The organism is Mycoplasma sp. 4044 (genome assembly GCF_053851695.1).
The window spans coordinates 346,029-403,699 of the sequence record NZ_JBSQBD010000001.1 but is presented as its reverse complement, the minus strand read 5'-3'; the positions used below and the strand labels follow the sequence as shown (position 1 = coordinate 403,699).

Here is a 57,671-nt window from a genome sequence, read left to right as displayed (position 1 = left end):
ATTGAAAGAATCAATTTGCTAAAAAACAAAGAAAAATTGGAGGCGGTACATGAATAACAAGTATGATGTGGTTATTATTGGAGGAGGTCCTGCTGGACTAACTGCCGCAGTTTATACAACAAGAAGCAGTTTGAAAACTGTCTTTATTGAAAACAAAGTTCCTGGTGGAAAATTACCATTTCAATCAAAGATTGAAAATTGACCCGGAGAATTATTAATTCAAGGAGCTCAGTTAGCGACAAAAATGTTTCAACAAGCCCAAGAAAATGGTGCGGAATTTATTTATGGTGAAGTTGTTAAAATAGAAAACGATCCTAATGATAATTTTGCTAAAAAAGTGATTCTAAATGATGGACAAGTTATTGAAGCAAAAACGATAATTATTGCGACTGGAATGCAAAACAGAATCCCAAAAGAAATCAAAGGTATTGATTATTTTGGTGGTAAAGGTGTAAGTTACTGCGCTATTTGTGATGGGCCTAACTTTAAAAACCAACCTATTGGAATCATCGGTGGTGGAAACTCTGCCATTGAAGAAGGGGCATATGTTGCTTCTTTTGCATCTAAAGTTTATATTTTCGTAAGAGATGAAATTATTGCTGAGAAAAAACTAGTCGAAGAACTGGAAGCTAAAAATAACGTTGAAATTATTAAAAACTCTCAAATTCTTGAAATACTTCCTAATGAAAATGATAGTGTAGGAAGTGTTGTGGTTAAAATTGGTGAAGAAATAAAAACAATTAAATTGGCTGCGCTATTTCCATACATTGGATTCATTCCTTCGACAAGTTTTTTAAAGGATTTAAATATTTTAGCTCCTAATGGCTTCATTATAACCAATGAAAACATGGAAACAGCGGTTCCTAATATCTATGCAGCAGGAGACGTTAGAGTAAAAGACATACGTCAAATTACTACAGCTGTAAGCGACGGAACAATAGCTGCCAAGAATATTACTAACAAACTATAATTGACTGAAAAAGTACTCATTTTGGGTGCTTTTTTTTGTTACAAAAAAATTAGCACAAGGCTAATTTTAATCAAATAAACTAATATTATTGTTTTCGTCTAATTTGTCTAAAATATTTAAAGATTTTAGATTTTCTAAAATTCTAGAGTTGATTTGTGTTCTTTCTTGCAAATCTTCAACAGACAAGAATGGATTTTGATTACGAGCATTAATTATCGATTCTGCCACTGATTCTCCAAGTGAATCAACATTGATAAAAGGTGGAATCAAAGCTTTTTTGTCATAATCAATTACTCATTCTTTAGCAAGCGAACGTTCTAAGTCAACATTAAGAATCTTGTAACCACGAGCATATAATTCTTGACCGATTTCTAAGCCATCCAAATAATTTTGCTCTTTAGTAGTTGATTGTTTATTTCTAATTAGTGTGTTAATTTCTTCAATTCTTTGATCGATTGCTTCTTTAGAATCTGATAGTACCTTAATGTCATTTGATTCTGTTCTAGTAGTGAAATATGTTGCGTAGTATTCAAGTGGATAATAAATCTTAAATCAAGCAATTCTTCAGGCCATAATAACGTAGGCAGTAGCATGGGCTTTGGGGAACATGTACTTAATTTTTTGCAGTGATTCAATATATCAATCAGGTACATTATGATCTCTTAGAAGATTTTCTTCTTCAGGAGTCAATCCTTTACCTTTACGAACTTTTTCCATAATATCAAAGCTTTTTTTAGGATCTACTTGATGCAAGATTAAGGTGTTCATAATATCATCACGACAACAAACTAATTGCGATAGATCAAAATTGTATTTTTTAATCAATTCTTCAGCATTACCAGTTCAAACATCTGTGCCATGACTCAAACCAGAAAGAGAAATTAAATCGCTAAATTTTTTGGCTTTTGCACTTTTTAACATCCGGCGCACGAATTGAGTACCGAATTCTGGCAATCCTTTAGCTCCTGTTACCTCACCACCAATTTGATTTGGATCAATATTCAGTGACTCAGTTGTAGAAAATAACTTGATAACTTTTTCATCCGATTTAGGAATATTTTTAACATTTATTTTAGTTAATCTTTCTAGCATTCGAATAGCAGTCGGATCATCGTGTCCTAAAATATCAAGTTTCAGTAAGTTATCGTGAATAGAATGGAAATCAAAGTGAGTAGTTTTTCAATCACTGCTTTTATCATTAGCTGGATAGTTTATTGGAGTAAAATCTTCAACGTCATATTCTTTTGGAACAATGATAATTCCTCCAGGGTGCTGTCCTGTTGTACGTTTTACTCCCGTTGATTTTCCTGCTAAAAATTCAATGTAGGCGGTAGAAAATGAGCGTGATTGAGCATTGACTATTTCATCATATTTTTTAACAAAACCATACGCTGTTTTTGAAGCAATAGTTGAAATGGTACCAGCTCTAAAAGTGTGACTTTCTCCAAATAATTCACGAACATAGTTGTGAATGTATGCTTGATAGTCTCCAGAGAAGTTTAGATCAATGTCAGGAACCTTGTCAGCATTAAAACCTAGAAATGTTTCAAAAGGAATTGAGTGTCCGTCTTTTGTCAAAGGAATAGCACAGTTCGGACACAATTTATCTTTCAGATCTCAACCACTTGATAATTCAGGACTAGGATCGAACATTTCAAAAAACTTACATTGTGAACACAAGTAGTGTGGATTTAAGGGATTAACTTCTGAAATTCCAGATAAATTTGCAACAATAGAAGAACCTACTGAACCACGGCTTCCAACTAAGTAGCCTTCATCATTAGATTTTTTTACCAACTTATGACTTATTCAATAAATAACACTGTATCCATTTTCAGTGATTGGTTTAAGTTCTCTATCGATTCTTTTCGCAATGGCTTCAGGTAGTATTTCACCGTATCTTTCGTGGGCTGTTTTGTATACAAGTTCAGTCAATTTATTGGTACTATCATCAAAAATAGGTTTAAATAAATCTTTCTTGATTACTTCAATTTTTTCAATCTGGTTTGCTATTAAATGAGTGTTATAAATAACTATTTCTTTGATTAGTTTATCGTCATTTAGGAAACTAAATTCAGCCAGCATTTCTTCTGTTGTCTTGTAATCTAGAACCGGGTATGCCTTAGTGTTTTGATCTTTAAATGAGTACAATCAGTGTTTTTTACCACCAACACCATCCGCAAAAATATACACATGGTGAAGAATTTTTTCAATTTCTTCAGTATAACGAGCATCTGAAACCGCAACACAAGGTATATTATGTTTCTTTGCTAATTCAATAACCATTTTATAAGCAGTTTTTATTGCTTCCAGACTGTTTATATCACCTCGCGCTACACGATATTGCATTGTTGATAAGGGAGCGAATTCAATATAGTCATAACGAGTAATTTCTTTTTCTATATCTTCTGAACAACCAGTGAAAACTTTGTCTCAGAAATAAGAAAGATGAGTAGAAGTTCCTATCATTAAATCTTCACCTTTTTGTATATCTTCAAGAAATACTCTTAACCCATTGTGATAGTCTTCAGTACTTCCTTTAGATACAATTTGAAATAGTTTCTTCAATCCTTTTTGATTTTTTGCCAACAATCTTATTTCATAAGGAAATTTTTTTCGATAGAATTCAGGATCGATTTTTTGACGCAGCTGAGCTGATGTAGTAATTTCCAAATCTCGTGCTAGTTTACTTATCATTTTAATTCAAATTTCAGCCAATACTTTCGCATCTTGATCGGCTCTGTGGGCTGTTTCTTCATCATAAACAACATCGAATTTTTTTGCCACTACTCCTAATCTGAATTTGCTGTTTAGCGGAAATAAAATTCTGGCAACAAACATTGTGTCGATACCTTTAATATCTAGATATGGTAAATTTCAACGTTTAAATAGTTCTTTTGAGTGACTGATGTCAAAATTTGCATTGTGAGCTACTGCGATACCACTTGAAAGAATTTTGTGAATTCTGTGTGATGCTTCTTCCTGACTAATTCCATATGTTTCTAACATTTCGTTAGTAATGTTAGTAAGTTCAGTAGTAAATTTAGATATTGGTTTCGAAGGTTTAACAAAAAACTGAATTTTGTCAATAGTCTCGCCATTTTCGACTATCACTGCTCCAAACTCGATGATTTCATCAAATATCGGACTCAATCCGCTTGTTTCTAAGTCAAAAACAATGTATCTTTGAGTCGCTAAGTCAAAATCTTGGCTTGATAATACAGTTCCATTATCCTTGGTGATAGAAGATAAAGTTGCTCCATAAATAGGTTTTAATGAATCTATTTTTTTAGTAGCATTGAAAAAATCTGGAAAGGCCTGAACACAATCTATATCAGTTATTGCTAGTGCTTGATGCCCGTATCTTTGAGCTGCTTTGATATAATCAGAGGCTGACACAACTCCGTCTTGCGTTGACATATTTGAACGCAATGCAAGCTCAATTCTTTTTTCTGGAGCATTGTCAGTTTTATTATTTCACAGTGGTTCGATTTCGACAACAGAGTCGACACGAAGAATTTTTCTTTTTAAATACGGATCCATTTCTATTTTTCCTTTAATAGAAACGAAGGAATTTTCCTTTATCTCAATGTCTTTATTAATTATTTTGGCAGTAATAGCTTCAGAAAAATCACTAACCGTGAAGGTTTTTATTACAAAGTTATCACGAATTTTTCTTTCATCGATACCGAACACTTGACCTTTAATTTCAACGTTTTCAACATACTCAATATCAATATCCTTAATTGCTATTTGCTTGTATTCGCGTGGTGAAGATTTTCGAGGAACAAAAGCAGTTTTCTTTTGCTCGTTCTCGACCATTTTTTTGCTTTCTTCAATTTGTGCCGATGCTTCAGAAATGAGTCTTTCAATTTCTTTATTTGTATCTCTTGTTTCTTCTTTTTTAAGTGATAATTTAAGACTTATATTTTTGAATCCCCAACCAACTAAAAAAGCATTAATTGTATCTTTGTAGGCACTAAGAACATCAAGAGTTTTTTTGTAAGAACTGGTAATTGTTAAATATGTTCCATCTGATAATGAAACATTAGTTTCAGATATTTTAATTAATTCATTATAAAGGGGCTTGTTTTTCATCTCTGCTGCTAACAGAAGATAGTCAAAAATTAAGTGTGCATCCATTGAATTAAAACGCACTGAAAGCTTAAGATCTAAATTAGGAAAGCATTTGTTTAATGACTCATAAAAATAACGGAATTTTGAAAGAGTTATGTGGTGGTCAAAAACAATTTGCATCTCAATCGCACCGGTTGCTTCACTATATTTAGCATACGGTACTGAAAATGAATTAAATTCATCATCGACTTTAATATTACATTTTAGACAAAGCTTTTTAAAAATCTCCATAATTACCTCTTTATAAATATGTGTAAATTAGCATTGAAGCAATGGTAAGAATTGACACACTATCAAATCTATCCATGATTCCACCGTGTCCTGGAATTAAATTACTGAAATCTTTAATTTTAAGACTTCTTTTGAAAGCGGAAAATAATAAGTCCGCATAGATTGTAATAGGAGCAAGAAACAAAACTCCAAAAGCAACTTGCAAATCACTTGTGTAGATTGTTGTGATGCTATTTTTGGCCACCATCCCTGGAAGACAAAATAACATATAGACTGCTAAACTACCCAGTAGAAACGCACACAACGCACCCTCTCATGTTTTTTTGGGACTCAATCTAGGAGCAAATTTTCTTTTAATGATCTTTTGTCCAAAAGCCATACCACCCAGCATTGCACTAGTATCGACAGAAACTGCCACTAATTCTATTGCTAATAAAATATAAATATTTTTGACATTAACAATGAATAGAATCTTGCTAAAAATTGGCACAATAAGCAGTACCAGCAAGGCAATAAGCCACTGTGATCATATGATTTTTTTTATATTTAAAAGCATGGCTAATAAAAAGGGGATAAAAGCAAAAATCAGGTCTGTAAAATATAACTTGTCACTAAACGAAATTGCCAAAAAGGCATAACGGTTCAATAAAATTTTGGAATCTATTGCTCAAAATGCTTGATTTTTTAGATTGGCAAAGATCTCATAAGGTAACAACATCATGAGTAAAATACCAGTCATAAGCAGTATTTTTGAGGCTAAATCGATATTAAAATGCTTAATAATTTCCCAGCTTGCTCAAAGTGCGAAGGCAATATAAAAACAAATGCCAATTATTCTTCCGACAAAATTGGCATAGTAAGTAATAAAAACAAAAGGTATTAGTATTAAAAATAAAATCGTGGCACTGAATGCTCTTTTTGTTAAATTTTTCATTTTATATAGTCATTAAATCTTTTTCTTTTTCTTCGCTCATTTTGTTAACAACTTCAACTTGCTTGTCAACATGTTTTTGCACTACATCAAGGTAATTTTTTTGCAAGTCTTCACTTAATTCTTTGTCAGCTTTGATTGCTTTGTTAACATCTTGACGGGCTTGACGAATTCCAACTCTTGCTTGCTCAGTTAGTTGGTTTAATTGTTTAACCATTTCTTTTCTTTTTTCAGTGGTCATTGCTGGGTATGAAAGACGAATTTGATTTCCTTCGTTTGAAACTGAAACTGGTAATTTGTAATCTTTGATCGCTTTTTCAATTTCTTTGATTGAACCCATATCGTATGGTTTTACTAATAGTTGCAATGCACTCGCAACTGAGATAGCTGCTATTTCATCTAGGTTCATAATAGAATCATAGTAATTAACTTTAACTTTGTTTACTAAATTAGGATTTGCTCTTCCTACGGCTACTTTTTGCATTTGAATTTCAAAATTATTGATTGCTTTTTGACATTCTTCTTCTAATTGCATTAAATAAAAATCTAATTCCATAGTTTGTCTCCTTATTAAAAATTATTTGTGCACTCTTGTTGAAACAATGTTGCCATCAATGGCTTTCAATAGTGAATCTTCCTCATTAATGTTAAAAATTAATAATTCAATATCGTTATCTTTAGCCATTGATACTGCAGTTTGATCCATTACTCTTAAATCTCTTGCAAGAATTTCGTCATATGTAATTTCATCAAATCTTTGGGCATTTGGGTTTAATTTAGGATCGCTATCATAAACTCCTTCGACATTGTTTTTACCCATTAAAATAGCTTCGGCTCCGATTTCTGAAGCAAATAAAGTTGAAGCTGTATCGGTAGTAAAGAATGGTCTACCTGTTCCACCGGCAAAGATTACTACTTCACCATCTTGTAGATATTTTTTAGCTCTCTCATTAACATACACTTCACACACTTTTGGATCCATTGTCAATGAATTAAGAACACGACATTGTAGACCTTGATTTTCGAAACCTGACTGTAGTGCTAAAGCATTCATGGTTGTTGCCAACATTCCGATGTAGTCAGCTCTTACCCGATTAATTCCGTTTTTTTCAGCACTGGTTCCTCTTCAAAAGTTTCCTCCACCCACAACAATTGCCACTTCAACATTTTTAGCAACTATTTTTTTAAGTTGTGAGGCAAATTTCTTAACTAGTTCATAGTCAATAGCAAGAGATTTAGACTTGTTTGCTAATCCTTCTCCTGATAATTTAATTAAAACTCTTTTATAAGCCATAGCCACCTTCCTAAATTTATTAAATAAATTTTAACATTTTAACTGACTAAAGTCAAAAAGCTATGGATTTTGTTCTAATTTTTTTGCAATTTCCAACAGTTTTTTCTTGCCTTTTTTCACTGCATCGAAAGCGCCAGAACGAGTCATTGCTAATTCCTCTGACATTTCACTAAATGAAAGATCTTCAATTAAGTGAAGATAGAGTGCTTGGCGTTGTGAAGTTGGCAAAAGTTGTTGATATTTTTCAAATAATTCAACTAAATATTCACGTTCTTCTAAGTCTTTATCATCAATTTTACTCATCACTTAACCCCATTGTCAGTGCGTAAATGAAATTATCTAAGTCAAATTCTTGTAAATCATCCACTTTTTCACCAAGTCCAATGAATTTTACATTGATACCCAGTTCATCTCTAATTGTTAAGACAATTCCACCTTTTGATGTTCCGTCCATTTTTGTTAAGACAATTCCAGTCAATGGAGTAACTTCACCGAATAATTTTGCTTGACTGATTCCATTTTGTCCTGTTGTTGCATCAATGGAAAGAAGTGTTTCTTGTGGAGCATTTTCGATTTTAGAACTTATTACTCTTTTGATTTTCGCTAGTTCATTCATAAGATTTGCTTTGTTTTGCAATCTTCCGGCAGTGTCTATCAATAAAACATCGTAGTGTCCTTCGAGAGCCTTATCACAAGCTCTAAACGCCACACTAGCTGGATCTGTTTCGTTTTCATTAGGTTTAACTATATCAACATTTACTCTTTGTGCTCATACTTCTAGTTGTTCTACAGCGGCTGCCCTAAATGTATCTCCTGCTGCAACTAAAACTTTATAACCTTCATTTTTCAACTTGTTAGCTATTTTGATGATGGAAGTTGTTTTTCCAGTTCCATTTACTCCAACCATTAAAATGACGTTCAAACGTCCTTTTTGAATATCTAAAGTTGTATCCACCACACTGTTTGCTGTGTAAATGGTAAATAATTTGTCAGCAATAATTTCTTTAATTAGCTTGATATCTTTAATATTTTCGTTTTTTACTTCTTTTTTGATTTCATGAACTATTATGTCAACCAGTTTCACACTGATGTCTGACATAATTAGAACTTCTTCTAACTCTTCAAAAAAGTCTTCATCAATTTCATTGTGTTGATTTTCAAGTGATTTAATCATTTCACTGAAAGATGTATTCGACCTACTTAATCCTGAGATGTATTTGTCAACTTTTTTCTTGTTTGACAGCTCTTTTTCTATTTCTTTTGCTTTTTTGTTTTTTATCTCTTCGTTAACTTTTTCTATTTCATCTTCTTTTGATTTAAAAATTCTGTCTTTTAATTTTTTGAAAAAACCCATATTTTACTCCATTAATCATAAGTAATTATATAAAAGCAAATGGCAAAGCCATTTACTTAAAAAATCAATTTTTCTTTTCTTGAAACAATATTGACAACAACTAAATCTGATAAAAATGCCAGTGTAAAACCTAAATTTATGTATCAATATCAATCATTTCTAACATTCAAAAAGATTGTCAAAAAGCATACGGCTAGGCATATTATTAGACCTGAAAATTTTTGTAAATATATTTGCTTTTTAAACGTAATTTCAATCTTCTTAACACTCGCAAAAAAGAACATTGAGTGGTATCAAGTATTTCCGTGTTTTAATAAAAACAGTACACAAGATGAGTACAAAATTATAATTAATCCAAGATTTGGTCCTGCACTCAAGAAATATTTTTTGACTCAATTAACACTATCAAGATGATGCGCTATAGGAAGTAAAACGGGCAATAAAAAAAGATTTAAAATAATCAAAACTCCTATTAGCTGCAAACAAAATCTTCTTTTCTTATTCATAATTCTTAATTATATATTCTTTGGTCTAAAAGCAAACCACAAGCAAACAAAAAGGATTTTAAAAAATTAAGAAATGTTATAAAATTTTTAAATTATGCAAAATCAAGAACAAATCACAAAAAAACCGAACAAAATTAGGTCATGAATTCTTAAAAAGACTGAAACTAGTTCATTAAAAGAATTATTTTGACCTCGTGATTTCGGCATGATTATGAAATTAACAACCCCTATTTTTATTCAAGTGTTTATTACCGTGATTGCAACACTAGTTGCTTCTTTAAGTATTAATTGATACAAAGAAATTTATCACTCTGACACTAATGATACAACTGGGACATATTTTTACATTGCTGCCAAGATTATTCTCGTTTTTAACCTGATCAATTTTATTCCCTCTTTGGTTACAAGTGGTGTATTAATAATTTGTTCTAATGTTATTGGTCAAGAAAGAAGAGAAGAATTACCAAAGATAATTTGAACTGGAGTAGTAGTCAATTTAATTATTTCACTTATATTCTTTGTTCTAATGTACTTTTTAGCTGGTGTATTGTTAAAAGCAATGGGTGCAAGAGATACAAAAGCAATTTATGATGTTAATGGTAGTGTGTTACACAAGAGTGAGTTAGTTTTTGCTACTCAATACTTACGTAATATGCTTTATTGACTGTTTGTTTACTCAGCAGCACAAGTTTTCGCTGCCGCACTGCAATCAATTAAGAAAAATAATATAGCTGTTATTGGTGCAATTACTGGTAATTTTGTTGGTATAGCATTTTTATACATGGTTCTATATATTCCAAAAAGTGGTGACACAATCATGTGAGCATCCGCATATTACGTACTTAGTGCCTTTATTCAATTGTGTATCAATTTTGCTTTTTGCTACTTTTTAATTTTGAAGAAATACCCTACTCCTATAAAACAACTATTTCAGTGAAAATACTGTTGAGACACGTTTAAATTAGGTACTCCTATTGCTTTGGAATATGGAGTGTGAACTATAAGTCAGTTCTTAGTTTCTAGTGCAATTAGTAATGGTGAACTAGGCGATAGATATGTAGCATTGTGAAGAGTTACTGTCGTTTTAAGTGGGTTCTTTTCTGCATTCAACACTGCTCTGGGTGCTGTTACTAATGTGTTAATAGGAGTTGAAATAGGTAGAAATGACTTAAAAAGAGCTTACAATCTTGGCTGACAATTATTTATGGTAGGTATCTATATAACCATTATTTCTGGAATAGTATTTTTAGCACTAACACATCCTTTCTTCATGCTTTACAAAGTCGATAAAGACGTTATCAAAACATTAGGATATGCTATTGTAGCACTAACACTTGCAAAAATCCTGGCTGACGTTGCTAATTTAACATTCTTAAGAGCATTATGAAGTGCTAGTGACATTTGAGTACCTATTCTTATTTCGATAGTAACTATGATGGCAGTACAAGTATCAATAGTTTATCTAATTATCAATGTCGGTTACAACAAAGGACAAGGGTCAATCAAAACAGCTAGTGAGTGCTTTATTTGAGTATTTGTTGGCCTAATTAGCGACCCATTATTAAGATCCTTTATCTATACTGTACGATGAACAAGAAAGACCTGACACAAGTATATTAAGCAATTCTAGTCTTACTTTGTTATAATATTTTTATAAATCTATGAAAAATGGTGCCCGTTACGGGCTTTTATTTTGGAGGTAAACAGATGTACGGAATTGTTTTTTACCTTGACAAAGAAAAACTAATTAAAGAATACAAAGGCGACTATCACCAAGGGTATGAAGAAATTCGTGCCTTGATGCGTAAATATGGTTTCCATTGATTATCAAACAGTTTTTACTTTAGTAAAACTCTTGATGTTTTAGCTAAAATTCATAAATTAGTTACACGTCTTCGTGATGTAGAATGATTCAAGAAATCATTGATCAGCTTCAATGTTTTCAAAATGGAAGATATGAGCGATTATACCGAGCTAATAAAGGATGATTTCACTCACAAAATTCCAATGGAATAAGAAAAACTTGGTTGTTTGAACCAAGTTTTTTTCATACTCATTATTTAATAGTGAAATTGTGATTGGTGTTTGTTTGCAATTCTGTTGTTAGTGCTTGTTTAAGTTCGGCATTGTTTACTGTTAAACTCACTGGTGATTGATATTCTTGACCGTGGTCATTATCAAATGCAGTGATATCCATTTCATTTACTGATTCAGGAAGTACAACTTCTTTTAGTTCTGGGTTATTTCCGAATGCATAACCTCTAATTTTTTGTACTCCATCAAGAGTTACGCTTTGTAAATTAGCACCGAAGAATGTACTATTTTCAATGATTTTTACTGAAGATGGAATTTTTACTGTGGTTAGTTTTGTGTTCTCGAAGGCCTCTGAACCAATTTGAGTTAAGCTCTCAGGAAGTTGGATATTTTCAATACTTGTTCCTTCAAATGCATTAGAACCGATTGATGATAGACTAGTTGCTTTTGAAAAATCGACATTTTTTAATGCACTGACATTATAGAAGGCTCTGTCACCAATTTTTTGTAATGAAGCTGGTAAGATAATATTTTCAATAACTGCTATTTTAACTTTAGAATTGTCAATAGTTCCATCTGCTTTTCTTTCTTCGCCATATGTTAGATTTGCTAAAGCAATGAAACTGAATCCTTGATTAGGAATTTCTTTAATGTCGGCTTGTGATAAATCTCAAGTTTTAGTTGAAGAATTATATTGATCTTGGTATTTTTGTCATTGTGTTACTGCAAAAGAGTCATTAACTACCTGCGCTGTTTGCCCACAACTTAAAGCTACAATTGGTAAAGATAAAACACTCAATGATAACACTGAAGTTAGTAATAATTTCTTTGTTAATTTCATAAAAACTATTATACCAAATACAAAACTTATATAATTTTTAATAAATTTGGAGGTTAGTATGGAAAAAGAAGATAAAAAATTTGAACTTGTTGCTGCCTATCAACCAACAGGTGACCAACCGCAAGCAATTGAGCGCTTGGTTGAAAATTTAAACAATGGAGTTCAAGACCAAGTATTGCTTGGGGTTACCGGATCGGGAAAAACTTTTACTATCGCTAACGTTATCGCTCGTGTTAATCGTCCGTGCTTAGTTTTGAGTCACAATAAGACATTAGCCAGTCAGTTATATAGTGAATTAAAAACATTTTTTCCAAACAATAGGGTGGAATATTTTATTTCATATTTTGATTACTACCGTCCTGAAGCATACATACCAAGTCGAGATATTTTTATTGACAAAACTTCAAAAAATAACAAAGAAATTGAAGCAATGAGACACAGAACAGTTAATGCTTTAAGCTTAAGAAGAGACACAATTGTTGTTGGGTCTGTTGCATCAATTTATGGCGCTTTCAATCCTAGTGAGTATCGTGAGTCATTTTTGCCAATTGAAGTTGGAATGAATTTTGATCGCCGTTTCTTCATGGTTAAACTTGTTCAAATGGGTTATTCAAGAAACCAATTAACACTCAACAGGGGTAATTTTTTACTCAAAGGAGACACATTTGAAATCGCTCCTTCTTGAACTGATGAATTCAATTTAAGAATAGAATTTTTTGATGATGAAATTGAAAAAATTGTCACCGTTGATCCTGTTAGCAGAATGGTATTAAAAAACATTCATGCTACTACCATTTTTCCTGCCACAGCCTACACTACTAAACCTGAAACAGTACAGAAAATAGTCAGTGAAATTAATGAAGAATTACAGCAAAGACTAAAAGAATTTGAACAGCAAGGTAAACTTCTTGAGTATCAAAGACTAAAAGAAAGAATCAATAATGACATGGATAGTTTGAGTGAATTCGGTTATGTTAGTGGGATTGAAAATTACTCAAGATACATTGATGGACGTGAGCCGGGACAAAAACCATACACATTATTAGATTATTTACCAAGTGATGCAATTATTTTTATTGACGAAAGTCACATTATGCTTCCACAATTACACGGAATGTTTAATGGAGATCGTTCTAGAAAACAAACTCTTGTTGAATATGGTTTTCGTTTGCCATCGGCACTAGATAATAGACCTTTGAAATTCCACGAATTTGAAGAATATCCTTTCCAAAAAGTTTATATTTCTGCTACACCAGGTGATTATGAAGTTGATAAGACAGAAGGTGAAGTTATTACCCAATTTATTCGCCCAACTGGATTGCTGGATCCTATCATCGAAATACGACCAACCGAAAATCAAATGGAAAATATTTTTGATGAACTTAAGAAACAAAAAGAAAATAATGATCGCACTCTAATTCTTACAACAACCAAGAGAAATGCTGAAGAATTGAATAAGTTTTTAGTTTCAAAGGGCGTAAAGGCTGCTTACATTCACTCAGAATTTAACACTTTTGAAAGAAATACAATTTTAAGGAAACTACGTAAAGGAATTTATGACGTTGTTATTGGAATTAATCTTTTACGTGAGGGAATTGACTTACCAGAAGTCAGTCTGATTTGTTTACTTGATGCAGATAAAAATGGTTTCATGCGTAATACAACAAGTTTGATTCAAATCGTTGGACGGGCAGCAAGAAATGATCATGGGAGAGTTATATTCTATGCTGACACAATGAGTAAAGCAATGGAAGAAACAATTCAAGACAACAAGGTAAAAAGAGAAATTCAGATCAAATATAATCAAAAACATAACATTGTTCCAAAAACTATTATTAAAGAAATTGTTGAACCAATCGAAAACGAAGAATTACTTGAAGAAGTTGAACAAATGGCACAAGAAGCGAAAAAATCAAAAGTTCCTGTTACTGAAAGAGAAAAACTTTTTGAAAAATTACGTCAGCAAATGCGTGAAGCTTCACAAGCACTTGATTTTGAAAGAGCTGCTAAATTAAGAGACATGATTTTAGAATTAGGTGGAGATTTAGAAAAATAGAAAGCTGTTGCAGCTTTCTATTTTTTGAACTCAATCTTTTTCGAATAAGAATATAAAACAACTGAACCTTCTTTTTGTTTAAGTTCTACTAACAATGTTGCTGTCTTGCTTTCATCATCAGTTTGAAGATTGTATGATGTTGAGTAAATATTTTTGTCATATGAATTTGTTTGTGGTTTAAAAGAAATAACACTTTGTTTCAATAGTGAACTAAAAACATTTTTAGTATCAATTGAGTCAATGAAATCTTGGTATTTTGAGTCTTCTTTGAGTGTAAAAAGCAGTGTTTTTGAGTCATTTTTGAATGACTGGATAGCTTGGCTTCTTTCTTCTTCACTCAAGCCTTTTTTAACAAAAGAACCTACCTGTGTTATGTCTTTTTGTCCTTCTACATACTCTCCAGCAGTGTGAATAATTTTGACTCTTAATTTAAATTGTTTTGTGCTGTTATTGAATACTGGATTTATTTCTATTGTGTGTCCTGATGAAAGTTTATTAACATTGAACAATGTTACATTGACTGATTTTGCAATTTCTTCATCTTTAAATACTTTTTTAATATCTTTGTTTACTTTTTTATATGTTTTTTCAAACAACGAACGAAATTCTTCAAAAGAAAGATTGTTGGTACTATTAACTTCAATTTTAAAACCTTTGAAAACTTCTTCTAATTGTGAAACATTTAAGTCATTTGTTTTGTTATCACAAGAAGTAACAATCATTGGTGTTGCAAGAAATGCTGTTAAAACTAACGAACCGAAAATAAATTTAAGACTTTTTCTCATACTTACACCATTATGTATTTAAGATTTTTTGCTTGTTCGTAAATGATATCACCGCCTTGCAATGACACTGAACCATTGTGAGTGTGGAATGATAATAAAATGATTGAAAAAACAATACTTAAACTAAACGAAATAAATGTTAGGTACACAACTTTGGGTTTGTCATTGCGTGCATGAATAAATTCAGGAATTAGTTCAAAGACTGAAGTAAAAACAATTACTGCTCCAGCTAGAGTTTGTAATGCTGGTAATAATCAACCAGATTTTAGAAATAAAGGACCACTATAAGCACCAATAAACATCACTGGAATGATTAATAACATTGTGTAGAAATTGTATAAAAGTGCTTTTCAACGAGTCTGTCCATATTGCAACTGTCTGTAATAAATGATTAGAGATTCAATTAAAATGTGAATATTAAAAGTAACTATCAATGATATGTTTGGGTTGGTATAGTCGTCACTAGTGAATTGAAAAACGCTATATCCTAAAACTATACCGTCGATAATTCTGTGACTCAATAGCATGAAAATTGCTACTCAAGCTGCTCTTGGGTTGTCTATATCAGTTAAAGAAATAAAGTGATCTGAGTGGTTGTGATCAGTGTGTGATTTATGAACTTCTTCTTTGCTTAATTTAACCATAGCAAATCTTCAGCCTATTACTAGACCCAAACCGACAAATGAGCTTATCCCCATAATTAAAGCCATGTAAAGTTGTTCTTTTGCTGAACTGCCGCCGGTTAGACTTTTTCCTTGATCGCTCGAGTGAAATCAAGTTTCTAATCCTGTTGATGATTCTTTCATAAATCCTAGTGCCCCTATCATTAAAAACATTCCGGCACTAAATGCATATAAATAAATCATCTTAGAGCTTTTTACATTTTTTTTGACTAGTCCAACTAAAAATGAAATAATCATTGGTCCTAATAGCAATATCAAAATGTAAAGAAGAAGGTTAACAAAAATTGTTAAACCATAATTATTGTTGAATGTTGACTGTGTAAAAAACATTTTTTATTTACCTTTCCTTATATTTTTTTTGTCAAATACAGTCTGAAAATTTCCTAATTTTTTATAACCAATGTACTTTTTATTTTGTAAAATTTAAGATATTGTTTAATTATATAGGAAAAATAACATGACAAAATCCAAAAAATGATTTATTGCCGCTTTACTGACCACCACTGTTCTAGCAAGTGTGTCAACTTTTGTAATTATTAAGGGTTTGAAGCAAGATTTTAGAGCTTCAGATTTTGACTCAAAAGTTGTGAGCCAAGAATTTTTGAAAAATTTCAATGACAAACAAGTCAAGATCTTTAACAACTATAAACCTTTCTTACATGACAACAAAACTGACAACTTGTTGCTTAATCGTTCTTACAATGTTCAGCAAACAAGAAAAAAGAGTATTAGTGATGCCGATGGTAACGAAATAAAAGTTGTTAACGAGGCATACATAACAAAACAAAAACAACCTTCAAGCTATATGGATATTAATAACTTTTTTACTCAGTACAACAAAGAAGATGTAAAAAATGTTACTAATTACGAGTCATGACTAAAAATTATTTTGCCTATCAAATACAATACTTACTATAATAGTGAAAATCTTGAAGTTTTTGCTGATATCCAAACAATAATTTTGAAAATCATAAGTGATCTTAATTCAAATTCATATTTTAATAGCGTGCTGTCAAAACAATTTATGAGTGGCATCTTTTATAAGTTTTCTTGAATTAGATCGCAAGCTTGAATAAAACAAGAATTACAAAAACAGTTTTTCAAAACCGTTTTACTTGCTTACTTGAATTTTTTCTATCTTGACATTAAGGATATCGAAATTGACTGAAAAAACACTGAAGATCAATTAGTAAGCTTCAGTATTTCAAAGGTTTACGACACAAATGGTAAAAATATATTAAGAGACGAAAATACTAAAAAAGTATTTTACATTCCAACATTTAGAGACTACAAAACTGATGCAATATTTGGGGTAGGACAAGATTTAGATGATTCCATGGATAATTTATTTAATGAATATTTAGTCAATCCTTTGCTAACATTTAACAAAAACATTTTTGGTTTTTATGACATTAATTACATTGTAAAATCTATTGATAGTCTAGAATTTTTCAGTGCTCGTTCATTTAATTATTGATTAAACAATTGAGGCGATCATTTCATTAATATTCCCGTTCCTGAATACAAAAAAAATGAAGATAAATCTTATCGCTTTGTTTCTAGTGAATTGACAAGTTACTATAACACTGACCAAATTCTTAAAATTAAAATCGAAGTAACAAAATTAGATGGTTCAAAAGTTTATTATTGATGATTAAGCAGTGCATTTGACGATCATGGTCACAAAATGAAAGGTTTAATCAAAAATCTAAAAACTCTTCAAGAGTTAAAACAATACACCCCAGATCTTAAGCTTGTGGATAGCACAGACTTGTATGAATATGATTTGCAAAATATCGCTAAAGTTCCTGACTTTGAAGGAATAAGTGTTGTGGATTTTGCAAATAGCTCTTTATTTAAGGCTATCGCAATCTATAGCGTACAACAAGCGCACACAATGAAACAAAACATAAATGACTTAAGTTGAGATGATGAAACTAAAATTGTCGAAACTTGACTAAACATAATCTCTTTACAGTATGCAATAGGAACTCAAAAAGGTGACATTCATACTGGAGTAAATCATTTAAAAGTTAAGAGTTTTGAAGAAAACAATAGAGACTATAAACTAGTAGTTCAATTTGTTGATAAAAATGGAATCGTCCTTTTAGAAAAAGAAATTAATTAGGAGTTAAGATGAAAATAAAGAAATTTTTAACACTATTTTCTTTAGTTCCCCTTGCTGCATTTATACCTGTTTTAGCAATGAGTTGTGACAATGAAAATTCAAAGGAAGATAAAACAGAAATAGTAAATCAATTGACTGAAAATTATCGCTTGTTGAGTGAAGATTTAACAAAAATCAGTCAAATAAATACAAAATATCGCACTCTTACACAAAAGTTTGTAGACTCATTCGATTCGTTAAGTAGAAGCATTGATGATCTCCAATTGACTGTAAAAGGTTCCGATTCAGATTTAATTCAAAAAGCAGACAATGTTAAAAGAAAATATTTTCTAAGAGTTAATCTTTCTGATAATGGTACAAAACTTGCTGAAATTAAATCAAGTGAAATGTTTTCAAAAATGTACTACGTAAATCAAGAATCTCAAAGCACGCTAGTATTGACTGAAGATAAAATAAATAGCTTACTTATTAATCAAAGTTCGTTTAAGCAAAACAATGAATTATCACAAGCACTATTGAATCTAAAGCTTTTATTTACAGCACAACAAAACAAACAAGATACAAGTGGATACTCATCAAGCGAAGAATCTCTAAAACGAATAAATGAATACGTAGAAACTAATATATTTGATGCAAATAAACTTAATACTCTTGGAGATTTAGATAATTTTGTAAATAACTCATCAAATATAAACAAATTCCATACACACGCTTATGTAAACTTAAGTATTGAAAATATTTACTGAATAGCAAGATTTAAAAATGACATAGCAAAAGATAACGTTATTGCAAAAATGAAGTTAGATATTAATTCGCTGTTAGAAGAAGTAAAAAACAAACTGGGCGAACATAAAGAAGTACTAGTAAAAGTTCAAACAATTGAAGCTCAACTTCAGGACCTAGAATCTAAAATCAATGACATTAACAACGTTTCACACGAAGACTTTCAAAAAGATGTTCAAAACATCAAGAATGATTTTTTAAACTCAAACCACTGACAAAAAATTAATGAACTTTTGGCAAAAATATAAAATTACTCAGTCCAAGGACTGAGTTTTTTGTTTTTTATCAAGAAACTTATATTCAGTTGTTGTACAAAGCCACTACTTGACTTTTATAATGCATTTGTCCAAGTCAACTCCACAAACATTTAAAAGATTTGAAAGTCTTATTATTTTATTGTTTGTGTCAGAATGTGTATTAATTCAAAACTTATCACTTATTTTATGTCACTTAGTTCCCGCTGCATAAGTTGCATTTGTTTGGTTTGCGAAATTCTTTACATCAACATCGGCTGCAAATGTTTCCAATTCATTTGGATACAAATTATATAGTTCCTTAGCTAAGAATTCAAACAATTTTGTTCAATTTTTAGTAAACTCATTACTTTTCAATACTCGATTATTTGATAAAGGAATTAGATACGAAATAGTTTTTTTCTGCTACAATCAATAGGTTTTTTAAGTGTAAAAGTGATTTCTTTTTGTTGTTCTTCATTTTGCACTAATAAATTTGTAATTGTTATATATTCAAAAATGCCAATGAAATTGTCATAAAGTCATAAGCATCTCTTCTCAATCATGCTACTATTTCATTCCTTAGCGTTTATAACAGATTCATGTATGGTGTAAAACTTCGATAGGTTCTTATCTCTTAAAATAACTTGTTTTTCTTGAAAAGGCTTATTGCTCATTTGTTGATTGTAACCAGTCAAGGTAAGATTTCCAATTCTATCCATTATAAAATTGTGATTCTTCACGTCACTTTCTGATAACGATTTAATTCATGCTTTTGATAGTCTTTGGGGCATTATGTGTTCAATTCAAATTTTGTCTGAATCCTCAATTTTTTCCTTTTTGTTTCTATTTTCTAAAAAGAATAAAAATCCTCTAGCTCATTTTTTTAATGATTGATTATTATAAAAATCTTCCTCTCTAAAAATCACTTGTATTTTGTCATTTGATGGCATTGAAAGTGAAAAACTAATATCATTTGTTTCTTTTAATAATGTTTGGAAAAAGTTCAAATCTGAGTGTAAATTTTTAGTGTTTTCAATCTTTTTAAATAAACTGGCAAAAGAAATTCTAATCTTTGAAGCGCTTGTTTTTATCAAGATATTTCTTGCTATTATTGATATGGTTCAATTTAAGATATCAATTACTTCATTTTCTGGTAATGCTTCAGGATGTAAGTTATGTTGTTTTAATATTTTTAGAATGAAAACATCTGCATAACTTCCTGGCAGTGTTTTATACATCTCAATTTTTTGTCTAATTTCTTTTGAGTTTATTCTTTGTTGATCAATCAAATCTTGATATGAATCTTGAAATTCACTAATTTGTTGCAAAACAGAATCAATGCTTCTCGTTTTTTCATATGTTCTGGCATTTCATTTTTGAAACGCTTCATATACTTCATGTTCGGAATAAATTCTGTCGTCGACATAAGTTAAAAAGTTTTTTAATAATTTATCAATTCCAACTGGGCATTTAGTTCACTCTAATCAATATTTTCTGAATTTTTCATCGTCATAACTCTTATTCATGAAAAGATAATTTTTAATTAAATCAACGTTTGTTAAATTAACTCCACGGGTATTGATGGTTTCATAAATTCTGTGTACTTGGTCAATATCATCTACATTTAAAACAATGAAATAAACATTGAAAAAGTTATCTAAAAATTCTTCAAATTCTTTTTTGCTTGATATCGAGTTTTTCAAGAGAAAGAGAATACTCTCATAATTTTGAGCAAACTGATTATAGTTACCAGACTGAGTCTTTTTGTCACAGCTTGCGAGTTTAGGAGTTTCTAAATAGTTATCAAACTTTATTTCTTTATACCACTCAAGACCACTGATGTCGCAGTTATATGATTTGCTTATCTTTTTGAGTGCCAAAAAAATAAGAAATAAAGTAATGATTCTTTGCTGTCCGTCAATTATTATTTTTTGCGATACTCTATCATAAACGGACATGCTTTGCTCAATAGTGATACCAATGAAAAGATTTCTATTTGTTTTTATATCAATAACTAATTGTCGACAATTCTTTTTATTTCAACAATAGTCTCTTTGATAGCTAGGAATTACAAGTTCTAGCTTATTTTCTTTATCTAGCATATCTTTGACTGAGCGTTTGAATGTATTTAAATTCTTATTTTTACTCATATCTAAATTATAGCAATACTCAACGTTGTCAAATTTGTGCAAAATAAAAGTGAGCTTTACTCACCTTTATCTTTAGTTTCTACTTTTACATAAGAATTAACAAGATCTGCACCGCATGCTTTCAAGATGTCACTAATAACATGGAGTTGATCAATTTGCCTTAAGTCTTGATCGACAATGAAATCATCACTCAAACGATAATATCTATTATGTTTAAACTCATGTAAATTGCGAGTGTTCCTGTATCTCCGTGTTGTACTTTTTTCCGCTAATTTGTGTAAGGTTTCTGGGTAATTTTCATATATTTTTTTGACTATGTCTTTGTAAAAAGTACGAGTGCTAGAGTATTGTCTATCATCTCTTCAAATTTTAGAATCATTGAAGGCAATTTGAGAATATGTTATTTTTGTGAAAGAACCTTTTTTAGGCACATCATTAAATCTAATGTAAATATGCGTTTTATCGATGTTATTGCTTTCATTCAAAACACTGCTATCAGCAGTAATTGAATTTAGGAAAATGTCTTTACTTTGTGTATTCACATCATCATTTGATAACAAGTTTTTATATTCTGGAATGTTTTCGTTCTGGGCTGAGAAACCAATGTTTTGATATGGAAACATTTCAATGAATTTAGTTGCCATTATTTGCGACCTTTCATTAATTTGATCTTTTGATCAAGTGTCACACTTAATTACGTACTCATTTATTAACAAGAATTTAGTTTTTTCTCGATTTTTAAGTATAGCTTTTTTAGACTCAAAATCTAGATTACCTAATTCTGTATTATGTCCTGTCAATGTCAAATTTCCAATTTTGTGTAAATATGATGAATACACATCGTTTGAACCAAAAAGATCAATTCAATTGCTACCTTTTGCATTTTGTGGTGCTATATGCTCAATTGATAAATTGCTTGAAAGCTCTGCAATTTCTTTTGATTTAGCTTTTTCTCATAAATAAAGAAATGATTTTACCAAGCTCTTTTTTATGTCTCTTGAGTAAAAATTATCATCTCTAAAACTTGTTCTTATTTCTTCATCACTAGCAAGTTGTACGTTTTCAAATGGGTGTAATTTCAAATAATCTTTAAAAGCATCATAAAATGTTGGGAAATTATTTTGCTTGTTGTGGTTCTCTACCTTTTGATATAGGCTTACAAAAGCTCAATTGATAACTGAAATACTAATGTTTTTAATTATTGCCCTTGCTATAAATGAATTAGTTCACTTAATAATATTTATTTCTGAAGACCGATTTTTATTTTCAACTTTTGAACCTAAAAGCTCAATAAGAAAACTATCAGCACTTGTTCCGGGTAATTTTAAATAAGTATCAAGTTCTTCTTTAATGAGCTTATCGTTACTTAAACTATTCGAGTAAAGATTCATCATTTTTTTGTGAAAACGATCTACTTCATTTCAAACTTTTTCTGCATTTGAAGGTTCATTTCCAACAACATCATTTGCTCAGTCTTTAAAATTTTTGTAAATTTCTGACTCATTAATTACGCTTTGTTTTTTGTACGAAACAAAAGTTCTTATAACTTTAGTCAAATCTATTTTTTGTTCTTCTCAACAAGGTCAGTAATCCAAGAATAAACTATCTGCTTTTTCAAGGTCTTTAATTAATGTCACAAGAAAATTTTTGACCAAATCAATTGATTTTAATTTCACTCCACTTGTGTTGATAGTTGAATAAATTTTGTGCACATCTTCTTCATCACCAACTGATCATGTAGCAAATTTTGCATTAAGTAAATTATCAACAAAAAGATCAAATTTCTCTTGAGTATCCAAAAAATCACTTAAGTATGTTTTTAAGCTAACGAAATTTTTGTAAAAAAGGTTTTCTTCTGTTTTTTTGATATTTTGTTTACTTTCTTGTTCATCAAATAATTCTTCTAGTTTCTCGAATAAAACTGAGTCCAACTTACTAACAAAATCTATTGAACGAACTTTTCTTGATTCAAGCGTGCTTTTGTCAATTTTTATCCGGTTTTCGCTTTTTGGTTGCTTTGGTTCGTATCTCAAAAGAGCTTGCCACAATAATCATAATGTTGTTATTCTTTGCTGACCGTCGATTAAAACATAACTCAGTTCGAAAGTTTTTTCTTTAAATATTTTTTGAAATATTAAAATTCCTAAAAATAAATTTTTATTATTAAATATGTCTAGAATTAAGGATTCTCACTGCGTCTTAGTTCAACAATATCTTCTTTGATAACGTGGGATTATAAATCTTTCAAAGCCTTTTATTTCTTTAGGATAAAGAATTTGTCCAAGAGTCTGAAGTATAATTACTGTTTCATTTGCGTTATAACTATCGATCATACTGATATTATAGCAGGTTTAACATTTCATAAAAAGTACTCGTTTCGAGTGCTTTTTTAGTATTTTTTACTCGAAAAGTACAACAAATCCCACTCGTTTTTACTGAAAAAATAAAGAAAAACTAAGGTATTAATATACCTTAGCTTCTGACTATTCTCCTGGGTTTTTAATGTCAATTTTTTTAATTAAACCGTTTTCTAAATAAATAACTTTGTGAGCCATTTTTGCTATATCCGGGTCGTGACTAACAATAATTATGGTTGAATTATATTTTTTATTGATGTTGGTTAAAATACCTTGGACAACCAAAGAAGTTTTTTCATCCAAAGCTCCTGTAGGTTCATCGGCTACTATTATTTCTGAGTTTTTTGCTAAAGCTCTAAGAATTGATACCCGTTGTTGTTGTCCTCCCGACATTTGCGAAGGATATTTGTACATACAATTTTCTAGATCGAAATCTACAAATAATTGTTTGATATCCATTCTTTTGCTTTTATCAGTTTGTAAATGAGCTCCTGTTTCAACGTTATCGTATGAATTTAAATTTTGTAATAAGTTATAGTCTTGGAAAATGAACGAAATGTTTTTACGACGAAATAAAGTCTGTTTAGCATCAGAAAGATAAGGAAGAGTTACATTATTAACAATTATTTGTCCTTCTGTCGGTCTATCTAAAGCACTTATTAAATTAAGTAAGGTACTTTTCCCAGAACCTGATTTACCAAAAAGAACTGTAATTTCTCCCCTTTTAATTTCGAAACTTACACCTTTTAAGACTTCTGTAACGTTTGTTCCTGACACATATGATTTACGCACATTTCTTACTTCAACAATGTTATCACCAGTGTTTTTTTCGTCTTTAAACTTATCTTTTGAACGTGGCGTATTGTTAGCTTTGATAATTTTGCGTAATTCTTGTTTTGAGACTTGATTTTCGTTATCAGTTTTATTTTTCTTACTTTTGTGCCCAAACATTATTTTCCTTTCAATAGATAAATAGGTTTAATTTTGTTTAATCCAATTCAAGCAAAGATTGATGTAACTGCAAAAACAACCAGTGCAAGAATAATACTTAAGAGAATAGTTGAGTAGTAAAGTGTCAATGGCAATACCATTTGACTCGTGGCAATCAAGAAGACCTGGAAACCAGCGATTAAGGCCAGTGTGACTGGAATCATTAATAGTGAAGCAATCAAGATAACAGGTATGTAATTGAAGAAGAAAAGATAAATTTTTTCTTTTGATGTATAACCTAAGATTGAAAATGTTGCAATGTTTCTTTCGTTTGCTGAAACCATTGAGTTAGTAATCATAATCAAGATAACTATTGACACAATGAAACTTATAACAACAAAGGCAACAGTGATACTTGTTATAGTTTTTGAAATCTCTTCGATAAATCCTGCCTCAATGTCTTTTGAGTTTACATTATTTGAAGCTGCATATAGAATGTCTTTTCCATAGATTGAATTTTCAGCGGCATAGAACTTGTTGATTGCATCAATCATATTCTTACGGAAGGCAGGGTTAGCAATAGGTTTTGATTCTAAGGTTTCATCTCCCCAAGTATGGTAGTTGTTTTTTCCGTTATAGTTTATGTCTTTTACTTCTTTTACATCAACATTCAAGAACTGAGCAAGCAATTGTTGTCAATCTTCATTTGCATTATTGATTGCATTGTATGACTCAATAGTTGCTTGAAACATAGGTTTTATTGTAGTTTGTCCGTCTGCATTTTGATATCCAACAAACAGTTTTTTGAAGAATGAAGTAACTGACTTATCACCAGCTGTATTGGCATTATAAGTCTGTATTGCTCCCCAATAACCACTTGAAGAATAAGTAGTTAATGAAGATGTTGTTTGATATGGCATAGGATCACTTGACAAAATACCGTTGAATGCTTCATAATGATCCGTATATCATTTTCTGTAATTTTGTTTAGTTTGTTCATCACTAGCACGAGCCTCAAGAGCATTTAATTCACTCATTCTAGCATTTTGGAAAGCAGTACTTAATTTGTCTAAACCAGTAATTTTGTCAACAATTTTTTTCGATGTAATGAATTCATTGTTGATGTAAGTGTTGTTAATTCCTACTACTCTGAAATGATATTTAGTTACAACTGGAGAATGCACTATTTGACTGACAAAACGATTAATATTGTTTGTAACTTGCATTTCAATGACTGAACCTATACTCAAGTTGTATTTATTTGCAGATAAGTTGTTAATGATGATTGGTAGAGTATTTTTGCTGAATTCTTCATCACTTACGTTGAAATCAAAATCAGTATTAATTAGTGATAAAAGATTTTTACCTTTTTGATTTTCTAAAGTAACGAATTTAGAATCATCTTTGTATCCATATACATTGATGTTTTGATTTCTAAATATTGTTTTAGCGTAAGAGTATTTTTCATTAGTATTATCGTTTCATAATACTCCGCCAAACGACATAAAGAAGTCGGTATATTTACCATTTCTGCTTGCATTTAGTAAAAAGTCACGGTATAAAACTCTAACCTTGTCCGTTTTGATAATAATTGCCTTTTTGTAAGTTTCTATTTCTTTGTCATATTCAATGAAGACGAATTTACCAATTTCATTTGAGTTTGAAGATAAATCTTGGTTTGTTCTTTGATACAAGAATCAAGAAACTTTTGGCGCATTATTATTTTCTGTAGCAGTTGCGTAAATTCCGTTTTCACCATACATATCATATGTTTTATAGAATTCATCAACATCAGTTATTCTCTTCTTAGTGTTTGCATTTCAAATAAATTGAGTCAGCATCATATCACTTGAAGCTTTTTTAAAGATTTGTACAACTCTTGCTTTTTGAGTTTCTGGCAATGAAGCATAAACAATGTCTCAAGGTGATAATTCTACTGAAGTGTCTAAAGCAATGTCTAAACTTGATTTAGTCAGCACTGAAGGAGCAAAAGGTTTGTTTACAACGTCAGTGTTAAATGTGTATCCAGGTTTAAAGAAGTAAGGAGAGTTGTAATCATTTTGATTCTTTTCAGTTGAAGAAGCACTAGCGCTCAAATCATCTGGCATGTATAATAGGTCTTCCAAATCATTCTTGTTATATAGAGCATAAGGTCCACCTTCAGTTGTTGGTGTTTCTAAGTCCATTTTGTAGGTGTAACTACGGTTTTGATATGTTCTATTAATTGATTTAGGAAAGACGTTAAAGCTTGAAAGACTGAACATCGTTATCAAGGCAGTAATTGCAAATGAAATAAATAATGAGAATAATTTTCAGAAGTTATTTAGTGTTAACATTGCCACAAAACGTGATTTAAGCGGTAATTTTCTGAATGAAACCGCAATTCTTTGAGCGATTGGACCAATTTGTAAATCACTCAATCCAGACATCATTTCAATCGGTTTAATTCTCATTGATAAGTATGTAATTAAGAAGATTAGTACTGATGTTGCGATGATAGGAATTGCTATTGTAACCAATAAAGTTCATCAGTTGAAACCAATGATTGTAGTTTGTAAGGTTCAGTATGAAGAGAATACTCTAAACGCTGCAGGTTGAGCAAAGTGACCTACTATGTAACCTGATAATCCACCAATAAATGTACTCAATCAACAGAAGCTCGAAAAGGCAAAAGCAATCTCTCTTGAGCGGTATCCTTGACTTCTTAAAATACCAATAACTTTGTTTCTAACATTAATATAGCGTCTAATAATGAAATAAACACTGATTGCTACTAATATGATCAAAATCATAATAGAGAACGTTTGCACAGCACCTATAGCAGTAATGATTGAATTAATCAATTTAATTCTTATACTACGTTCAGGGTTTAAAGGATCTAGCTCTTCTGCTAAGTATGATTTGTCAGAAATATTTGTTGAAATAGAACGAATGAAATTATTGAATTCTGATTTTAGAGTAGCCGCTTTTTTCTTATCACCATTTGTATCAACTAGTAAATATTTTTTAATAGCAAATGTAGGATAGGCACTAACTACCCGGTCAAATCCATTTTCATTAACATAAACTAGAGCTTGCTTCTTAGTGTCGACTTGTAAGTTTTCTTCGTTAATTACTGGGTACAAGTAGTCAGCAGAAATATCATCACCAATAATTACGTATTCAAGCGAGTTAATTACAATCTTGTATTTTGGATCTAGTTGTGAGACAAACTGAGCCATTAAAAATGGATTAGATAAGTATTTACTTAGATCGCCTTTGTATACTTCCTTGTTATTTTTTGTTAAGAAAGCATTGTTAACTTTTGCTAAATATGAAGCAGAATCTGAGTAAACAATTAAGTTATTAATAACAATATTTCCTGTGGCTGAGTAGAAAACATGACGGAAAATGTCATTAATATTAAGGCCAAAAATAACTGGATTATTGTTATTAAAACTACTGATTTTGGCGCTTATTCAGTTTAAGTATGAAACGTCAAGTTCAATGTTTTTATCTCCTTCAGATTCATTTGTTCCGGCATTTTTATCAATCGGAGCAAAGTATAAAGGTTCAAGCATCTTAGCAAGTTGATCAAGACTCATTGTTTCAATTGTGTTTGGTAAATTATCCAAGATGTATTTTAGATTTCCAACATTAGTTTTTTCAGTAATAGCTGATCATAGTAAAATTTGTGGAAAACTTAGAGCAATGTAAGGGTTTAAAATTGCACTGTTTAGACCAAAAATGCTTACTGTTTTTGATAATTTTGTAGCAGCTAACATATCGCGATAAAGAATGTCTAATTCATAATCGCTAACAACTAAAGGTTCTAATGTAGAAGCATTTGATTTTATAAAACTATTTAGAAACTCTTTTTGACTTTGAACAAAGAATGTAGGGAAAATAGTTGCAGAATTAATCAAGCTAAATTGTTGAACTAGTTGATAAATGTTATCACTTAATACTTGTTTGATAATTTGATTATTAGTTTGCAAATTAACTGGTAATTGTGCAATAAATTTATCAATTATGTTTGCATTAATTACTTGTTGAGTTGTGGCAAGATTGTCACTTAATCCATAGCTGATTTTTAGTTTAGTTGCATTATTGTTTTCATCCGCTCCTAATATTGAACCAAATGAAGGAATAGGGTTAGCAACCGCACCATAGTTTAGAACTATATTTTTTACGTCCTGGCTTTGTGCAAATTCAAATAAGTTTAAAAGAATTTTTTGTACATCAGTTAATGAAATTTCAGATCTTGAATTTCTTAATTGGTAGGCCAAACTAATTCATGGTGAAAACAGTACTAATTCCTGATTGATTGTTCCGTTTGTGTCACTAGCCATAAATTGTTTTAAAAGCGGACTAATGTTGTTGTAAAGAAGCTTAAAGTAACCGTCATAGACTGGATCTTGTGGGTTTAATAAAGCTGAACGATAAGCTAAGTCTCCAAAAGATTTAACTTGTTTGGTTACGTCATCTTTAAATGTTAAATTAACTTGATTGCTTGCTAAGCCGTAGTTTTGTAATTTTAGTTTTTTAACAAGATTAATATAGTTATCAAGTTTAACTACTACTTTAGCTAAATCATTAAAATCGGCACTTGAAACTTGTACGACTGAAGACAAGAAATTAGTTTCTTCGATTGTTAAGTCACTATTTCCTTGCGCGATTTTATTTCTTAATGCTGACATTTTGTCTAAATCATAAGCACCTATAGAATTGTCAACATAACTAGTTTTTGAATCTTTTTTGGCAAAAGCTAATAGACTAAATAGTCCTACATCAGTAATTGATATTTTATTTTTATCTTCGGCAGGAAGCTGTAAACCGATTAAGTCAATAGGTTTGTAGGTTGCGCTTGATAAGTTGAAAATTGTTGTTAGCGCTTCTTTAAATTGTTTGAATTTATTGACTGATTTAGTATTTGACTGTTCTGACACTTGACTAATTGAAGCAATGACAGAGGCTAAAAACTCGTTTTGTTTAATCGTTCTTGTGTAATTATTTTTGAAACTGATTGAACCAATTACCAATTCAATTTTGTGTAGGTTTTTTGCTAAGAAATAATTGAATGATTGAGTTAGGTTTTTCAGTGAAAATAAATCAATTAATTCGTTTAAACCTTCAGCAACATTGCTATAAGGTTCTTTTGAGCCGTCTTTGTAAGCATTAAATTTTTCAAACAGTGTTTTAATCGAGTTTCTGTTTGCGGTACTCAATTCTTTGTCTGCATCTACATAACTTTTGACAATTAGTTGATAAATACTATGTGGTTGTGACGGATTTAACAATGCGTTGAAATTTATCTGTGAAACCAAAGATTTCAGTGCTGTTTTTAGCTTTAATTCATCAAAACTTTGTAGCAAGAAGTTTAATTTTTCTTCATTTGAAAGGATTCAGTATTCAGAATTAGGGTTTGAATAAATTTTGTATGGATGTTGTTGATATCAATTGTGAACTAAGGTTGAAAACTTAATAAAGTCTAGTGAGCTAATCAATTGACTAACGCTACTTAACAGTGCTTCAAAATCTTTAATGTATCAAGTCAAGTCTCCAAGTCTAAAGTTCGGAATAATGTTACCTAACAATCCGTTAGTTGCACCAGTAAAATTACTGATTAAAGACTCAATTGAGTTCAATTGGTCACTCAAATATTGTCTTTTCTGTTCGTCCGTGGCTTGTTTTTGATACTCAGAACGAATGTAATTAATAATATTGTTAAAGATTGAATAAATGAAGGCATTTCCATTAGTATTTGCAACAGTCACACCATCAATATTCAGTGGCTGAGTTAAATTATATAGTCAGTCAAAAATAACAAGTTGCACAATTTGGTCGTTAGTTTTCCCTGTGGCAAGAAGGTTGTGAAATTTATTTTTTTCTACAGCTAGTTGTCCTGAGTAAAGAATTCTATCTAGTTGATTCTCAGTAATTATTTTTGATAACTGAGTAGATAAAACAGCATCTTTAATTTGTTTAATTAAAACTCCAATTGAGTTATTTTGAGTAATATCTTCAACAGCGTTTGAGTCAACTGACCCAACTAGTAACGGTAAAGATGTTGAGTTTTTATAAACACTGTCAATTTTTGCTCAACCATTGTCACCAATTTTTGCATTAATTGTTAAATTGTTCTTAATTAAAAAATCACTTAACTGTTCAATGGTTAATTCAGAAGACTGGTTTGAAAATAGTGCTTTTTGTCAAATCTCTTGACCATTTACATTTTTTAGTTCCAGAATAATGTATTTTGTTGCACCACTTTTTGAAGGTGCTTTTGTAATTCCATATTGCACATTAATAGTGTTTGTTTTTTCCGAAGTCAGTGTTACTATCTTTGCTGCTCTTTGATAAGGAATTTTAGTTTCTGGATAGTAGTCAGTGTAATTTTCAAACAACACATTAACGTCTAAATAAGCGGGATCTGGAGTATATCCACGATAAATGTATGTGATGATTGAAGATGCATAAATTGAAGGTAATTTGTAAATTCTATCTTTTTTAGATTCATCTTTTACCAATAAGTATTCATCTAAATTTTGAGGATTAATTGATGAGTTTAAAATTGAAGGATTTGATTGTTCATTAAACATTTTTCCAACATTTTGTTTAACTCCATCCACAACCATGTTACGATCACCGGTATTAATAAAGTGGAAAACTGTCTTTGTATTTTCTTCATCATTAATATTATCGACAGTGATAGTTTTTCTTAATCCAACATTTTCTAGGCCTGCCTTAGAAATAACCTCATCAATAATGCTGTTTTGAGCAATTTTGCTTGCTCCTGAACTTATGTTGTTTCTTTTTTGCTGCAAAATAGATGTGTCTGAAATATTCTTAAATCACTGATTTTTAGCAAGTGTGGTCCAGTTATCATCATAGCCTTCTATTTCGCGGATTGTGTCTTTCGTTAGAGAAGTAGGTTGATTATTTTTCGTTGCAAGTTTGATAGTAGTATCTTCTGGCGAAATGTTTTCTAAAACTGAGTTTCAAGAACCAAAAGGATTGCTACCTATTGATCTTCTCGTACTAATATTTTTTACTCAATAGCTAAATTCTTTAATATCTTTAGGAAGCTGTTTGTTATTTTGATTGTAAATTTGGCTTATGTAAGTTAAATATGTTCCGGTTCAATTTGATTTTGATTCTTGCTCGTTGTAGTCTCAATTTAGCTTGTAATTACGACGAATAAATTCAGTCTTCTTTTCAACTGTTTGAACTCAATCTGTTGGAATTGTATATTCATCATTACTTGAAAAAGTTTTCGTTGCATTTTTGTTGAATTCTAAAATTGTTAAATTATTGTCTAAAAAATAATTTGTTAAGCTGAAAGTATCATTTAACACAGCGTTAGGATTAATATCTCTTTTTGTTACATCATCTTTATTTTTAAAACTTAAATCTTTTGCACTACTAGTAAAGTATCAGCGACCATTATTTTCAACAAAACCTAATGATTTTAAAACATTGCTTCCACTAATAACTAGCACATTTTCAGTCAAGTCTCAAGTTTGATATTGTGATATATCGAAAGTAGCTTCTTGTGTAAAAGGATTAATAAATAAATCACCAGGGTTAACTAGATAGTCGTCTTTTTTAACATAGTCGTCACCGGAAGTGTTTATTACTCTGGCAATATCACTTAATTTAAAAGGTTTAATGAATTTGAATTGAGTATTTTTATCAATTGTTGTTTTGCTTTTTTGCAAGACATATTCGTTATCAACAACTTTGTATAAGTTAGCAACTTCGTTATCTAAAAATTTGATTTTGTTGTTTTCAAAATCAAAAACCACATTTCCGTTACCCCTTAAAGAATTTCAAAACCAGGTTTGAAAGCTTTCGGTATCAACATATGAACCTTTATCATTTGAGTTTTTAGTTAATTTTTCAAGTGGTAAGTAGTTCATATATTCAGTCGGGATGTTTAAATTACGTTCAACTGAATTGAAGCTTGTATTTTCTTCAGGAACATATATATCTGGTTGAGTGGTTGTATTACCATTATCATCAACTTGACTATATCCTTCATTAGGAGCAGTTCCTGAAGGGTTAACGTCTAAGTCAACAGTTAAATCTTGCTGTCTAGAAACTTGTGAGAAATTTTTAAGAGTAGTTGTATAACTTTTTTTAACGTCAAATAGAAGTGTAAAAATTCCACAAGTTATAAACATTAGAATTGTCAAACCTATGACTGTAATCTTGTTCTTAGAAAGTGATTTAAAAACCTCTTTTAACAAACGAATCATGTCTACCTCTTTTGGTGTTTATTATTAATAAATAATAATATTTTAGCAAAATTCAAAAAAATGCAAAAAAATAGAGTTTTTTGAAACTCTATCTAAAATTGTTATTTTTCTTTGCTAATGACTGCTCAAGGACGAGGATAAGACTCAGGGGCTGAATTTTTTTTATACACTTTCACCAAGTTGTTTTCACGGGTGTTTTCAAAGTAAAAAGTGTTGATTTCTGTGTTTATTTTCAGTGTTTTTATTATTTTTTCTGAATCTTGTAGTTCTTGATTAATATTTTTACTTTTAATAAAAACTTGTTGTGAACCTATTTTTCCTAACTGACAGCTTATTTCTAAAAGTTTCTTTAATTCTGTAACTGCGCGTGCTGTTACTAAATCAAAATATTCCTTTTTGTCTTTTACGTCTTCGGCGCGTTTGGTTATTATTTCAATATTTAGATTTAATTTCTGTGATACTTCCTTTAAAAACAAACATCGTTTTTGCATCGGCTCGATTACGCTCAATTTTACTTTATCTTTATTTACTATTAAGTAAGGTACACTAGGAAAACCAGCTCCTGCACCAATATCTGCAAGAGTATAAACTTTATTTTCAGATAAGTCGAAAGCTTTTTCAAGCAGTAAAATTGATTCAATCAAGCCTTCTTTGACTAGTCTTTCATCCGTGAAACCAGTTAAATTCATAACTTGATTTTTTTCTTCAATCATTTCATAATATTGATAAAGTTTATCAATTTGATCGTTGCTTAAGTTGGGTAAATAATTAAGAAAAATCTTCGAAGTTTCCTGTTTTGAAAGCATTATAAATTCCTGTTATTGATTTTCTTTCAATGTTTGATTTTATAACATGAGCCAATAAGAAACCAAGCGAAAGAATTTTGATTTTTTTGAATTTTTTTAAGTGTTCTGTTGCTAGCGAATTAGTGATGATAACTTCGCTAATAACATCATCATTTTCAAACATTTCAAAACCTTTTGAAAATATTCCGTGAGTAGCAGCAACTATAACTTGTTTTGCACCATTTTCTCTTAAAACATGGGCTGCTTTGATGATTGTTCCACCTGTATCAATAATGTCATCGATGATAACAACATTCTTGTTATTAACATCTCCTAAAACTCCCATTACTTCACTCACATTTGGAGCAGTTCTTCTTTTGTCAACAATTGCAATTTGCACATCATGAGAAATAATTTCTGACAACTGACGTGCGCGAACAGCACCACCATGATCAGGGCTAGTAACAGTAAATTTATGCTCGCGTTTTCTTAGTTCTTCAGCAAAAATTAATTGTCCTTTTAAATCATCTAGAGGAATATCAAAAAATCCTTGAATCGATGAGTTGTGCAAGTCAACAGTAATAAGTTTTGTGACTCCAGCAGTTTGTAATAAATCGGCCATTAACTTGGCACTGATTGGTTGTCTTCCGTCTACTTTTCTATCTTGACGTGCATAGCCATAGTAAGTCATAACAACATTAATAGTTTTTGCACTTGCTCTCTTTAGCGAGTCAATAAAAATCAAAATATCCATGTAGTTATCGTTAACTGGTGAACCAGTATTACAAATAACGTAAGTGTTTAAATTTCTTACTGTTATTTCACTAGAAATCATTCTTTCGCCATCGCTAAAGACAGTTTTTTTTGGCTTTTGAACCTCAATATTTAAAATTTGTCCAATTTCTTGAGCTAATTCTCAAGAATTATCCATACCAAAAATAATTGAATCTTTATATATTTTTTCCATTCTTGAACCTTAAGTAATTAATATTTATTTTAACTATTTAAATTTTAATATATTGCTTTGCATTTTCAATCTCTTGAGAGACAAAAAGTAAGTAAAAAGATACAAAAAATGCAGTCAATGACTGCTTTTGAAATATTACTCGAAGATTTTTTGAATCTCTTGTTCAGATAATAATTGAACTTTTCCCTGGCTGAAAATTGTGCCATTTTTTATAGCGATATAATGTTTGAAATATTTTTTAACAAGACTGATATCGTGCATTATTGCCACTATAGTTATATTTTGTTCGCTATGTAATTTTTGCAATTTTTCAACAAAAAGATCACTCATTTTTATATCTAAATTATTTGTCGGTTCATCAATTAAAAAAAGATCTTTTTTCTTTAAAAATAGCTTTGCTAGTTGCAGTCTTTGCTTTTGTCCGCCACTCAATTTAGCAATGGGCTCATATTTTTTGTCTGCTAAATTCAATTCTTCTAAAATTGAACTTATTTTATCAAACCTTTTAGCAGTAAGAAAACTGAAAAAGTACTCACGAGCAATACTTTTTAACACAGTATCATTCTCAATCAGAATATTTTCTTGTGAAAAATAAGCAATATTTTTTAGCATGTTTTTGCGTTGCTTTTTAGTCATTTTATAAATTGAAATATTTTCAAATTCTATATCTCCACTTACTGACTTTAATTCTTTGAAAATAGCATTTAAAAAAGTGCTTTTTCCTGCTCCTGAAGGTCCAATAATTGCTAAAAAATCACTTTTTTGAATTTCTGTATTTATGTTGTGGAGTTGTGCTGACTTTGAACTAGTATAAGATCCTGAAAAATTAATAAATTTAATCACGTTATTTAATTCCATATTTTCTAATTATACAAGCAATAAAAAATGCCGCCTAAGCGACACATCATTTCATGAATTTTAATTAAGCTGTAAGTCCATATTTTTTCAATGTTCTTGCAGTTTTTGCAGTAACACGATATGTTTTCTTTTGCCCATTTTCTAAGACAGTAACTTTTTGTAAGTTTAGATCAAATCTTCTTTTTGTAGCGTTTAGAGCGTGTGATCTTTTGTTACCGCTTAGAGCTTTTTTACCGGTTAATTGATCTTTTCCTGGCATTTAAAACTCCTTTACGTATAGATTATTCGAATAATATGTATTATTTTAACACAAAAAGGAGCTTGTTTTTGTTTTTGAGTCTTTAGGAAGCTTGTTAGGTTATACCTAACAGAAAAAAGGAGGTGTGGTATAATTCTCAAATATGAAAACAGTAGACATCAAAGAACAAATCACTGGAATTGTATCAAGAGTTGTAGGAGTTATAGGCTTTTCGTCGCTTAATTTTGATGAACCTGCAACTACATTAGAAAATGATTTTGACAAAGGAATTGAAATCAATATTAACGAAAATCAAGTAAGCATCAAAATTGCTTTGATAATTCTTTCAAGCGTTAGTGTAAAAGGACTAGCGGATGAAATTAGTCAAAGAATTATCTATCGATTAGAAAAACAAAAAATGAGCTTGCAAAATTTGAATATTTTTATTAGAGGTATTGAATAATGAAGACTATTAACGGAAAAGATTGAAAGTATGCAGTTATATCCGCGGCAAACAATTTAAGTAACAATAAAAACCAAGTAGACGCATTGAATGTTTTCCCTGTTCCTGATGGAGACACTGGAACCAACATGAATGCAACAATCCAAGAAGCGCGAAACGCTTTGATGCAAATAGATGATAGTCAGTGTCAAGAACTTAGTTACGTTGCTAACTTAGTTGCACAAAATATGCTTATGGGTGCTAGAGGAAACTCGGGAGTTATTCTTTCACAAATATTTAGAGGTTTTGCTAACGAATTTAAAAATAAAAAACAAGCCACAGCATCAGAAGTTGTTCAAGCATTTAAATCAGCAAAAGAAACAGCATACAAAGCTGTTTTAAAACCTGTTGAAGGAACAATTTTGACAGTTATTCGTGAAACTAGCGAACAACTTGCTAAAAATGTTTTGGCTTCGGCCGAAATTTCTAATGTCTTTAGCAAAGCTTATGAATACGCTCGTCAAAGTTGTGATAAAACCCCTGAACTATTACCAATTTTAAAAGAAGTTGGAGTTGTTGACTCAGGAGGAGAAGGTCTAGTTAAGATTTTTGAAGGTATTTCAGCATACTTATCTGGAAATCCTGTTGAAGAGAAAGAAAGCACTGACAGCATTAATAAATTTATCAATGACAATGAAGTTTTTGATGGTGAATTTGGTTACTGTACTGAATTTATTGTTGAATTACAAAAACCACACAGTTTCGATAAAAATTACTTGGTTAAAAAATTAGAAAAACATGGAAATTCAATTGTTGTCGTTCAAGATGACTCATATTTAAAAGTCCACGTTCATGCAATTAAACCTGGAAATATTTTAAATTCAGTGCAATCATTGGGTGAGTTTATTAAAATCAAGATTGAAAACATGACTCAACAAGCAAACAAGTCAAAAGAAAATGCTGAAAAAGCCAAAAAAACAACTGAAGATAATGAAAAAATCCAAGTTAAATGTGGATTAATTTCATGCAACTCTGGTGAAGGTATTACAAATTTAATCAAAGAATACGGAGCACACATTGTAATTGAAGGAGGACAAACTAACAACCCTTCAATCCAAGATATTCTTAAAGCAATAGAAAAAATTCATGCTAAAACTGTCTTCATTCTTCCAAATAATTCAAACATCATTCTTTCAGCACAACAAGCTTCGCAAATTAGTGGTAAGAAAAATATTGTTATTATTCCAACTAAAAACCAAATGGAAGGACTTGCTGCTGCCTTAAACTTTAATGAAGATTCTAGTGCTAAAGATAATGAAGAAAATATGAAAGATGCAGTTCGTTCAGTAAAAACCGCTGAAGTTACTTATGCTGTAAAAGACACTAAATTGAATGGTGTTAAGATTAAAAAAGGTTCATATCTTGCAATTTCAAAGGGCAAAGTAGTTTCAACTCATAAAACGCATAATCAAGCTGCTATTAGTCTTTTTGACTCAATGATTGATGATGATAGCGAAATTGTTAACATTTTCTACGGTCAGGAAGCAAGTGAAGCTGACGCACAAGAATTAAAAAATTACATTCAAACTAATTATGAAATCGAAGTTGAAATCAATGCTGGTGGACAGGCACTTTACCCTTACTACATTAGTGTTGAATAATAAATATGAAAAAAATAGTTTTTGATATTTTAAACAATGATAATGGAAGTTTAGAAGCTTTGAAAGCAGCAAATTCTTTTGCTAATGCGAATCCGCAATTTAAATTAGTTCTATTTGGTGATGAAACAGTTTTGAAACAATTAAACAAACCTTTAGCAACAAACATTGAGTTTCATCACTCGCCAATCTTGTTAGAAAAAAGTGATAACCTTCGCGATGTTATTAAAAAGCCTTCATCAATGTTGGATGCCATTAATTACTTAAATAACAGTGATGCACAAGCATTGTTAAGCAGCGGGGATTCCGGTTCGTATTTGGCAATGGCTATGCTAAAAATCAAGAGGCTTCCTAATGTTTCTAGACCCGCTTTTATGCCAATGATACCAAAAGCAATTGACGGGCACTGATTGTTGCTTGATGTTGGTGCAAATTTAGACACAAAACCTGAATATTTGACTCAGTGAGCAAGTGTATCCTCTGAATTTAGTAAAGTACTTTTTAACAACAATAAAGTTCGTGTAGGAATATTGAACATTGGTTCTGAAGACTATAAAGGACCACAATGGGCTAAAGAAGCAAATCAACAAATTAAAACGCTCGAAAAATTAAATTATGAATATGTTGGTTTCGTGGAACCAAAAGATTTATTCAAAGATATTTGTGATGTTGTTATAGTTGATGGTTACGCAGGAAACATGGTTTTGAAAACTATGGAAACAAGTTTTTTAACATTTGGAAGATTGCTAAAAAAAGAAATTACAAAAAACTTTTTCACTAAAATTGGTGCTTTAATTTTGCGTAAACCGTTTTACAAAATCAAAGAAAAATTTGATTATCGGAACGTTGGTTCAGCCTTCATTGTTGGTCTTGATAAGATAGTTTTAAAGTCACACGGAGCGAGTGATGAAAAAGCTTTTTTGGGTGCTTTAAATCAAATTAAATTAGCCTTGGAAAATGACGTGGTAAATAAAATTAAACAAACCATGGAGCAAAATGAATAATTGAACTTTTGAAGAATTTAAAACTAAGGTATCAAATTTGTTGAGTAATTTTGATATTGATGCTAATAAAGTCAAAAATTGAGACAATTTCGTAATATCTTTTACTCATAGCACTTTTGCAAATGAAAATCAATTAAAGCAATCATATGAATACCACGAGTTTTTGGGCGATGCAGTATTACAACTAAAAGTTACTGAGTATATATTCAATCATTTTCAGAGTTTGACTGAAGGAAAAGCAACAACACTTAGAGCTGCCACAGTCAAAACTAATTTCATTGCCGAAATAAGTCACGAGTTAAAATTGTTTGATTTATTGCGTGTCTCAAAAGGAGCAACAGGATTAAAAGATTCTAAGAAAGCTAATGCTGACCTTTTTGAGTCTTTGATCGCTGCAATTTACTTAGAAATCGGATTTGATGGTGTAGAAAAAGTTTTACAAAAAACTATTTATCCTGCTCTTGATAAATTAGTTAAAAAAGAAAATAAAGATCCTAAGTCACTTTTTCAAGAATATATGCAATCTGCTGAGAAAACTATTCACTATGAAACTCTTGCCAATGAGAATGGTTTTATTTCGAAAGTTTTTTGCAATAAAACTGTCTATGGAACGGGTGAAGGTAAGAGTAAAAAAGAAGCTGAAGAAAATGCTGCTCTTCACGCTTTAGAAAGTTTAGGAGTTTAATATGAAATTAATCGAAGTACAAGCACATGGATTTAAATCTTTTGCTGATCGTGTAACTCTAAAATTTGACGGAGGAATTGTTGCTATTGTTGGGCCAAATGGTTCAGGAAAAAGTAATATTAATGATGCTATTCGTTGAGTTCTTGGAGAAACTAGCTCAAAAGCATTACGTGGTGACACAATGAGTGATGTTATTTTTGCTGGTTCTGAGAGTCAAGAACCAATGGAAAGAGCAGAAGTTATTTTAACTTTTGACAACAGTGATAGAGCAGTAAATATTCCACACGATGTCTTCACTATTAGCCGTGTTCTTAACCGTGGAAAAGGTTCAAACGAGTACTACATCAATGGCGAACTAGCAAGGATGAAAGATATTAAAGAGATTGCAATGCAATCTGGTATTTCTAAATCTTCACTGGCTATTATTAGCCAGGGAACTATTAGCGATGTTGCTGAAGCTACTCCTGAAAGACGAAGAGAATTCTTTGAAGAAGCGGCTGGAACAAGCATGTATAAAACAAGAAAAAAAGAAGCACTAAGTAAGCTTCAAAAGACTGAGGAATCACTGAATGTTATTGCAGCTAAAGTTCAAGAATTAGATAAGCAACTTACTCCACTAAAAAGACAAGCTTCAAAAGCTGAAGAATACATTGAAAAAAGCAACCAATTGAAAGATGTAGAAATCAGTCTTTTAGTTCACGAAATTGACCAAGCACAAAACAAAAATTCAAAAATTCAAAATGAAAATGGGGCAGGTGAAGAAGTTCTTAAACAATTGAGTGACGAAATTAAAGCTTTAGAAAATGAAGCAACAGTTGTCTCAAAAGAAAGAACCAATGTTGATTCCGAAGTTGAAAAATTGCGTTCAGAAATTGAAGAAATCAGTGAACAAATTGTTAATCTAAAACTTCGTGATGCAGGCACAAAACAACAACAAGAATGAATTCTTCAAGGAAAAATTAATGTTTCAAAAGAAGAAGAAATTTCAACACTAAAAGCAAGAATTGAAGAACTTCATGCTAGAATTATCAGCTTTAAACAATTAGAAAAAGATTACAAAGAAAAGTCACAAACAGAATCTTCACAAGCACTTAAATTTAGTGAAAACATATATGAAGTAAAAAACAAAAGATCTGTTGTTTACAAGCAAAGAAGTGATGTGCAAGCAAGAATTAGCAACCTTAAAGATATGAAAGATAATGGTCTAAACTTTGCTCGTGCAACAAAATTAATCTTAGACCACTCACATTTATTTAAAGGTTTCAAAGGAACAGTTGCTCAGCTGTTAGAAGTTCCATCTCAATATGCAACAGCTGTTGAAGTGGTTTTAGCTAATGCACTTCAAAACATTGTTGTTACTGATGACAAAACAGCTGTTGAAGCAATTGAATTCTTGAAGAAAAACAAAGGTGGAAGAACATCATTTATCCCCCTTGCTTCAATTAGTGAAAGAAGTATTCGTGAAGACCATATAAGAGTTGCAAAAACACACCCTGGATTTGTGGGAGTTCTTGCGGATTTTATTAACACTAAACCTGAATTTGATAAATTAAAACGCTTTCTAATGGGACACATCATCCTTGCTAATAACATTGATGAAGCAACAAAAATTTCACAACTTCTTGAAAAAAGATACATGATTGTTACTCTTGAAGGAGATATCATTCGTATTGGTGGGGTTATTACTGGAGGACAAGCACCACAAACTAACAACGTTTTCCAATTAGATGAAAATATCAAAAAACTTGAAGACTTACTACCAAATATCGAAGAAGAAATTACGCGTTTCGAGACTGAAGTACAAGAATTAGAATTACAGTACAACAAACATACTAGTGCTGCTCGCGAATTAATGATTGAAGCAGTCAAAATCAATGAAAACGTGTTAAAAGACACAAAAGAATTTGATGAATTAACAGTTCGTTATGAAGCGCTCACAAAAGAGAAAATACAACTGAATGAAAATATCAATTTCGTTGAGTCAATAGAAATTTTAGCTAGTCAAAAAAGTGCAAAAGAAGCACTTTTAGAAACTACAAAGCAGCACCAAAATGCTGTTAATGCACGTTTAAATCTAATTATTGATAAGAAAACAAAATTAGACAGCAAATATCGTTTTGAAAGTGAACAATTTAACCGTGTTTCGATTGAAAAAACAAGAAACGAAGCAATTATTCAACAAGCTGCAAGACGTTTAAGTGAACAATATTCTTTAACATTTGAAGTTGCTAAAGAAGAATACTACAACCCAGAAATTGACTATTCAGTATCTAAGAAAATTGTTCTTCAACTACAACAAGAAATCAAAGAGCTAGGTAATGTTAACCTTCAAGCAACCGAGCAAGTAAAAGAAGTTCAAGAACGTTATGACATTCACAAGAAAACTGAAGATGAACTAACTGAAGCAGTAAACAAAATTAATCAAGCTATTGACGAAATGGACAAAATGATCATTGCTAAGATTAAGAACACCGTCAACTTGGTCAATAATGAGTTCAAGTATGTTTTTAACAAGATGTTTGGTGGGGGTATGGCTGAAATTCGTTTTACTGAACCCGATAACCTTCTAGATTCAGGCTTAGACATCATTGCTCAACCACCAGGAAAATCAATCAAAAATTTAAAACTATTTTCAGGGGGGGAAAAAGCACTAATTGCAATTTCTCTATTATTCTCTATCCTTAAAGCTAAACCGCTGCCACTATGTATTTTGGATGAGGTTGAAGCTGCTCTTGATGAAGCTAACGTTATTCGTTTTGCTGAATTCTTGCACAAACTGAAAGCAGATACTCAATTTATAGTTATTACTCACCGTCAAGGAACAATGGAAAGAGTAGATAGACTGTATGGAGCAACAATGCAAAACCGTGGAATTACTACATTCTTGTCGGTGGCTTTAGAAAAAGCGAAAGAATTAGTTGATGAAGAAAGGAAATAATAATGTCAAAATACGATGCCAATAAACTTAAAATTGACTTCTATGAAGAAATAAACAAAGAGTGAATGGAAAAAACTCAAATCAAGCCTGATCGTACATCTGCCGGTTCATTTGTTGACATCTACGACAAAGTTGAAGAACAGCTAAAAGAGTTATTTTTTAACTGAAAAAATGACGAAAAATCAGTTCCAAATGACTCTAAAATTCAAAATTTTGTTAAGTTTTTTAAAATGTCTTTAGATTGAAACAAGCGTCAAGAACTAGGAATAAAGCCAATCTTACCTTTACTTGCTGAAATTGAAAAATTGCACTCATTTGAAGATGTTTTTGAGAATTATCGTTCACTTGTTCTAAAAGGATTGTATGTTCCGGTTGAATTTGATGTAGAAGCAGATTTCAAAAATTCGAAAAAACAAGTTCTGTTTGTTTTTCCAAACAGCTTGATTTTAGGTTCAACTAAACCTTATCAAGAAGAAGAGAGAAAAACTAAACTATTAGATGCGTATGAAAAAATGGCTATTAAATTGCTTGCTTTTGTTGGCAAAAGCGAACAAGATGCAAAACAAATGGTACAAAAAGCCTTTGCTTTCGACAAAACTTTATTACCTTTATCAATAGAGCCTGAATACGCAGCTGTTTACACTAATTTTTACAATCCAACCACACTTGAAGAGCTTAAAACTAAATCTTCAAAAGTTAATTTAGCTCAGTTAATTGAACAAACAATTAACAAAAAACCTGAAATGGTTGTTGTTGGATATCCTAAGTTTGTAAATGAAATTGATACATTGTTATCTGATGATAATTTTGAAAATTACAAAGCAAGATTATACATCGCAACATTGGTAAGTTACTCAGCTTATCTTTCTGATGAATTAAGAATTATTGCTGGTGAATTCAGAAGAGCATTTACCGGTTCAAAAGAAGCTGAAAGTCAAGAAAGAATTGCATTACTAAGTTCTTTATCATTCTTCAAAATGCCAGTAGGAACTTACTATGGTTTGCATTTCTTTGGTCCTGAAGCCAAAGCTGACGTTGAGCACTTAACAAAAAGCATGATTGAAATTTACAAAAAACGTCTAGCAAAAAACACTTGATTGTCAAAAGATACAATCAATATGGCACTAAAAAAATTAGATACTATGGAAGTGTCAATTGGGTATCCTGATGAAATTGAATCTTACTATGATTTAATGAAAACTAAAACATATGAAGAGGGTTCAAACTTACTGGAAAACGTTTTAAATTTTGTTGAACTTAAAACAGCATGAGTATTAAATAATGTAGATAAAGATTCAAACAACAAACTATGATCAATGTCTCCTAGCGAAGTTAATGCTTATTTCAGTCCGACTCAAAACAAAATTGTTTTTCCAGCCGCTATTTTACAAGCTCCTTTCTATTCACTAGAACAAACTAGTTCACAAAATTTTGGTGGAATTGGTGTTGTTATTGCTCACGAAATTAGCCATGCTTTTGATAATAATGGTGCAAATTTCGACGAAAACGGAAACATGGTAAATTGATGAACTGATGAAGATAGAAAAAACTTTGAACAAAAGGCACAGGGAATCATTGCTCAATTTGATGGTGTTGAAACTTTTGCAGGTAAATGTAATGGAAAACTAGTTGTCAGTGAAAACATTGCTGATAATGGTGGAGTTGCTTGTGCATATGAAGCAGCTAAATTAGAAAAAGATTTTAATGCTAAAGAGTTTATGATTAATTATGCAACTATTTGAAGAGCAAAATATTTACTAGAAACTGCTAAAAACTTGCTTCAAACCGATGTTCATGCTCCTACAAAATTAAGAGCAAATATACAACTTGCAAACATGGATGATTTTTACAAAGAATTCGATATTACTGAAGACGATCCAATGTATATGTCTCCAGAAAAAAGAGTCAACATTTGATAATTAGCGAAATAGCCTTTAGGGGCTATTTTTCTTTATGAGCAAAAAAATTTCACAAAAAATTAAAATTGTGTATAATTATTAAAGCAATAGAAATGGGAGGGTAGCGAAGCGGCCAAACGCGGGTGGCTGTAACCCACTTCCTTACGGTTCGGGGGTTCGAATCCCTCCCCTCCCACCATAAATTGCCCTTTAGCCAAGCGGAAAGGCAGCGGTTTTTGGTACCGCCATGCGTTAGTTCGAATCTAACAAGGGCAGCCATATCATTAACGTGATCGACACTCTCAAATGAGAGTGTTTTTTATTGCTTAATTTCTCAAAAGAAAAATAAAAAAATCACTCATAATGAGTGATAATTCTATCTTTCGACAATTAGAAAATCTTCTTTACTTGTATCAAGTTTAGCTTCTAAACCAACAGGTAAAATGCTTAGTGGCATTGTGTGTCCAAAATCTAAATTGGCAATAACAGGAATGTTTTTCAACACATCAATGTTGTCGATAATTTCTTTGATTTCCTCAAGACTCAGTTTTGAACCGTTTTGCATTCTTCCAATCATTAAACCTTTAACATTTTTAAATCATTTTGATTGTGTTAATGATACTAACATTCTTTCAAATTCATCATAAGAATATGCTGAAACTGATTCAGTGAAGAAAATCATATCATCATTTAAATCGGGTCAGTATTCCGTGTCTCTTATTAAGGCAATGGTTGATAAGTTACCACCAAATAATTTTCCCTGCGCTGTTCCTGGATTAATAACAAATCTTTTCGTGTTTTGTTCAAAAACTCTGTTCTCTTGATCTAAAAATCACATATCGTCACTTCATTTATCTGACTCTTTCATTTTGAATGGCTCGTCAGTTTCTAAAAACATTTCTTTAAATTGTTGTTTAATGAACCCTGAATTTTGAATCATTGCAAAACTACTAAAATGAGGACCGTAGAAGTTAATGTTTTGAGTTTTAGCATAAATTGACACAATTAAGGCAGTAATGTCACTGAATCCACACAAAGGTTTTGGATTATTTTTTATCAAACTTCAGTCCAAGTAAGGCAGTAATTGATTAGAATTGAACCCACCTATAACTGTTAAAATCAATTTAACATTTTTGTCTTGATAGGCTTCGTGAATGTCATTAACTCTGCTTTCTATAGATGATGAAAAACGTCTTCCGTTTTCATAAACATTTTTACCAAAAGTTACTTTGAAGCCCATTTCTTCTAGTGCTTTTATAGCAAGGTCAGTATTAGGTTTACCTATTAAATTAAGATTTCTTGAAGGGGCAATTACTCTGATTTCGTCGCCTTTATTTAAATTTCAGTACTTATTCATATTTACCTCTCTTCAATTTTATTATTTTTACAAAAGAGTGGCTTTTTTTAGTGAACATAATTTTTAATTTTTGTCAGTAGCTTATGTCATAGCTAATAGTGTTAATTCTTCAAATTATAATTTCACTCAAAATATTGATTGCAAAAATGGCTGCCGTTGCTATTCACATAATTGCTGCTGCTTTAGATAAATGAGTTCCTCTTTCATTTAAAAGATTAGAAATCTTGTAACCCATTATCATATTCTGACCAACTATTGCACTGTAGGTAATAATATTTCTAAAAGCGTTTTCAAAGTAGAATAAGCTTAAACTAACTAAATCTTTTTTGACACTAGGCAAGACATATCTGAAATAAATTTTTGATTTTGACCAGCCTTGCATTTTTAAATTAGCAATAATCTCCTCATCGACATTGTCAATCATTTCCGCAAATTGTTTAGTGAATGAGCCCATCGAACATATTCCTAAAATGAAAATGATAAGTGTTGTTGCATCGTTGATAATAGGTTTAAAAATAAAGAAAATAATGATTTCTGGAATGAGTCTTAGTGATGCAATGAAAAACTTTGAGCAATAAACTGAGCCTGATTTCGAAAGTCTTGTTGTTGCAAAAGGTGCTAGCGCAAAAGAAAGAATGAGTGTTATTGTCAATGTCATCACTGCTAACATTAAGCTCTGTACTAACATCCCAAAATTACTTTCAAAAAAGTTTGGCTCTAAAACGTTTTCGAAAATATTTCAGTCAGGAGTAAAAATGTTTTTTAAAAAGTTAGAAAGTGTTGCTGAAGCAGTCATTTTCTGTAAGTTGATTGTAGCAAAAGATCATACAGCAATAGCTATACTGAAAATAAAAATCAGTGTTTTTATCAGTAATCTTCAGTCTCATTGCTTTGCTAATTGATTGTAATTGGGTGTTTTAATGTCTCTGGATTTAACTTCAAAAACATGTTTTTTAAGTACTAAATTAATTGCCTCTAATGCAATAACTACTAACAGCAGGATGCCTAATGGGATACCTAACTGACTCATGTTTTGCGTTAATTCGGTGCTGTGATAAATCAATTGACCAATCCCAGGAGCACCTAAAGCCGCAAGCAATGATGCTCAACGCATGTTAGATTCAAAACTATATAAATAAAGAGACATGAACCTGTTAAATAATCTTGGCATAACTTCACTACAGTATGCTTTAATGTGGCTTTTTCCTTGTCGGCGAGCAATGTAATAAGGGGTTTTATCTAAGTTATCAATAGCTTCAATAAAATATTTGTGTAATCACAGCCAGCTAAATCATAAAAATATTAATATCAAGGCTAATTTGCTATAAAAAGAAAGATTAAAAAGGGTTATAAAAACAATTTCTGGAATACTTCTTAAAAATAAAACAAAGTAGCGAGCAAAGAATGAGACATATTTGTTGTTGTAATTTTTAGAACTTAACGAAGCAGAAATGATTGCTGCAACAAAACCTATGAATGTTCCGGCGAGTGCATATTGTAGGGTTGTTCCTAAATATTTAAAAGTTAACTTGACCAAATTTTGGTCAAAACCATTTAAGTCAGAAACATTTGAAAAGGTGAAAATTTTCTTCACATTTTCTCGGAATACAGAAAAACTATTGTAATTTAATGAGTAATTATTGAGTGAAAAAAGAAAGATAATAAATGCAAGAGCAATAAAAATGGCAATGTGAATTCAAAGTGGACGAATTTTTTTTGTGGTTTTGGCTTTTGGTGATTCTACATAGTAAAAAAATAATCGATAGACAAATTTTAAGTAGTTTTGTTTACTAGTTGTTTCATTTCGCTTAGACTGATGTTGGCTGTTGAGTCTCATAGAACTAGTTTTCCTTTTTGTAAAACAATAAGTTTAGTGAAATATTTTTTTACCATACTCAAATCATGAATATTCACCAGAATTGTAGTTTTATTTTTTTGATTGATTTCTTTTAGCATTGTTAAGACTTCATTAGATGTAGCGTTATCCAAACTAGATGTCGGTTCATCAGCAAGAATTAATTTTGCATGTTGAATTAAAAGTTTTGCAATTTCAACTCTTTGTTGTTGCCCTCCACTTAGATCACTAACACGATAGAATGCTTTATCAAGAATATCTAATTTATCTAAAGTTGAAAATATTTCAACCTTTTGCTTTCTTGATAATAAATTAAAAAAAGCCATGAAGGGATTTTTAAAATCCACAGCTGACTTTTTTACATTATTAAAAACAGTGTCTGTGTTTATCAAGTTTGCTTTCTGTGTCAAAAAACCAATACTTTTAATGAAGCTTTTTAGTTGTTTTTTAGAGAAAGAATTAAATGAGTTGCCGTTGATGAAAATGTCTCCTTCAGTAATTTGTACTGCTTTGACAAATGCTTTGAATAGAGTACTTTTACCAACACCAGAGTGACCGATTATTGCTATCATTTCGCCTTCATCGATACTGAAGTTTAAGTTTTGCAATATTGTTTGATTAGTATTTTGATACTTTAAGCTAACATTCTGGAACTCGATAAACTTGTTGTTTTTACTCATAACTTTTTACAGATGGCATGTCAGTGATTGTCTTAGTTGGATCGCTGGCTGCTAAATAAATATCAAATAATTTTTTATACAAGTCTGAATTCTTTGGATTCATGAAGTAGTTGTATCCTGTGAAGACTCCTAGTGTATTTTCTTCACCTTTGATTGAAGAAAGTGCTTTAGCAATTAGTTTTGCTTGTACTGGATTCAAGTTCTTTCTTCCTAAAATGATGTCATATGGAGCTGCCTCAGTCAATGTTAAAACACGAATTTTAGCATTAGCATCACTTGGTTTAAATTTAGAACCATCTGATTTTGTTCAGTTGAATGAACCTTCATCATCAAAAGCAATATTAAATCCATTTTTACCTAGTAAATCACTTGCATCACCTTGTTTAACTTTGTTGCTTTCTTTCAGTGTCAGAATTGTTTTGTTTACTTCTTCTGTAGTTTTACCAAAGTGTTTTGCAAGCAAGGCTACTTGGAATCTATATTTTCCAGCACTTTTTGTTTTTCCGACTACCAGACCATAACTCATAAATTTGTTAAAGTCTTTTGTGTCTCAAGCATCTTTAATTGCTTTTAATTGGGCATCATCTCCACTCATTAAGATTGCACCACGGTAGTAGAAAGTGAAGTCAGTTTTTGATTTGTCGTAGAAAATGCTGTAAACCGAACCATTTCATTTGTACTTAGGATTATTAGCATCTCAAGTGTAATATTCACCTAGATCACTATTAGCTAATTGAATTTGGTTTTCGTTTTCAGCTTGAATTCTTAGTGGGTCAGATTCAGAACCATCAGTATATCTTGCAGTATTATCACCAATTGTTCATGAGAATTTTCATGTTGCTGTTTGCCCCACCACAGGCAAGGTGTTTGTGTCAATATTGCTTTTATCTGATAGTGAATCTGCAAATTTAGCATAAGAAGCAACAAAAATGTCAGCATTTGCCTTGTTTGCTTTCAAGTCATCAATCCCCACTTCACCTTGAGAAACTTTGAATTTCACGTCTGGAAACTGTTTTGTTTCCTCATCAGCATTTTTTAACTTGTTAAATTCTTCTGTCAATTTTGAAACATAAGTTTTTTCTGCTTCTGTTCCTTGCCATCCATCGTTAATTCAACTGACATTGATAGTAATGTCTTTGTCTCATTTGTCAATTTCAGTGTTGTCACACGCAGCTGAAACGGCACTAATTCCAGCTGTTGAAGCAGCTAAAGGTAGTAGAGAAAAAATGGCCTTTTTGAATTTTGTCATTTTGCATTCCTTTAAAAATATTGATAAAAAAATTTACCTTTTCTCAAACAAGTTTTGCTAACAAGGAAATAAAAAACTCCCGTTGATAACAGGAGTGCAATACTTGTATAAAATTGAGAAACAAGCTACGCAGGTATTATCCTGATCAGCTATAGGTATAATCTCAGCCCTTTCGAGCACCCTTGTTTACTTAAATTATAATAAAAAGAAAATCTTTTTTGATTATATTGTTTGTAGCTAGAACAAAAGAAGGTAATTCTGTGTCTTTTTTCCAGTCTTTAGTGCTCTTTTGTCATTTTTACTATTTGCTCATAGATTTCTTGTCCTGAGTCTAAAAAGGCCGCGTGACCTGCACCTTTTAGAATTGTTAGTTCTTTATTTTGTTGGTAAGCAACTAAAGAAATTTCATATATGTTAGTAAAGTAATCTTTATCACCACTTACTATTTTGTAATTATCAACGCCAGCAAAAAGATTGAAATAGTTATTATATGTGTAGTCTAGATTTAACATTTGGTTTTCTATCATTCATCCAAATTTTTTGTAGCGAGTTTGATCTTTATCAACCACACTAGTAGCATACATATTTGCACTTCTTTTCATTTGTTCCTGATATTTGTGACTCAGTAATAGATAGGATTCTATTGCATCTTCTGTTGTTTTAGGGATTAAAAATTTCAATCCGAACTCTTTTCTTGCTTTGGTTAGAACATAATGTGCTGGAGCAACTAATAATCCATATTTAGCATGTGTGTGTTTTAAACAATATAACGTACTCAAACAACCTAGCGAGTGTCCAACAATGTATAGTTCTTTGTCTGTTAAAACTTCTTTTATAAATGTCTTGGCTACTTCGAAATAGTGTTCTAAAGTCAAAGGCCGAGTGTTTCAACTACTTTTACCACATCCAGGCATATCTAAAGCAACAATATTGAAATCACGATTAGGAATTCTTTCAATTGAACGCATGATATTCAATGAATCGCCAAATCCGTGAATAAAAAAAACATAAGGTTTTGTGTCATCAATTTCAATGAAATAATTTATTTCTTCGTTACAAATATTGATTGTTTTATTCATAAAAATTCCTTTACTTACAATGTTTTAATTATTATAATTTTTTATATGGAAAACAATAAAAAAATTATTTTAACAATAATTGATGGACTAGGAATAAGAAAGGAAAAGCAAGGTAACGCTTTTGCTTTAGCTAAGCATCCTACTTTTGATAAATTACTAAGTGAGTATCCTAATTCGATCTTGCAAGCATCAGGAAAATTTGTTGGTTTGCCGGAAGGGCAAATTGGTAATAGTGAAGTAGGACATTTAAATATCGGTGCCGGGCGTATTGTCTACACAGGACTTTCTTTAATTAATAATCAAATAGAAACAGGAGAATTTAAAAATAATTCAGTCTTTTTGGATGTCATTGAATCAGTTAAAAAGACACAAAAAACACTGCATTTGATTGGTATGTTGAGTAATGGTGGAGTTCACTCACTTGACACACATTTGTTTGAATTAATGAAACTAGTACACCAAAAAGGTTTAAAAAACGTGTCTATTCATATTTTTGGAGATGGTCGTGACACAAAACCTCAGTCAATAAAAAATTCACTTGACACACTAATAAAATTAAGTAATCAATTTGGTTATCCAATAAGTTCAATTAGTGGCCGTTTTTATGCAATGGATCGTGACAAAATGTTTGATCGCAACCAAAAGGCTTTTGATGCTTTAGTGGGTGAATGCAGTAATGCTTATGATGATGTAAATAGCTACATTCAGCAACAATATAGTAAAAATATTTATGATGAATTTTTTATTCCTGCACAAAACAGAAATGGAAAGTTCATACGTGATTCAGATTCAATAATTTTCTTTAACTTTAGACCAGATAGAGCAAGACAATTAACACATATGTTTATTGGTTCAGATCTTTACAATTACACTCCAAAGAATGCAGTAAAAATTGACAATTTTGTATCGATGATGAAATATGAAGGTTTGAATACTCAAATTGCATTTGAAGAAATGATAGTAAATTCTCCTTTAGGTGAAGTTTTAGCTAAGAACAAAATACAACAATTAAGACTAGCAGAAACTCAAAAATATGCACACGTTACTTTCTTTTTTGATGGTGGAAAAGACGTTGAATACCCACTAGAACAAAGAATTTTGGTTCCTTCATTAAAAGTGGAATCTTATGCTAATGCCCCACAAATGTCAGCTAAAGAAATTACAGATCAATTGTTGGAAAATGTAGAAAATACTGATTTTGTGATTATGAATTATGCTAATCCTGATATGGTAGGACACACAGGGAACTTACAATCCACAATCAAAGCAATAGAAATTTTAGATACTCAATTTGCTAGAATTTTGGATTACGTTGAAAACAATAAAAATATCACTTGATTTATAACTGCAGATCATGGAAATGCTGAACTAACTGAAGACGAAAACAATAAACCAGCTACAAAGCACACTACTTTTCCTGTCATGTTTGTTACAAGTGACAAAAATATAAATCTTGGTAATGGATCACTATGCGATGTTGCTCCAACAATATTAAATTATTTAAATATAAAAGTTCCGATTGAGATGATGGGTAGAAATCTTATCAATTGCGAAAAGGAAGAAAAAAAATAATGAATTATAATCTTATAACACTTTATGCTTTGGGTTGCATACTCATAATTCAAGGAATAAATTTTTATAAGCTACCAACCTGAAGAATGTTAGATTTATCAAAACGAAAAAGTTTTTGAGTTAGCAAACAAATAGCAAAAGCAAGCCTTATGAAGTTTTTATTGTTTACTTTTCTACTTTTAATCTTAGAAATTCCTTTTGTTTATTGAACTATTAAATTCTTTAATTCTGAAGAAAGCGAAATCTTAACAAATACTTTATTGATAATTTATATTTTGCTGTTTCCTTTACTCTGGTTTATTGTCTTGTTTATTTTTTTAAGAATGAACAGACTTATAAACAGAAATCACGTAATATCGAAAATAAATATCAATAATGTTAGAGATTTGAATGAAAAAATTTTAAACAAAGAAAATCCTAGTCTACCTTTTCTATTTAGAACAAATTGATCGTGAGGAAAAAAACAAAAGACAATACAGTTAACAATGAACAATTTGCATTTTTCCATTCACTCACAACAAACAAAAGCCAAATTGTCAATTAGAACTTTCGACTTTTTTGTTTTAGTTTTCTATCAGCTAAATTATTATGAATGAAAAAGCGAGATAACAGCCCAGGAAAAACTAGAATTCCTTCTTTCTGTTTGTTATTCAAAATTAGAGGATGAGCAAAAAAACAAATTCTTAGAAATCTGTAATTTGTATTTCAAGTAAAATTCAGATCAAAAAGCATTTAGAAATCAATTGTGTCTAAATGCTTTTTTATTAACCAAATGGGGTTACGTAAATCTTTTTTATACAAGTTATTATTAAACTTACACTGCAAAAAAAAAAAAAAAATCAGACACTTGCATAAGCGGCGGTGTCTAATTTAATAAAATTATTTGACTGTTTTTTGAGCTATTTTTATAAAGTGCTGTGTGTAAAGTTTCAATCTCGCCTTATATGTTTGAACGTTAGGATTTGTTTGTCAAATTTCATTTGCTGAAACAATTTCTTTTTCAAAAACTTGGTCTAAAAATTTAGTAAAAATTTCTTTATTGTCATCAGTTTGATTTTCTATTTCTTGACGATCTCTTTGCGCTAATTCGACATTTATACACATGTAATATGGTCTAATCTCAAATTGTTTCGATTGAACGTCTTGTTCATAAAACACTATGCATCCACTTGGTTCATTTTCAGCCAATGAGTTTAAAAATGATCTCATTAACTCTACAACTAATTGCGAACCTATGTAGTTGTTTTCTTCTTTTTTAAAGTCTCAGTCATTGTCGGGATAAATGGTTTTATCAAAAATTTCACTACCACTTACAAAGAAAAATGAAGGATCAATGTAAAAATTGGTAAAGTTTTCTTTATCGTACTGGCTAGCATTAGGCACAAATTCTTCAAGAGTTGTTCACTCAGGTTTTTTGTCAAATGCGTCTTTTCGATACAACTGAGTTCACACTGCGATCTCCGGGTTTTTATAAAGCAATACAAAATGATGTGGTTTATTAAATAATGGAATTAAGGCTTTGTTTATAAAAAACATATTGCTCCTTTTAAATAAAAAACCACAAGACACAACACTTCTCGATATGGCTGCTATGTTTCCATCCTGACCAGGTTACAAGGTTATCATTCTCATGGCTTTATAATTATACCACAACCAACATACAAACTGTTTCACATGGACTTTTGTCACTATTTTTAATGTTATACTCTACCAGTAAAAAAGTACTCAAAATGAGTATTATTTGAGTCGGAAAATAAAAAAAGTATCACGCGATTATTTGTGATACTTAATGTTGTTTGTTATAGCAAAAGAACGATAAATTTGTTCAATTGCCATTACTCTAAAAAGTTGATGTGGAAAGGTCATAGGAGAAAAGTTTATTTTCTTGTCAAAATAGCTCTCATCCACTCCATTCGAGCCGCCTATTATGTAGGTTATATTATCTTTCGATGTTACTATTTTTGCAAACTCCTCAGAACTATATTGTTTGCCTTGTAAACTAAAGTAATATATCTCACTATTCTTGGGAATTTTTACCAAGATTGCTTCAGTCTCTTTTTTAATTTTCAATTCAATATTATCTTCTTTAACTTCTTTTATTTCAATCAAGTTAACAGTTGTAAAAAATTTTAACTTTTTTAAATAAGAGTCATAAAGTTTTTGAAAATCTCCAGTTAAAGAACCTACACAAATCAAATTAAGCTTCATTTTTCTTTCTCTTTTGGTCCATGTGGAACATTAACATTTGAATATCTGCTGGATTAATTCCACTTATTCTTGATGCTTGACCAATGGTTGTTGGTCTTACCCTTGATAATTTTTCCTTTGCTTCGTATGCCAAGTTTTCAACTTTAAAATAATCTATATCTTCAGGTATTTTTAATTCTTCCAGACGTTTCATTTTTGCTGCTTGAGTTTGTTGTTTTTCAATATATCCAAACAAACGCACATTGACAGTTAATTCGTTGATATAAGGGAAATTTCCAACAACATCATAAGGATCAACTTCTGGACGTGCCAATAGTTTTAAATGGCTAAGTCCATGTTCAACATTGTATTTTTTACCTAGTTCTGAAGTTGAACCTACAAACGTATTTTTAAGTTCTTGAATTTTATTCTCGATAAGCTGATATTTATTAACTATTTCTTTATATCTTTGTTCTGAAATCATTGAGTTTTCATAAGCGTATTTTGATAATCTTTGATCAACATTATCATTTCTTAGTAACAAGCGATACTCAGCACGAGAAGTTAACATACGGTAAGGTTCAGCTGTCCCCTTTGTGACCAAGTCATCAATAAGTACTCCAATGTATGAATCTGAACGATCCAGATATAAAGGTTCACGATTTTGAATGTAGTTAGCAGCATTTATTCCAGCTATTAGACCTTGCGCTGCTGCTTCTTCATAACCGCTAGTTCCATTAGGTTGGCCAGCACTAAAAAATCCTTGTATTAGTTTAGTCTCAAGATTTCTTTTTAGATCTAAAGGGTTAATTGCATCATATTCAATGGCATACCCATATTTTTGCACTCTAGCATCTTTTAGACCAGGTATTGTTCTAATCATTCTATCTTGTACATCAACTGGCATAGATGTTGAAAGTCCATTAATATACATAATGTCACCGCGATTAGTTTCGGGTTCGAAAAAGATGTGGTGTCCAATTTTTTCCGGAAAACGAACAATCTTATCTTCAAATGAAGGACAATATCTTGGTCCCGTTCCAACAATAAGTCCTGAATACATACTTGATTTGTCTAAATTTTCCAAAACGATTTTTTTTGTTTCCTCAGTAGTATGTGTCATCCAACAAGATGTTTGCTTGTCTAACTTGATTCCACTTCTTGTTGAAAAACTTAATTCATTTTCTTCTAATTGTTCTTCTTCCACTTGACTAAAATCAATCGAATCTGTGTAAATACGACAAGGAGTTCCAGTTTTTAATCTTTGAATTCTGAAACCATATTTTGCTAAATTTTGACTCAAGTTAACATCAGTTCTTTGTCCGTCAGGACCTGATTGTTTAACATCATCTCCTTGCAAGATTCGACTATTCATGTAAACACCAGTAGTCATAACAGCAACGTTTGCATAAAGAGCACCATGTTCTTGAGTTATTACACCTTTTAAAACACCATTGTCAACTACTAAGTCAGTTACTAAATCTTCAAACAAGGTTATATTAGGTTGATTTTGAATATCTTCTAAAATGATTTGGCAGTATTTATCTTTGTCAATTTGTGCCCGTAAGCTTCATACAGCAGGACCTTTTGATGTGTTAAGCATTTTGATTTGTATCATTGCCATATCAGCAAAATACCCTTGCATTCCTCCAAGGGCATCGATTTCTCTTGTTATTATTCCTTTTGCTGAACCACCAATTGAAGGATTACAAGGCATCATTGCCAATTTTGTTCTATCTAAAGAAATTAAAGCAACTTTTAGATTGCGTTTTGCCAACGCATAAGTTGCTTCAATTCCTGCATGACCGCCACCAATAACGATGGCATCAAACTTGTTATTCATTTTCTTTTTTGATTTCTGCCAAAATCTTTTCGATTCTTTGTGCTTTAGGTTCCACTGTATCTAAAGAAAAAATTAACTGTGGAACTTTGTAATATTTTCAACTTTGAGCTACGACACTTCTTATAAAAGGTGTCATTGCTTGCAATTTTTCATAGTATCTTTCTTTGTCTTTGAACAAAGTCACATACACTTTTGCATGTTGATCATCATTAGATAATACCACATCATTGATTGCAACATTTGTCACATCAAAGTCTTTAAGTTCTAGTAGAGCATTACTTACCAATTGAGTTAGCAATGACTCTTTTCTTTCGTGTTGTATTTTATTCATCTTCAACTAATACGTCCTCGTAAAATTTTAATGTATCATCTACTTTAATCATATCAAAATCTTTGATATGGGTACCGAATTCAAACCCATTATCAACGGTTTTTACATCATTTTTTTCTTTTTTCAGTGAGTCAATTACACCTTTATAAACAACTTTATTATTTCTAATTACTTCGACTTTTGAATTTGCTTTTACTTGCCCTGATAATACTTTGCATCCTGCTATGTTTCCAACTTTTGAGTAGTAGAAAATTTGTAAAATAATTGCTTCAGCAATTTGTTTTTCTTCATAGACAGGTTCTTTTAACCCTTTTAGTTTTGCTTCCAATTCATCAACAATCTTGTAAATAACATTATGTAATTTAACTTCTACACCTTTTTGATCTGCAAGAGATTTAACGCTTTCATTAATCGACACATTGAAACCATAAATAATTCCGTTACATGTTGAAGCAAGTGTTACGTCAGCTTTTGTTACATCCCCGTTTGATGCTTGGATAATATTTAAAGTTGCTTCATCATTTCCTAGTTTTGAAAGAGCGCTTTTAATTGCTTCAGCCACCCCTTGAACGTCAGTTTTAATAATTACGTTAACGATTTTTTTGTCACCATCAGCAACAACAATATTTTTTTCGCTTAATTCTTTTTGCTTATCTAAAAAAGCTTTTTCTTCAGCTAGTTTTTTAGCATATTTTTCGTCGCTCAGTCCAACAAATTTGTCCCCAGCTGAAGGGTTTTTGTTTAGTCCAGTAATAACACAAGGCATACCAGGGGTTGCTTTTTGAATTTCATTTCCTTCGCTGTCTGTCATTGAACGAATTTTTCCATATTGTGAACCAGCAACAATAAAATCACGAGTTAACAATGTACCATTTTCAACGATAACTGTTGCAACCACTCCCTTACCTTTATCTAAACGCGATTCAACTATTGTTCCAATTGCTTCACGGTCGAAATCAGCTTTTAATTCCAACATTTCGCTTAAAACAAAAATAGCATCAAACAATTCGTTAATTCCTTTACCCTGAAGAGCAGAACCATACACAAATTGAACATCTCCTCCTCATTCTTCAGAAACAACATCATTTTCAGAAAGTTGTGCTTTAACTTTTTCACCATCAGCATTTGGCTTATCCATCTTGTTAACAAAAACAATCATTGGAACTCCAGCAGCTTTTGAGTGTGCTATCGCTTCTTTTGTCTGTGGTTTTACCCCATCGTCTGCAGCAACAACTAAAACTACAATATCTGTAACTTTAGCACCCCTTGAACGCATCTCAGTAAATGCTTCATGTCCTGGTGTGTCAAGGAAAGTGATTTTTGAATTGTTGTGTGTTACTTGGTATGCTCCAGTGTGTTGAGTAATTCCCCCAAATTCAGTTGAGATAACATTTGAGTT

At 31.0% G+C, this 57,671-nt stretch carries 43 protein-coding genes, 2 tRNA genes and 1 other RNA gene (2 of these 46 cut by a window edge); 16 read left to right on the top strand and 30 right to left on the bottom strand.

The genetic code is table 4. The annotated features are described in order from the left end of the window. Together lgt and ACWXVN_RS01770 are read left to right on the top strand one after the other, a co-directional pair. Positions 1-57: the final stretch of a prolipoprotein diacylglyceryl transferase gene (gene lgt, locus ACWXVN_RS01775; RefSeq protein WP_438341421.1), read on the top strand. The gene continues 891 nt to the left of window position 1, outside the view; the window shows 57 of its 948 coding nt (coding positions 892-948); its start codon lies beyond the left edge, outside the window; the stop codon is at positions 55-57. Further along, positions 50-970 carry an NAD(P)/FAD-dependent oxidoreductase gene (locus ACWXVN_RS01770; protein ID WP_455978916.1) on the top strand — a complete coding sequence of 307 codons (921 nt, stop codon included), beginning with the start codon at positions 50-52 and terminating at the stop codon, positions 968-970. Before lgt ends, ACWXVN_RS01770 begins: the two co-directional genes overlap by 8 nt. Before the next feature lie 66 nt (positions 971-1,036). On the opposite strand, the gene ACWXVN_RS01765 is transcribed toward ACWXVN_RS01770, so the two are convergent. From ACWXVN_RS01765 to ACWXVN_RS01735, 7 genes are read right to left on the bottom strand one after another with little or no spacing between them, the layout of a single operon-like run. Next, positions 1,037-5,338, bottom strand: a complete 4,302-nt coding sequence (locus ACWXVN_RS01765) for a PolC-type DNA polymerase III (protein ID WP_455978915.1) — start codon at positions 5,336-5,338, stop codon at positions 1,037-1,039. 10 nt (positions 5,339-5,348) lie between these two features. After that, positions 5,349-6,272: a phosphatidate cytidylyltransferase gene (locus ACWXVN_RS01760; protein WP_455978914.1), complete on the bottom strand. Its 924-nt coding sequence runs from the start codon at positions 6,270-6,272 to the stop codon at positions 5,349-5,351. Position 6,273: 1 nt separating this feature from the next. Next, entirely contained in the window at positions 6,274-6,825 is a 552-nt protein-coding gene (locus ACWXVN_RS01755) for a ribosome recycling factor (RefSeq protein WP_438341425.1), read from the bottom strand. Positions 6,826-6,846: 21 nt separating this feature from the next. Then, entirely contained in the window at positions 6,847-7,563 is a 717-nt protein-coding gene (gene pyrH / locus ACWXVN_RS01750) for a UMP kinase (protein ID WP_438341426.1), read from the bottom strand. A gap of 60 nt (positions 7,564-7,623) precedes the next feature. Continuing rightward, complete coding sequence (locus ACWXVN_RS01745) at positions 7,624-7,866, bottom strand: sigma factor-like helix-turn-helix DNA-binding protein (RefSeq protein ID WP_438341427.1); 243 nt, start codon at positions 7,864-7,866, stop codon at positions 7,624-7,626. Next, on the bottom strand, positions 7,859-8,917 hold the full coding sequence (ftsY, locus tag ACWXVN_RS01740; protein WP_438341428.1) for a signal recognition particle-docking protein FtsY: 1,059 nt from the start codon (positions 8,915-8,917) through the stop codon (positions 7,859-7,861). Before ftsY ends, ACWXVN_RS01745 begins: the two co-directional genes overlap by 8 nt. 56 nt (positions 8,918-8,973) lie before the next feature. Next, positions 8,974-9,423, bottom strand: coding sequence for a hypothetical protein (locus ACWXVN_RS01735; protein ID WP_455978913.1), 450 nt, complete (start codon positions 9,421-9,423; stop codon positions 8,974-8,976). Between the two features lie 94 nt (positions 9,424-9,517). Between ACWXVN_RS01735 and ACWXVN_RS01730 the strand changes: the two genes are divergently transcribed. After that, entirely contained in the window at positions 9,518-11,053 is a 1,536-nt protein-coding gene (locus ACWXVN_RS01730) for an MATE family efflux transporter (protein WP_455978912.1), read from the top strand. Between the two features lie 77 nt (positions 11,054-11,130). Continuing rightward, on the top strand, positions 11,131-11,439 hold the full coding sequence (locus ACWXVN_RS01725) for a hypothetical protein (protein WP_455967699.1): 309 nt from the start codon (positions 11,131-11,133) through the stop codon (positions 11,437-11,439). Positions 11,440-11,479: 40 nt separating this feature from the next. Here the strand turns inward: ACWXVN_RS01725 and ACWXVN_RS01720 are convergent, their stop codons facing one another. Next, a complete protein-coding gene (locus tag ACWXVN_RS01720; RefSeq protein WP_438341432.1) occupies positions 11,480-12,298 on the bottom strand; it encodes a leucine-rich repeat protein in 819 nt (272 codons plus the stop codon). Between the two features lie 58 nt (positions 12,299-12,356). Between ACWXVN_RS01720 and uvrB the strand changes: the two genes are divergently transcribed. Further along, positions 12,357-14,354: an excinuclease ABC subunit UvrB gene (gene uvrB / locus ACWXVN_RS01715; protein ID WP_455978911.1), complete on the top strand. Its 1,998-nt coding sequence runs from the start codon at positions 12,357-12,359 to the stop codon at positions 14,352-14,354. 17 nt (positions 14,355-14,371) lie between these two features. Here the strand turns inward: uvrB and ACWXVN_RS01710 are convergent, their stop codons facing one another. Then, the gene (locus ACWXVN_RS01710; RefSeq protein WP_438341434.1) at positions 14,372-15,139 is read right to left on the bottom strand and encodes a hypothetical protein; all 768 of its coding nucleotides are present in this window, start codon (positions 15,137-15,139) and stop codon (positions 14,372-14,374) included. 2 nt (positions 15,140-15,141) lie between these two features. Then, complete coding sequence (locus ACWXVN_RS01705) at positions 15,142-16,152, bottom strand: ZIP family metal transporter (protein WP_438341435.1); 1,011 nt, start codon at positions 16,150-16,152, stop codon at positions 15,142-15,144. A gap of 127 nt (positions 16,153-16,279) precedes the next feature. On the opposite strand from ACWXVN_RS01705, the gene ACWXVN_RS01700 reads away from it, so the two are divergent. Next, the gene (locus tag ACWXVN_RS01700; protein ID WP_455978910.1) at positions 16,280-17,950 is read left to right on the top strand and encodes an MAG3240 family lipoprotein; all 1,671 of its coding nucleotides are present in this window, start codon (positions 16,280-16,282) and stop codon (positions 17,948-17,950) included. 8 nt (positions 17,951-17,958) lie between these two features. Continuing rightward, positions 17,959-18,981: a hypothetical protein gene (locus ACWXVN_RS01695; RefSeq protein WP_455978909.1), complete on the top strand. Its 1,023-nt coding sequence runs from the start codon at positions 17,959-17,961 to the stop codon at positions 18,979-18,981. Positions 18,982-19,053: 72 nt separating this feature from the next. Here ACWXVN_RS01695 and ACWXVN_RS01690 read toward each other — a convergent pair whose 3' ends face one another. From ACWXVN_RS01690 to rpmB, 9 genes are all read right to left on the bottom strand, one after another. Beyond that, complete coding sequence (locus tag ACWXVN_RS01690; RefSeq protein WP_455978908.1) at positions 19,054-19,308, bottom strand: hypothetical protein; 255 nt, start codon at positions 19,306-19,308, stop codon at positions 19,054-19,056. Positions 19,309-19,367: 59 nt separating this feature from the next. Further along, the gene (locus ACWXVN_RS01685) at positions 19,368-21,119 is read right to left on the bottom strand and encodes a DUF262 domain-containing protein (protein WP_455978907.1); all 1,752 of its coding nucleotides are present in this window, start codon (positions 21,117-21,119) and stop codon (positions 19,368-19,370) included. Between the two features lie 56 nt (positions 21,120-21,175). Next, on the bottom strand, positions 21,176-23,452 hold the full coding sequence (locus tag ACWXVN_RS01680) for a DUF262 domain-containing protein (RefSeq protein WP_455978906.1): 2,277 nt from the start codon (positions 23,450-23,452) through the stop codon (positions 21,176-21,178). A 150-nt stretch (positions 23,453-23,602) separates the two neighbouring features. Beyond that, positions 23,603-24,427, bottom strand: a complete 825-nt coding sequence (locus tag ACWXVN_RS01675; protein WP_455978905.1) for an ABC transporter ATP-binding protein — start codon at positions 24,425-24,427, stop codon at positions 23,603-23,605. Beyond that, on the bottom strand, positions 24,427-32,646 hold the full coding sequence (locus ACWXVN_RS01670) for an ABC transporter permease (protein ID WP_455978904.1): 8,220 nt from the start codon (positions 32,644-32,646) through the stop codon (positions 24,427-24,429). Before ACWXVN_RS01670 ends, ACWXVN_RS01675 begins: the two co-directional genes overlap by 1 nt. Before the next feature lie 101 nt (positions 32,647-32,747). Next, positions 32,748-33,452, bottom strand: a complete 705-nt coding sequence (gene rsmG, locus ACWXVN_RS01665; RefSeq protein WP_455967688.1) for a 16S rRNA (guanine(527)-N(7))-methyltransferase RsmG — start codon at positions 33,450-33,452, stop codon at positions 32,748-32,750. Further along, entirely contained in the window at positions 33,415-34,398 is a 984-nt protein-coding gene (locus ACWXVN_RS01660; protein WP_455967687.1) for a ribose-phosphate pyrophosphokinase, read from the bottom strand. The genes rsmG and ACWXVN_RS01660 overlap by 38 nt, the downstream gene beginning before the upstream one ends. A gap of 135 nt (positions 34,399-34,533) precedes the next feature. Further along, positions 34,534-35,256 carry an ATP-binding cassette domain-containing protein gene (locus ACWXVN_RS01655; RefSeq protein ID WP_455978903.1) on the bottom strand — a complete coding sequence of 241 codons (723 nt, stop codon included), beginning with the start codon at positions 35,254-35,256 and terminating at the stop codon, positions 34,534-34,536. A 64-nt stretch (positions 35,257-35,320) separates the two neighbouring features. Further along, on the bottom strand, positions 35,321-35,515 hold the full coding sequence (gene rpmB / locus ACWXVN_RS01650; protein ID WP_438341446.1) for a 50S ribosomal protein L28: 195 nt from the start codon (positions 35,513-35,515) through the stop codon (positions 35,321-35,323). 142 nt (positions 35,516-35,657) lie between these two features. Between rpmB and ACWXVN_RS01645 the strand changes: the two genes are divergently transcribed. From ACWXVN_RS01645 to ACWXVN_RS01610, 8 genes are all read left to right on the top strand, one after another. Beyond that, positions 35,658-35,957, top strand: coding sequence for an Asp23/Gls24 family envelope stress response protein (locus ACWXVN_RS01645; protein ID WP_438341447.1), 300 nt, complete (start codon positions 35,658-35,660; stop codon positions 35,955-35,957). After that, on the top strand, positions 35,957-37,597 hold the full coding sequence (locus tag ACWXVN_RS01640; protein WP_455978902.1) for a DAK2 domain-containing protein: 1,641 nt from the start codon (positions 35,957-35,959) through the stop codon (positions 37,595-37,597). Before ACWXVN_RS01645 ends, ACWXVN_RS01640 begins: the two co-directional genes overlap by 1 nt. Positions 37,598-37,602: 5 nt before the next feature. Next, complete coding sequence (plsX, locus tag ACWXVN_RS01635) at positions 37,603-38,598, top strand: phosphate acyltransferase PlsX (protein ID WP_455978901.1); 996 nt, start codon at positions 37,603-37,605, stop codon at positions 38,596-38,598. Continuing rightward, positions 38,591-39,283 carry a ribonuclease III gene (gene rnc / locus ACWXVN_RS01630; protein ID WP_455967684.1) on the top strand — a complete coding sequence of 231 codons (693 nt, stop codon included), beginning with the start codon at positions 38,591-38,593 and terminating at the stop codon, positions 39,281-39,283. Before plsX ends, rnc begins: the two co-directional genes overlap by 8 nt. 1 nt (position 39,284) lies before the next feature. Next, positions 39,285-42,221 carry an AAA family ATPase gene (locus tag ACWXVN_RS01625; protein ID WP_455978900.1) on the top strand — a complete coding sequence of 979 codons (2,937 nt, stop codon included), beginning with the start codon at positions 39,285-39,287 and terminating at the stop codon, positions 42,219-42,221. A gap of 2 nt (positions 42,222-42,223) precedes the next feature. Then, entirely contained in the window at positions 42,224-44,140 is a 1,917-nt protein-coding gene (locus tag ACWXVN_RS01620; protein WP_455978899.1) for a M13 family metallopeptidase, read from the top strand. Between the two features lie 94 nt (positions 44,141-44,234). Beyond that, positions 44,235-44,318 (top strand) — tRNA-Tyr (locus ACWXVN_RS01615). 5 nt (positions 44,319-44,323) lie between these two features. Then, a tRNA-Gln gene (locus ACWXVN_RS01610) sits at positions 44,324-44,398 on the top strand. Between the two features lie 97 nt (positions 44,399-44,495). On the opposite strand, the gene ACWXVN_RS01605 is transcribed toward ACWXVN_RS01610, so the two are convergent. From ACWXVN_RS01605 to ACWXVN_RS01585, 5 genes are all read right to left on the bottom strand, one after another. After that, positions 44,496-45,476: a S66 family peptidase gene (locus ACWXVN_RS01605; protein ID WP_455978898.1), complete on the bottom strand. Its 981-nt coding sequence runs from the start codon at positions 45,474-45,476 to the stop codon at positions 44,496-44,498. Then, positions 45,469-47,070: a PhnE/PtxC family ABC transporter permease gene (locus tag ACWXVN_RS01600; protein ID WP_455978897.1), complete on the bottom strand. Its 1,602-nt coding sequence runs from the start codon at positions 47,068-47,070 to the stop codon at positions 45,469-45,471. The genes ACWXVN_RS01605 and ACWXVN_RS01600 overlap by 8 nt, the downstream gene beginning before the upstream one ends. Before the next feature lie 179 nt (positions 47,071-47,249). Continuing rightward, positions 47,250-48,011, bottom strand: a complete 762-nt coding sequence (locus tag ACWXVN_RS01595; RefSeq protein WP_455978896.1) for a phosphonate ABC transporter ATP-binding protein — start codon at positions 48,009-48,011, stop codon at positions 47,250-47,252. Beyond that, the gene (gene cypl / locus ACWXVN_RS01590) at positions 48,004-49,260 is read right to left on the bottom strand and encodes an ABC transporter thiamine pyrophosphate-binding lipoprotein p37/Cypl (protein ID WP_455978895.1); all 1,257 of its coding nucleotides are present in this window, start codon (positions 49,258-49,260) and stop codon (positions 48,004-48,006) included. The genes ACWXVN_RS01595 and cypl overlap by 8 nt, the downstream gene beginning before the upstream one ends. Before the next feature lie 278 nt (positions 49,261-49,538). Next, the gene (locus tag ACWXVN_RS01585; RefSeq protein WP_455978894.1) at positions 49,539-50,339 is read right to left on the bottom strand and encodes an alpha/beta fold hydrolase; all 801 of its coding nucleotides are present in this window, start codon (positions 50,337-50,339) and stop codon (positions 49,539-49,541) included. Positions 50,340-50,384: 45 nt separating this feature from the next. On the opposite strand from ACWXVN_RS01585, the gene gpmI reads away from it, so the two are divergent. Next, on the top strand, positions 50,385-51,911 hold the full coding sequence (gene gpmI / locus ACWXVN_RS01580; RefSeq protein WP_455978893.1) for a 2,3-bisphosphoglycerate-independent phosphoglycerate mutase: 1,527 nt from the start codon (positions 50,385-50,387) through the stop codon (positions 51,909-51,911). 879 nt (positions 51,912-52,790) lie between these two features. On the opposite strand, the gene ACWXVN_RS01575 is transcribed toward gpmI, so the two are convergent. From ACWXVN_RS01575 to infB, 6 genes are all read right to left on the bottom strand, one after another. Then, a complete protein-coding gene (locus ACWXVN_RS01575) occupies positions 52,791-53,447 on the bottom strand; it encodes a hypothetical protein (protein WP_455978892.1) in 657 nt (218 codons plus the stop codon). 9 nt (positions 53,448-53,456) lie between these two features. Continuing rightward, an RNA gene (gene ffs, locus ACWXVN_RS01570) (signal recognition particle sRNA small type) lies at positions 53,457-53,553 on the bottom strand. A 131-nt stretch (positions 53,554-53,684) separates the two neighbouring features. Beyond that, on the bottom strand, positions 53,685-54,119 hold the full coding sequence (locus ACWXVN_RS01565; RefSeq protein WP_455978891.1) for a 23S rRNA (pseudouridine(1915)-N(3))-methyltransferase RlmH: 435 nt from the start codon (positions 54,117-54,119) through the stop codon (positions 53,685-53,687). Then, the gene (mnmG, locus tag ACWXVN_RS01560) at positions 54,109-55,941 is read right to left on the bottom strand and encodes a tRNA uridine-5-carboxymethylaminomethyl(34) synthesis enzyme MnmG (protein ID WP_455978890.1); all 1,833 of its coding nucleotides are present in this window, start codon (positions 55,939-55,941) and stop codon (positions 54,109-54,111) included. Before mnmG ends, ACWXVN_RS01565 begins: the two co-directional genes overlap by 11 nt. Next, positions 55,934-56,272, bottom strand: coding sequence for a 30S ribosome-binding factor RbfA (rbfA, locus tag ACWXVN_RS01555; protein ID WP_438341463.1), 339 nt, complete (start codon positions 56,270-56,272; stop codon positions 55,934-55,936). The genes mnmG and rbfA overlap by 8 nt, the downstream gene beginning before the upstream one ends. Next, a protein-coding gene (infB, locus tag ACWXVN_RS01550; RefSeq protein WP_455978889.1) for a translation initiation factor IF-2 crosses the window boundary here: on the bottom strand, positions 56,265-57,671 show its 3' portion. The gene runs 402 nt beyond the window's last position; only the last 1,407 of its 1,809 coding nucleotides appear in the window; its start codon lies beyond the right edge, outside the window; its stop codon occupies positions 56,265-56,267. Before infB ends, rbfA begins: the two co-directional genes overlap by 8 nt.